At 54.1% G+C, this 57,671-nt stretch carries 49 protein-coding genes (1 of these 49 running past the window's edge); 30 read left to right on the forward strand and 19 right to left on the reverse strand.

Features of this window, described 5'->3' with window-relative positions; translation table 11 throughout:
• Nucleotides 1-100 precede the first annotated feature (100 nt).
• The 4 genes from dnaA (at nt 101) to gyrB (ending at nt 6,417) form a co-directional block, all read left to right on the forward strand.
• A complete protein-coding gene (gene dnaA / locus ABXT62_RS00005; RefSeq protein ID WP_415356494.1) occupies nt 101-1,540 on the forward strand; it encodes a chromosomal replication initiator protein DnaA in 1,440 nt (479 codons plus the stop codon).
• A 90-nt stretch (nt 1,541-1,630) separates the two neighbouring features.
• Nucleotides 1,631-2,743: a DNA polymerase III subunit beta gene (dnaN, locus tag ABXT62_RS00010; protein ID WP_415356495.1), complete on the forward strand. Its 1,113-nt coding sequence runs from the start codon at nt 1,631-1,633 to the stop codon at nt 2,741-2,743.
• A gap of 73 nt (nt 2,744-2,816) precedes the next feature.
• The gene (gene recF / locus ABXT62_RS00015; protein WP_415356496.1) at nt 2,817-3,953 is read left to right on the forward strand and encodes a DNA replication/repair protein RecF; all 1,137 of its coding nucleotides are present in this window, start codon (nt 2,817-2,819) and stop codon (nt 3,951-3,953) included.
• A 43-nt stretch (nt 3,954-3,996) separates the two neighbouring features.
• Nucleotides 3,997-6,417 carry a DNA topoisomerase (ATP-hydrolyzing) subunit B gene (gene gyrB, locus ABXT62_RS00020; protein WP_415356497.1) on the forward strand — a complete coding sequence of 807 codons (2,421 nt, stop codon included), beginning with the start codon at nt 3,997-3,999 and terminating at the stop codon, nt 6,415-6,417.
• A 4-nt stretch (nt 6,418-6,421) separates the two neighbouring features.
• Here the strand turns inward: gyrB and rmuC are convergent, their stop codons facing one another.
• The 3 genes from rmuC to glyQ all read right to left on the reverse strand — a co-directional run bounded on the left by rmuC (nt 6,422) and on the right by glyQ (nt 11,047).
• A complete protein-coding gene (gene rmuC / locus ABXT62_RS00025; RefSeq protein ID WP_415356498.1) occupies nt 6,422-7,879 on the reverse strand; it encodes a DNA recombination protein RmuC in 1,458 nt (485 codons plus the stop codon).
• 135 nt (nt 7,880-8,014) lie between these two features.
• Entirely contained in the window at nt 8,015-10,093 is a 2,079-nt protein-coding gene (gene glyS / locus ABXT62_RS00030; RefSeq protein WP_415356499.1) for a glycine--tRNA ligase subunit beta, read from the reverse strand.
• Nucleotides 10,094-10,096: 3 nt separating this feature from the next.
• Nucleotides 10,097-11,047 (reverse strand): glycine--tRNA ligase subunit alpha, encoded by a 951-nt coding sequence (glyQ, locus tag ABXT62_RS00035; RefSeq protein ID WP_415356500.1) that lies wholly within the window; start codon nt 11,045-11,047, stop codon nt 10,097-10,099.
• 205 nt (nt 11,048-11,252) lie between these two features.
• Here glyQ and djlA point away from each other — a divergent pair, with 205 nt between their 5' ends.
• Nucleotides 11,253-12,044 carry a co-chaperone DjlA gene (djlA, locus tag ABXT62_RS00040; RefSeq protein ID WP_415356501.1) on the forward strand — a complete coding sequence of 264 codons (792 nt, stop codon included), beginning with the start codon at nt 11,253-11,255 and terminating at the stop codon, nt 12,042-12,044.
• 29 nt (nt 12,045-12,073) lie between these two features.
• On the opposite strand, the gene ABXT62_RS00045 is transcribed toward djlA, so the two are convergent.
• The 5 genes from ABXT62_RS00045 to def form a co-directional block, all read right to left on the reverse strand.
• The gene (locus ABXT62_RS00045; protein WP_415356502.1) at nt 12,074-13,522 is read right to left on the reverse strand and encodes a TrkH family potassium uptake protein; all 1,449 of its coding nucleotides are present in this window, start codon (nt 13,520-13,522) and stop codon (nt 12,074-12,076) included.
• A gap of 3 nt (nt 13,523-13,525) precedes the next feature.
• Entirely contained in the window at nt 13,526-14,902 is a 1,377-nt protein-coding gene (gene trkA / locus ABXT62_RS00050; protein ID WP_415356503.1) for a Trk system potassium transporter TrkA, read from the reverse strand.
• A 104-nt stretch (nt 14,903-15,006) separates the two neighbouring features.
• Complete coding sequence (rsmB, locus tag ABXT62_RS00055; protein WP_415356504.1) at nt 15,007-16,302, reverse strand: 16S rRNA (cytosine(967)-C(5))-methyltransferase RsmB; 1,296 nt, start codon at nt 16,300-16,302, stop codon at nt 15,007-15,009.
• Nucleotides 16,299-17,276 (reverse strand): methionyl-tRNA formyltransferase, encoded by a 978-nt coding sequence (fmt, locus tag ABXT62_RS00060; RefSeq protein WP_415356505.1) that lies wholly within the window; start codon nt 17,274-17,276, stop codon nt 16,299-16,301. The genes rsmB and fmt overlap by 4 nt, the downstream gene beginning before the upstream one ends.
• Nucleotides 17,277-17,281: 5 nt before the next feature.
• Nucleotides 17,282-17,788, reverse strand: coding sequence for a peptide deformylase (def, locus tag ABXT62_RS00065; RefSeq protein WP_415356506.1), 507 nt, complete (start codon nt 17,786-17,788; stop codon nt 17,282-17,284).
• A 316-nt stretch (nt 17,789-18,104) separates the two neighbouring features.
• On the opposite strand from def, the gene ABXT62_RS00070 reads away from it, so the two are divergent.
• The 11 genes from ABXT62_RS00070 to ABXT62_RS00120 all read left to right on the forward strand — a co-directional run bounded on the left by ABXT62_RS00070 (nt 18,105) and on the right by ABXT62_RS00120 (nt 28,308).
• Nucleotides 18,105-19,136 (forward strand): LysM peptidoglycan-binding domain-containing protein, encoded by a 1,032-nt coding sequence (locus tag ABXT62_RS00070; protein ID WP_415356507.1) that lies wholly within the window; start codon nt 18,105-18,107, stop codon nt 19,134-19,136.
• Nucleotides 19,137-19,220: 84 nt separating this feature from the next.
• A complete protein-coding gene (dprA, locus tag ABXT62_RS00075; RefSeq protein ID WP_415356508.1) occupies nt 19,221-20,126 on the forward strand; it encodes a DNA-processing protein DprA in 906 nt (301 codons plus the stop codon).
• A gap of 91 nt (nt 20,127-20,217) precedes the next feature.
• Nucleotides 20,218-20,721 (forward strand): 5-(carboxyamino)imidazole ribonucleotide mutase, encoded by a 504-nt coding sequence (purE, locus tag ABXT62_RS00080; protein WP_415356509.1) that lies wholly within the window; start codon nt 20,218-20,220, stop codon nt 20,719-20,721.
• Between the two features lie 6 nt (nt 20,722-20,727).
• A complete protein-coding gene (locus ABXT62_RS00085) occupies nt 20,728-21,294 on the forward strand; it encodes an L-threonylcarbamoyladenylate synthase (protein ID WP_415356510.1) in 567 nt (188 codons plus the stop codon).
• Between the two features lie 61 nt (nt 21,295-21,355).
• A complete protein-coding gene (gene hemF, locus ABXT62_RS00090) occupies nt 21,356-22,285 on the forward strand; it encodes an oxygen-dependent coproporphyrinogen oxidase (RefSeq protein WP_415356511.1) in 930 nt (309 codons plus the stop codon).
• Nucleotides 22,285-23,118, forward strand: coding sequence for a shikimate dehydrogenase (aroE, locus tag ABXT62_RS00095; RefSeq protein ID WP_415356512.1), 834 nt, complete (start codon nt 22,285-22,287; stop codon nt 23,116-23,118). Before hemF ends, aroE begins: the two co-directional genes overlap by 1 nt.
• Nucleotides 23,119-23,284: 166 nt before the next feature.
• Nucleotides 23,285-23,581 carry a YheV family putative metal-binding protein gene (locus ABXT62_RS00100; protein WP_415356513.1) on the forward strand — a complete coding sequence of 99 codons (297 nt, stop codon included), beginning with the start codon at nt 23,285-23,287 and terminating at the stop codon, nt 23,579-23,581.
• A 413-nt stretch (nt 23,582-23,994) separates the two neighbouring features.
• A complete protein-coding gene (coxB, locus tag ABXT62_RS00105; protein WP_415356514.1) occupies nt 23,995-25,140 on the forward strand; it encodes a cytochrome c oxidase subunit II in 1,146 nt (381 codons plus the stop codon).
• Between the two features lie 15 nt (nt 25,141-25,155).
• A complete protein-coding gene (gene ctaD / locus ABXT62_RS00110) occupies nt 25,156-26,718 on the forward strand; it encodes a cytochrome c oxidase subunit I (RefSeq protein WP_415356515.1) in 1,563 nt (520 codons plus the stop codon).
• 11 nt (nt 26,719-26,729) lie between these two features.
• Entirely contained in the window at nt 26,730-27,290 is a 561-nt protein-coding gene (locus ABXT62_RS00115; RefSeq protein WP_415356516.1) for a cytochrome c oxidase assembly protein, read from the forward strand.
• A gap of 43 nt (nt 27,291-27,333) precedes the next feature.
• Nucleotides 27,334-28,308, forward strand: a complete 975-nt coding sequence (locus ABXT62_RS00120) for a cytochrome c oxidase subunit 3 (protein ID WP_415356517.1) — start codon at nt 27,334-27,336, stop codon at nt 28,306-28,308.
• A gap of 37 nt (nt 28,309-28,345) precedes the next feature.
• Here ABXT62_RS00120 and ABXT62_RS00125 read toward each other — a convergent pair whose 3' ends face one another.
• Complete coding sequence (locus ABXT62_RS00125) at nt 28,346-28,567, reverse strand: DUF2909 domain-containing protein (RefSeq protein WP_415356518.1); 222 nt, start codon at nt 28,565-28,567, stop codon at nt 28,346-28,348.
• A 67-nt stretch (nt 28,568-28,634) separates the two neighbouring features.
• Between ABXT62_RS00125 and ABXT62_RS00130 the strand changes: the two genes are divergently transcribed.
• The 5 genes from ABXT62_RS00130 (at nt 28,635) to polA (ending at nt 34,428) form a co-directional block, all read left to right on the forward strand.
• A complete protein-coding gene (locus ABXT62_RS00130; protein WP_415356519.1) occupies nt 28,635-29,405 on the forward strand; it encodes an SURF1 family protein in 771 nt (256 codons plus the stop codon).
• A complete protein-coding gene (locus tag ABXT62_RS00135) occupies nt 29,406-30,071 on the forward strand; it encodes a hypothetical protein (RefSeq protein ID WP_415356520.1) in 666 nt (221 codons plus the stop codon).
• Nucleotides 30,071-30,970, forward strand: coding sequence for a heme o synthase (gene cyoE / locus ABXT62_RS00140; RefSeq protein WP_415356521.1), 900 nt, complete (start codon nt 30,071-30,073; stop codon nt 30,968-30,970). Before ABXT62_RS00135 ends, cyoE begins: the two co-directional genes overlap by 1 nt.
• Nucleotides 30,967-31,611, forward strand: coding sequence for an SCO family protein (locus ABXT62_RS00145; protein ID WP_415356522.1), 645 nt, complete (start codon nt 30,967-30,969; stop codon nt 31,609-31,611). The genes cyoE and ABXT62_RS00145 overlap by 4 nt, the downstream gene beginning before the upstream one ends.
• Before the next feature lie 96 nt (nt 31,612-31,707).
• Nucleotides 31,708-34,428 carry a DNA polymerase I gene (gene polA, locus ABXT62_RS00150; RefSeq protein WP_415356523.1) on the forward strand — a complete coding sequence of 907 codons (2,721 nt, stop codon included), beginning with the start codon at nt 31,708-31,710 and terminating at the stop codon, nt 34,426-34,428.
• A 13-nt stretch (nt 34,429-34,441) separates the two neighbouring features.
• Here polA and yihA read toward each other — a convergent pair whose 3' ends face one another.
• Nucleotides 34,442-35,089, reverse strand: coding sequence for a ribosome biogenesis GTP-binding protein YihA/YsxC (gene yihA, locus ABXT62_RS00155; protein WP_415356524.1), 648 nt, complete (start codon nt 35,087-35,089; stop codon nt 34,442-34,444).
• A 116-nt stretch (nt 35,090-35,205) separates the two neighbouring features.
• Between yihA and ABXT62_RS00160 the strand changes: the two genes are divergently transcribed.
• Genes ABXT62_RS00160 through ABXT62_RS00170 form a run of 3 tightly spaced genes read left to right on the forward strand, consistent with a single transcriptional unit; the run spans nt 35,206 to nt 36,876 of the window.
• Nucleotides 35,206-35,499: a c-type cytochrome gene (locus ABXT62_RS00160; protein WP_415356525.1), complete on the forward strand. Its 294-nt coding sequence runs from the start codon at nt 35,206-35,208 to the stop codon at nt 35,497-35,499.
• A 34-nt stretch (nt 35,500-35,533) separates the two neighbouring features.
• Nucleotides 35,534-36,166, forward strand: coding sequence for a c-type cytochrome (locus tag ABXT62_RS00165; protein WP_415356526.1), 633 nt, complete (start codon nt 35,534-35,536; stop codon nt 36,164-36,166).
• Nucleotides 36,167-36,225: 59 nt separating this feature from the next.
• Nucleotides 36,226-36,876, forward strand: coding sequence for a thiol:disulfide interchange protein DsbA/DsbL (locus ABXT62_RS00170; RefSeq protein ID WP_415356527.1), 651 nt, complete (start codon nt 36,226-36,228; stop codon nt 36,874-36,876).
• Nucleotides 36,877-36,945: 69 nt separating this feature from the next.
• On the opposite strand, the gene ABXT62_RS00175 is transcribed toward ABXT62_RS00170, so the two are convergent.
• From ABXT62_RS00175 to ABXT62_RS00195, 5 genes are all read right to left on the reverse strand, one after another.
• Nucleotides 36,946-37,563 carry an NADPH-dependent FMN reductase gene (locus tag ABXT62_RS00175; RefSeq protein ID WP_415356528.1) on the reverse strand — a complete coding sequence of 206 codons (618 nt, stop codon included), beginning with the start codon at nt 37,561-37,563 and terminating at the stop codon, nt 36,946-36,948.
• Between the two features lie 32 nt (nt 37,564-37,595).
• Nucleotides 37,596-38,603, reverse strand: a complete 1,008-nt coding sequence (locus ABXT62_RS00180) for a cysteine synthase A (protein ID WP_415356529.1) — start codon at nt 38,601-38,603, stop codon at nt 37,596-37,598.
• A gap of 53 nt (nt 38,604-38,656) precedes the next feature.
• The gene (locus ABXT62_RS00185) at nt 38,657-39,859 is read right to left on the reverse strand and encodes a multidrug effflux MFS transporter (RefSeq protein ID WP_415356530.1); all 1,203 of its coding nucleotides are present in this window, start codon (nt 39,857-39,859) and stop codon (nt 38,657-38,659) included.
• A gap of 69 nt (nt 39,860-39,928) precedes the next feature.
• Entirely contained in the window at nt 39,929-40,708 is a 780-nt protein-coding gene (locus tag ABXT62_RS00190; RefSeq protein ID WP_415356531.1) for an SDR family NAD(P)-dependent oxidoreductase, read from the reverse strand.
• A gap of 103 nt (nt 40,709-40,811) precedes the next feature.
• Nucleotides 40,812-41,321, reverse strand: a complete 510-nt coding sequence (locus ABXT62_RS00195) for an Lrp/AsnC family transcriptional regulator (RefSeq protein ID WP_415356532.1) — start codon at nt 41,319-41,321, stop codon at nt 40,812-40,814.
• Nucleotides 41,322-41,692: 371 nt separating this feature from the next.
• On the opposite strand from ABXT62_RS00195, the gene ABXT62_RS00200 reads away from it, so the two are divergent.
• The 4 genes from ABXT62_RS00200 (at nt 41,693) to ABXT62_RS00215 (ending at nt 49,074) form a co-directional block, all read left to right on the forward strand.
• The gene (locus ABXT62_RS00200) at nt 41,693-43,567 is read left to right on the forward strand and encodes a hypothetical protein (RefSeq protein WP_415356533.1); all 1,875 of its coding nucleotides are present in this window, start codon (nt 41,693-41,695) and stop codon (nt 43,565-43,567) included.
• Nucleotides 43,568-43,690: 123 nt separating this feature from the next.
• Nucleotides 43,691-45,928, forward strand: coding sequence for a hypothetical protein (locus ABXT62_RS00205; RefSeq protein ID WP_415356534.1), 2,238 nt, complete (start codon nt 43,691-43,693; stop codon nt 45,926-45,928).
• A gap of 466 nt (nt 45,929-46,394) precedes the next feature.
• Nucleotides 46,395-48,068, forward strand: coding sequence for a 2-isopropylmalate synthase (leuA, locus tag ABXT62_RS00210; RefSeq protein WP_415356535.1), 1,674 nt, complete (start codon nt 46,395-46,397; stop codon nt 48,066-48,068).
• 106 nt (nt 48,069-48,174) lie between these two features.
• Complete coding sequence (locus tag ABXT62_RS00215) at nt 48,175-49,074, forward strand: DUF6279 family lipoprotein (RefSeq protein WP_415356536.1); 900 nt, start codon at nt 48,175-48,177, stop codon at nt 49,072-49,074.
• A gap of 18 nt (nt 49,075-49,092) precedes the next feature.
• On the opposite strand, the gene argA is transcribed toward ABXT62_RS00215, so the two are convergent.
• The 4 genes from argA to ABXT62_RS00235 form a co-directional block, all read right to left on the reverse strand.
• Nucleotides 49,093-50,391 (reverse strand): amino-acid N-acetyltransferase, encoded by a 1,299-nt coding sequence (gene argA / locus ABXT62_RS00220; RefSeq protein ID WP_415358238.1) that lies wholly within the window; start codon nt 50,389-50,391, stop codon nt 49,093-49,095.
• 91 nt (nt 50,392-50,482) lie between these two features.
• On the reverse strand, nt 50,483-51,634 hold the full coding sequence (gene argE, locus ABXT62_RS00225) for an acetylornithine deacetylase (RefSeq protein ID WP_415356537.1): 1,152 nt from the start codon (nt 51,632-51,634) through the stop codon (nt 50,483-50,485).
• 89 nt (nt 51,635-51,723) lie between these two features.
• Entirely contained in the window at nt 51,724-53,004 is a 1,281-nt protein-coding gene (locus ABXT62_RS00230; RefSeq protein WP_415356538.1) for an inorganic phosphate transporter, read from the reverse strand.
• Nucleotides 53,005-53,013: 9 nt separating this feature from the next.
• On the reverse strand, nt 53,014-53,697 hold the full coding sequence (locus tag ABXT62_RS00235; RefSeq protein ID WP_415356539.1) for a TIGR00153 family protein: 684 nt from the start codon (nt 53,695-53,697) through the stop codon (nt 53,014-53,016).
• A gap of 205 nt (nt 53,698-53,902) precedes the next feature.
• Here ABXT62_RS00235 and ABXT62_RS00240 point away from each other — a divergent pair, with 205 nt between their 5' ends.
• Together ABXT62_RS00240 and glnE are read left to right on the forward strand one after the other, a co-directional pair.
• Nucleotides 53,903-55,678 (forward strand): GspE/PulE family protein, encoded by a 1,776-nt coding sequence (locus tag ABXT62_RS00240; RefSeq protein WP_415356540.1) that lies wholly within the window; start codon nt 53,903-53,905, stop codon nt 55,676-55,678.
• Between the two features lie 28 nt (nt 55,679-55,706).
• A protein-coding gene (glnE, locus tag ABXT62_RS00245) for a bifunctional [glutamate--ammonia ligase]-adenylyl-L-tyrosine phosphorylase/[glutamate--ammonia-ligase] adenylyltransferase (protein ID WP_415356541.1) crosses the window boundary here: on the forward strand, nt 55,707-57,671 show its 5' portion. 927 nt of this gene lie beyond the right edge of the window; the window shows 1,965 of its 2,892 coding nt (coding positions 1-1,965); it begins with the start codon at nt 55,707-55,709; the stop codon falls past the right edge of the window.

The following is a 57,671-nucleotide window of genomic DNA, read 5'->3' on the forward strand; positions in this document are numbered from 1 at the left end:
GTCGACTTGCTAGGTAAAAACACTCGGCAAATTAAAACAACTATCATTCGTTACTTTTTTCAGAAGTCCGGGTTTCTTGCCTGGCTTTAAGGGGTTTTCCTTGCCTGATGCCGTGTGGCAGAAATGCGTCAATCGCTTGCGTGATGAGCTGCCGTCGCAACAATTTAATACCTGGATTCGGCCATTAAAAGCCAGTACAGGCAGCCGTTCACTGACACTTTTTGCTCCGAACAGGTTTATTAAGGATTTTGTGGCAGAGAAGTATTCGGAGCGGATATTTGCGCTCGTACGCGAACTCCAGCCGGACGACGCGCTACAAATTGCTCTCGAAATTGGGCCCATTAGTGTTGCAGTACCTACTCCTATAGAGCCGGAGGCCTCCCCCTTGGCTGGCAGTAAACAAGGGTTGTTTGATGGCAGCGGCATCATGGAGCGGGCGCCAAGCGCCGCGCGAGCTGCGCCGTTGTTGGCCCAGAGAAGGCCGCCTAGCGTGCTTGAAGGTGGCGCCCCGGTGGACCATCAGCACCACCTGTTCGAGAACTACACCTTTGATAGTTTTGTAGAGGGTAAGTCCAATCAGCTAGCGTTAGCGGCGGCCCGGCAGGTCGCCGAAAACCCCGGCACTTCCTATAATCCGTTGTTTTTATATGGCGGTGTAGGTCTTGGTAAAACGCATCTAATGCACGCAGTCGGGAATGCTTTGAAGGCGCGCAATCCAGAGGCTAAAGTTGTGTATCTTCACTCGGAGCGGTTTGTTGCGGACATGGTCAAGGCGCTGCAACTAAACGCGATAACTGATTTTAAGCGCTACTATCGGTCCGTTAACGCATTGTTGATAGACGACATACAGTTTTTTGCAAAGAAAGACCGCTCACAAGAAGAATTCTTCCACACATTCAATGCCCTGCTCGAAGGGGGCCAACAGATGATCTTAACGTGTGATCGTTACCCCAAGGAAATTGACGGCCTTGAGGAGAGGCTGAAGTCACGCTTTGGGTGGGGTCTTACGGTTGCCGTGGAGCCTCCAGAGCTTGAGACTCGAGTCGCGATATTGATGAAGAAAGCGAGTGAAGTTCGTATTGATTTGCCCCCTGATTCGGCATTTTTTATCGCACAGCGGATTCGGTCGAATGTCAGAGAGCTCGAAGGTGCGCTTAAGAGGGTGATAGCGAGTGCTCGCTTCTTGGCGCGACCCATCGATATAGAGTTGATCAAGGAGAGCCTCAAGGATTTACTGGCATTGCAGGATAGGCAGGTTAGTATGGACAATATTCAGCGAACCGCTGCGGAGTATTATAAAATTAAAATTGCGGACATGATGTCGCGCCGGCGCAGTCGTTCCGTTGCCAGGCCGCGCCAAATGGCGATGGCCTTATCAAAGGAATTGACCAATCATAGTTTGCCAGAGATTGGAGACAGTTTTGGCGGTAGAGACCACACGACAGTTCTCCATGCATGCCGTAAAATCAAGGAGCTTCGTGAAACAAACTCGGATATTCGAGAAGATTACAAAAATTTGTTAAGAACGTTGACGACCTGAACACACAAACGAAACCAAGTTTTGTTTGTGTGTCATAACCTGTCTGGCTGCACCAGATCGTATTATTGTTAGGGAAGGGAAAACACCAATATGAAGTTCAGTATTTCACGGGATAGCCTGGTCAGATCGTTAAACCTTGTGGCGGGTGTTGTTGAGCGCAGGCAGACATTGCCTATTTTGGCGAATGTATTGCTGGTGCTGAAGGAGGACTGGCTGTCGCTGACAGGAACAGACTTAGAGGTGGAGCTGGTGGGCCGCATACAGCTTGCGGTTGCGGGCGAGGAGTCTGGTGAGGTTACGGTCCCCGCTCGAAAGTTGTTGGATATCTGTAAATCGCTGCCCGAGGGTAGTGATATCAAGTTCAGCGCTAAAGAAAACAAAGTGGCGGTGAGGTCAGGCAGTAGCCGCTTTACGCTTTCCACGCTGCCAGCGAGAGAGTTCCCGAATGTTGAAAACAGTATTGGAACACACCAGCTTACCCTCAAGCAGGGCCAGTTGAAGCGTTTGATTGATCGTACCGGCTTTGCCATGGCCCAGCAGGACGTGCGCTACTATTTAAATGGGATGTTGTGGGAGCTCGACAGCAAGCAGCTGCGTGTCGTGGCGACCGACGGACACCGTTTGGCCATGTGTACGTTGAAAGACAAAATAAGCGTCACTGGAGAGGGGGGCGTACAGATGATTCTCCCTCGCAAGGGTGTTTTGGAGCTCGCCCGTTTATTGGTGGACGACAAGGCAGAGATCCAGATTAACATCGGTAGCAACCACATTAGGGCAACGACAGGTGACTTTACCTTCACCTCAAAGCTTGTTGACGGTAAGTTTCCCGATTATGAGAAAGTGGTGCCACGGTCGCCGACTAATATTCTGAAGGGCTCTCGTCAGGAGTTGAGGCAGGCATTTACGCGAACTGCGATCCTGTCTAATGAGAAGTTTAGAGGCGTTCGTTTGAAGCTGACGGCCAATACCCTGGATATCGTTGCGAATAACCCGGAACAGGAGGAGGCCGAAGAAACGGTTCCGGTTGATTATTCCGGTGAGACGCTGGAAATTGGCTTTAACGTCAGTTATTTGCTGGATGTTCTTGGGGTACTGAGTGGGGACCAGATTAAGTTGTCGCTGGCGGACCCTAATAGTAGCGCGCTGCTGGAGGAGTCTGACGAGGGCGACTCACTCTATGTCGTCATGCCGATGCGGCTCTAATTGAGCGTATTCTGATTATGCGTGAAGTTTTAGTGGGTTTTTTTCGGCTTATGCCCGATATTCCCGAGTAGTTGTGGCGCTGACCCAGTTACAAATAAGCAACGTAAGAAACCTGCAACAGGTGAGGCTGCAGGGTTTGAAAGGCGTAAATGTGTTTTTCGGCTGCAATGGCAGTGGAAAAACCAGTGTGCTGGAGTCAATACACCTGCTGGGAATGGCTCGTTCCTTTCGCGGCAGCAGTGTTAAGTCGCTGATCAACCATGAGTCGCCCAGCTGTACGGTGTTCGGGACAACAGTGCTTGATTTGCCGCCGCCTGTTGCGGACGAGGGTGCCGCTGGGGTTGGAGTGGGGACGCCGGTGGGCGTGCAGCGCAACCGCAGTGGTGAGGCGCAAATTAAGATAGGAGGAAGAGCCGTCCGAACGGTTGCTGAGCTGGCAGAGCAGTTGCCGTTGCAGGTTATCACGGCCGAGAGTTTTGGGCTGCTGACGGGCGCACCTGGCGCGCGGCGCCAATATTTGGACTGGGGAGTGTTCCACGTGGAACACCAGTTTTTCGGCCAGTGGCAGCGATTTCAAAGAAGTATAAAACAGCGCAACAACCTGCTGCGGCGTGGTAAAATATCTGACCAGGAGCTGACCGCGTGGACCCGAGACTTGGCGCAAACAGGCACCGCCATAAGCGAGTATAGAAAAGGCTATTTCCAGATTTTAGCGCCCTGTTTCAAGGAGATCATGGCAAGATTGGCGCCATCTCTAGGTGCGCTGGAGCTGCGATATCAGCAAGGATGGGACCGGCAGCTAAGCTATAGTGAAGCGTTGGCGCAGGGCTTTACTGCTGACACAGAGCAGGGGTATACACATTCGGGCCCGCAGCGTGCGGATATCAGGGTGATGTCAGGTGGCCATTTGGCGGCAGAGACATTGTCCCGAGGGCAGCAAAAACTCGTTGTGTGTGGGTTAAAGTTGGCGCAGGGCCGACTGATGGCTCAGCTAGGGCGCGGCAAATGTACGTATCTTATCGATGACCTGCCCTCAGAGCTCGATAACGCCCATAGCCTGTTGGTCTGCGAGCTGTTGGCGTCTATGGATGCGCAGGTATTTGTCACCTGTATCGACCAGCGGGAAATTAGGTCGGTGTGGCCTGAAAGTGAAGAACTGGCAATGTTCCACGTGGAACAGGGTGTTGTGAGGCGTCATTCGGAAGAGTGACGGCACCCCTTATACATAAAACATGCATTAAGAGTGAGAATCCATGAGCGACGACATAAATACGTATAACTCAGATAACATCAAAGTGCTGAAGGGCTTGGATGCGGTCCGCAAGCGCCCTGGAATGTATATTGGCGACACGGATGACGGTTCTGGCCTGCACCATATGGTCTTCGAGCTGGTCGATAATTCAATAGATGAGGCGCTTGCCGGCCACTGCAAAAAAATCAACATCGTCATTCATCCTGACGAGTCGGTATCCGTCAGTGATGATGGGCGAGGTATTCCGACAGAGATGCATGAGGACGGGGTTTCCGCTGCCGAAATTGTGATGACGGTACTGCACGCCGGAGGTAAATTCGATGAAAACGCCTATAAGGTCTCTGGAGGGCTTCACGGCGTAGGGGTCTCCGTGGTCAACGCGCTCTCTGAAGAGTTGGTGTTGACGATTAGACGAGGCGGTAAACTGTATGAGCAGGTTTATGTTCACGGTATACCGCAAGCGCCGCTGGCAGAAATAGGCACTACAGAGACAAGTGGCACGACGGTCCGCTTTAAGCCCTCACCGAATACCTTTACCAACATAAAGTTCCATTTTGAGCAGCTGGCCAAACGCTTACGGGAACTCGCTTTTTTGAATTCTGGGGTGTGTATCTTGCTGAAGGATGCGCGCAGCGGCGGGAAGGAAGAGGCCTATGAGTATGAGGGCGGTTTATTGGCCTTCGTTGACTACCTTAATTTGAATAAAAAGCCGGTAAACAAGCCGTTTTACTTCCAGCATCAGTATGAAGATGGCATTGAGGTGGAGGTCGCGCTGCAGTGGAACGACGGTTTTCAAGAAAACGTTCTTTGTTATACCAATAACATACCTCAGCGTGATGGCGGTACCCATCTGACCGGCTTCAGGACGGCGCTAACCCGATGCCTTAATGCCTATATTGAGCGTGAAGGGCTGTCGAAGAAAGCCAAAGTGGACACAACCGGTGAAGATGCACGAGAAGGCCTGACAGCGGTTGTTTCAGTGAAAGTGCCTGACCCTAAGTTTTCTTCCCAGACCAAAGATAAAATGGTGTCTTCAGAGGTGCAGCCCGCTGTCGATCAGGCGATGAGCGCGCAATTAAATGATTACTTAATGGAAAATCCTTTAGAAGCTAAGGCGGTTGTCGGAAAAATGCTTGACGCTGCGCGGGCCCGTGAAGCCGCGCGCAAGGCCAGAGAGATGACCCGACGCAAGGGTGCATTGGATATCGCGGGGCTGCCTGGAAAGCTGGCCGACTGTCAGGAAAAAGACCCCGCGTTGTCTGAGATATATCTAGTGGAGGGTGATTCTGCAGGAGGTTCTGCAAAACAGGGGCGTAATCGCAAATATCAGGCGATCCTGCCTTTAAAAGGCAAGATTCTTAATGTCGAAAAAGCTCGATTTGACAAGATGCTCGAATCGGCAGAAGTTGGCAATATTGTGACAGCTCTAGGCTGTGGCATCGGAAAAGAAGAGTTCAGCCCGGATAAATTACGCTACCACAGTATCATCATTATGACCGATGCGGATGTCGATGGGTCCCATATTAGAACCCTGCTCTTAACCTTCTTTTTCCGTCAGATGCGTGAACTGGTCGACCGCGGCCATATTTTCATCGCTCAGCCACCACTGTACAAGATTGCCAAGGGAAAACAGCACCAGTATCTGAAGGATGACGAAGCCCTCGATCAGTTTTTGACACAATCCGCGCTGGAATCGGCTTCGATCGTCGTTAATCCTGAGGCGCCTGCTATCTCTGGCAGCGGCTTGGAGCAACTGGTTAATGATTACCGTGCCGTTGCAGTAACGATTAATCGCCTTAGCCGGTTGTATTCGGAAATGGTGCTTTGGGAAATGGTATATGGCTTATCGCTGACCCTTGAGCAGATGAGAGAGGAGTCTGCCGTTAACGTGTTTTGCGACCAGCTTAGTGAGCGCTTACTTTCAGTGTCAGCCAAAGGATCCAGATATTCTGTTGTGGTCAGAAAAGATCAGGAGCGTCAGCTCTATTTCCCCGTGGTGAAATTACTTTCTCACGGGGTAGAGTCGGAAACAGAATATCACCACGAGTTTTTCTCTTCCGGCGAGTATCGTAGCCTGATAGCGCTGGGTGAAACGCTCAATAGCCTGATCGAAGAGGACGGTTATTTTCAGCGTGGCGAAAAGGTGCTGCAAACCCGAGTGTTCGCGGATGGCCTGAACTGGTTAATGACGGAGGCACGCAAGGGCTATAACATTCAGCGCTACAAGGGCCTGGGAGAAATGAATCCGGAACAGCTGTGGGAAACGACCATGGATCCAGATGTTAGGCGCATGCTCAAAGTGACAGTAGAAGATGCCATCGCGGCGGACCAAATGTTCACCACACTAATGGGTGATCAGGTCGAACCGCGGCGTGAGTTTATCGAAGATAATGCGCTGTCAGTGGCCAACCTTGATATTTGACGGCTTAGTTCTCTAGCTGTGGCGGTTGCTGGCTTTTGTTATCCGTTGTTTCTGTCACAGACTCTAAGCGACCATTTTCAATGTCATCGTGAATAGGTTCTAGCATAGCCATGTCTTTATTTGCACGGGTCGACAGTAGTTGGAAACGCTCGACTTTGCCGTGCAGCCCCTGCTTACCGGCTAGGCCTGTTACGGCGTCATTATAGTGGTTGTTGGCGGCCTTTAGGGTGTTACCTAATTTGTGTAGCCGATCTGCGACAAGGCAGACCTGATTATAAATGTCCCCCGCTCTGCTGCTAATCTCTTTCGCCTCCTGATTACTGTGTTCAACCATCCATAGGTTTGCCACCGTGCGCAGAATAGGCATAAGGGTGGTATGAGAAACCATCACCACGCCTTTTTGATAGCCATAATTAAACAGGCCCTTGTTGTGTTTCATGGCCTCAATGTAGGCGGGCTCGATGGGCATAAACATGAGTACAAAGTCTGGGCTACCAATGCCGGGAAGGTTGGCGTAATCCTTCGATGCTAGGTCGTCGATATGATTGCGGACCGCCTGTGCGTGGGCATTCAGGGCGTCCACCCGCTCCTCATCGGTGGTCGCTCCGATGGCCCGGTCATAGTCAATTAGAGAGACTTTGCTGTCGATGATCAGGTTTTTATTATCCGGCAGTTTAATAATAAAGTCAGGGAGTTTACGCTTCCCCTCCCCGTCTCGATACACGGCTTGTGCCTCATAGTGCTCCCCTGCCTGCAACCCCGCCAGCTCTAGCGTACGTTCCAACTGGGCCTCCCCCCAGTTGCCGACGGCTTTTTTATCGCCTTTCAATGCTACCGTCAGATTGCTGGCCTGGCTGTTCATTTCCAGACCAACCTCCAGTACTTTTTGAATCTCCTTTTCAAGAGCGGTATTGCCCTTGATAGATTCCGAATGCACCTCGTTTATGCGCGTTTGGAAACCAGTGATTTGCTCGCGAAACGGTTTTAGCAGGACCTCCAGTGACGCCTGACTCGTTGTTGTAAAGCTCTTGCCTTTGTCTTCAAAAATTTTGTTGGCGAGATTTTCGAACTCTTTTTTGAGGTTTTCGCGGGTTTCATTCAACAACTTAATTTGCTCTAGGTGCCGGTCCTCTCGTTCGTCTTGCTGTGTTTGCAGTTGGGTATTTTCCTGTAAGGAAGCATTGAGTTGGGCTCGAATCTGGGTGAGGTCGTCCGTTAAGGCCGAGAGCTCTGAGGACTTAGCCTGCAATTGCAGCTGTGATTGCTCCAGCCCAACGGCCTGACCACGCTGTTGTGCGCTCGCTTCTGCTAGCGCCTCTTCGCGTATCCGTAACTGCCCTCGGCACTCGGTCAGTGACCGCCTGCTGGAGACGCCTTGCCAGATACTGATGAACAGTGCGGTGAGTATCGTCGCGGCCAATACGGCGGCGATAATAATGAAATGATTCTCGGTTAGTGCCATCGAGTATTCCCTGTCACAGGTCGTCAGTGTAGATCAAGAAGGGTCCGTTAAGGAGATAAATCCGCTACGGGGAAAGACCTGTTGCGCATCTGACCCTTTTTGCCAACAGCACGCCGATGTTCCTGGCCCCTAACGCTATTTGCTGACCGCTAACAGGGAGATATCAGCTACTTCTAAGAAAAGATCACGCAGGCGCTTTAGTAAGTTAAGGCGGTTGTCACGTAACGGGGCATCTTCCACGTTGACCATTACGTCATCGAAAAAAGCATCTACAGGCTCACGCAAGGCGGCCAGACATGACAATGCTTCAGTGTATTCATCGTGCTCCAAGTGCTTGCGACAGATATTGCTAAGGTCTTCGAGGCAGCCCAAAAGCCTCTTCTCCTGTGGCTCAACAAGTAAGTTAGTGCTCACATCTCCGAAAGAATGGGCACTATCTAACTTGCCAAGGATATTGGAAACCCGCTTGTTGGCGGCGGCCAGAGCCTGCGCCTGGGGCAACAGTGAAAAGGCGTGTACGGCCTCTACGCGGCGCTGAATATCCAGCGGGCGGGATAGATTTCGGGCGCTGACAGACTTGAACACTTCGGCAGGAATATTCTCTTCTTCATACCAGGCGCGAAAGCGTTCGATCATATAGTCAAACACCTGCTCTGCAGTCCGGTCGGCGAGAGTGCTTGCCGGATACTGCGCCACGGCCTGATCCAGGCATTCCATTAAGTCCAGGTCTAGACGCTTTTCCACTAAAATGCGCAACACCGCTAATGATGCTCTGCGCAGCGCAAAAGGATCTTTGGAGCCCGTGGGCGGCTGTCCAATTCCGAAAATTCCGACCAGTGTGTCCAGTCGATCTGCGAGCCCCAGAGTGCAGGCAGTTGCTGTTTCAGGAAGACGGTCGCCGGCAAATTTCGGCCAATATTGTTGCGCCAGAGCCGCAGCAACCTCTCCCTCTTCGCCGTCGTGCAAAGCATAGTAGGATCCGGCAATGCCCTGCATATCGGCAAATTCCAGCACCATATCGGTCACCAGGTCGGCCTTGCTCAGTTCCGCAGCCCGTTGCGCAAACGCAACTGACGCGCCGACGTCCGGTGCCAGCAAAGCGGCTAGCTGGCTTATGCGCACGGTCTTATCCAGCAGGGTGCCCAGCTTTTGTTGAAAGACGATATTGCTCAGGCTTGCGACCCGCTCGGCAAGTGGAGTTTTTTTATCCGTTTCAAAGAAAAAGGCGGCATCTGACAGCCGAGGACGAATGACCCGCTCATTACCTGCTATGACTTGCTGTGGATCAGAACTTTCAATATTCGCTACGGTGATGAAGTGGGGCAGAAGCTCACCCTTGCTGTCGACCAGATGAAAATATTTCTGATGCTCTTTCATAGAAGAAATCAGTGCCTCCGGCGGCACTTGCAAATAGCGCTCCTCGAAGGACCCAGTGAGTGCGACCGGCCATTCCACCAGGCCTGTGACCTCGTCCAGTAAATCTGTCGCGATAACAGCGTTAGCACCCAGGGCGAGGGCCTGCGCCTCTACCTGCTCACGAATGATCTGTTGGCGCTGCTCAAAAGAGGCGACCACGTTGGCTTTGGCCAGTGCAGACTCGTAATCCTCAGCGTGGTTTAAGGTAATCAAAGCGCTGCCAAGGAAGCGATGTCCGCGCGTTGTGTTGCCGGTGCTCAGGTTAAAAATTTTACCGTGATCGCAATCCTGGCCCAGCATGGCAACCACCCAATGTACCGGTCTGACAAACTCTTCTCGACTCGCGCCCCAGCGCATACGCCGTGCAATAGGCAAGCCCGCAATGCTGCTCTGTATTATAGCGTTGAGAGCATCCCGCGCAGCTACGCCGGGGACGGTTTTTTGAAGACCCAACCGCGGCCCCTTAGGAGTATCGATAGTCTGCAGTTGCTCTGGCGCTACGCCCTGTTTTTTAGCGAAACCGCTGCTGGCGTTCGACCAGTTCCCCGCTTCGTCTCGCGCGCGATCTAGCGGAGGCCCCAGAACTTCGACTGTTTTCTCGGGTGCTTTTAACTGGACGTCAAAAATGAGGACGGCCAAACGGCGCGGAGTGGCGAAACACTGCACTTGGCCATAACGTAACTCGCGTTGCTTCAGGCCGTCTACGATGCCGTCCCGAAACGCCAAGCTCAGAGGCTTCAATGTCTTTGGGGGCAATTCTTCTGTGCCCAATTCTACTAGCAGCGTGTCAGTGCTCATGCGCTATTTTGCCTCTGCCTGAATCCGGTCTAGGGCCTCTATACGCAGGGCCTCGGTGGCTAGCGGGAAACCCAGTGCGGCGCGGGTGTTGAAGTAAGCCTTTGCAACCGCCCGCGCCAGAGTCCTCACCCGGAGTATAAAGCGCTGGCGCTCGGTAACAGAAATAGCGTGCCGAGCATCGAGCAGGTTAAAGACGTGGGACGCTTTCATTACCATTTCATAGGCAGGTAGAGACAGGTCTTTTTCAACCAGTCGCATGGCCTCGTGCTCGCAGTGATCGAAGCTGGCGAACAGGTGTTTGATGTCAGCCTCTTCGAAGTTATAGCGGGACATTTCCACCTCGTTCTGGTGGAACACATCGCCATAGGTCACCTTGCCCGCAGGCCCATCAGACCACACCAAATCGTAAATGCTGTCTACGCCTTGCAGGTACATCGCAATACGCTCGATGCCGTAAGTAATTTCGCCGGTGACCGGATAGCACTCAAGACCACCCGCTTGCTGAAAGTAGGTGAACTGCGTCACTTCCATGCCGTTCAACCAGACCTCCCAGCCTAAGCCCCATGCCCCGAGGGTGGGGGATTCCCAATTGTCTTCAACAAAGCGCACGTCGTGAATGGAGGTATCAACGCCCAATGTCGTCAAAGACTGGAGATACAAATCTTGAAAGTTCTTTGGGGAGGGCTTCATGATGACTTGGAACTGGTAGTACTGCTGGAGGCGGTTAGGGTTCTCTCCGTAACGCCCGTCCGTCGGACGGCGGCAGGGCTGAACGTAGGCAGCGCTCCAGCTTTCAGGCCCTATTGCGCGCAGGAAGGTCGCTGGGTGAAATGTCCCTGCACCGACTTCCATATCCAGCGGCTGCAGTACCACGCAGCCCTGCTCTGCCCAGAACTGTTGAAGCTTGAAGATCAGCTGCTGAAATGTAAGAGTTTCGCTTTTGGTTTGTGCCACCGGTTCGCTCATCATGTCGCTGCAAAAAGCTGGCTATTATACAGCCTCTTTTAGCGTCATAATACGCGCTTTCCCCGAAAGTAAAATTCTTCTGTAAATTTACGGCGTTTTATACTGATCTGGGTGGCCCTGCGTTCCGGCACCGTGCTTTTGCAGGGTTGGTGTAAACGACAGATTGGAATGTGGCTCAAGGTTGAGGAGGCGTATGTTTTTTGGAAAGATCATTGGTGGATTAATCGGGTACTCGGTCTGGCACATGCCCGGCCTTATCTTGGGTGTATTGGTAGGCCATACTTTTGACAGGGGTCTGCATAACGCGCTTCGTTTCGGTTCGCCGGAGAATGTCGAGCGTGTGAAAAATAGCTTTTTCGAGACGACTTTCCTACTAGCGGGCTATTTGGCGAAGGTAGATGGTCATGTTTCTCGCTCAGAAATAGACCATACCGAGAGCTTCATTGCCCAGATGGGCTTGAGCGGCGATCAGCGCGAACGGGCCATTGACCTATTTCGACAGGGGTCCGTCGTCGGTTTTGAAATTGAACCGGTGGTCGCCGCGTTTTTGAAGACCTGTGGCCCTCGACGGCAACTGCAACAGACCTTGTTGTTGTTCCTGATCTCTCTGGCGCAGGTGGATAAGGGTATCGAACCATCTGAACACGCGGCGCTAATGCGCATTGCCGGCCTGATGGGCTTGAGCGCTGCACAATTGGAACTGATGTTGCGCATGGCGCGCGCGCAAGAGCACTTCCACCAAGGCGGTTCTGCGGCCCGCTCAGAACATAGTTTAGAAGACGCCTACTCGGCGCTGGGTGTTGACAGGACTATCGGCGACAAGGAATTGAAGCGCGCCTATCGCAAACTGATGAGCCAAAATCATCCAGACAAACTGATCGCAAAAGGTGTTCCTGAAGACATGATAAAACTGGCAACGGCACGCGCGCAGGAGATTCAGGCAGCGTATGAAATGATCAAGAAAACGCGACCGGATATACGCTGAGCCTAAACGAAACCAGTCAATCGCGAAGGCTAGGTGCGCCAGAATGCCGGGGTAAATAACACCAGCAGCGTAAAGATCTCTAGACGCCCGAGCAGCATGGCAAAGCACATGATCCCCTTGGCCGTTTCACTGATGTCGCTGAACCCATTCGCGACGCCGGCGATGCCTATCCCCAGGTTGTTAAGCGCTGCCGCGACCGATGAGAAGGCGGTTATGAAGTCCATTCCCGTTAGCATTAGCATGAGTAATAAAATGATATACGACGATGTATAGACGGCAAAAAAGCTCCACACGGCACTGACCACCGTCGCTTCTACTCGGCGCCCTCCGACTTTTAGTGGAATCACCGCCTGGGGGTGCACCAGTTGCTTAAGTTCTCGCAGCCCTTGTTTATAAATTAGCATGACACGCATGGCCTTAATGCCGCCCGTTGTTGAGCCAACGCAACCGCCCATGCAAGAGAAAAAGATCGCCATAATTGGCAGGGCTATAGGCCAAACAGAAAGATTGCCAGTGGAGAATCCCGTCGTGGTGATAATAGACAGGACCTGAAATACACCGTGAAGAATACTGTCTTTATGCCCGTGTATATCCCAGATGATCAGGCAGTAAATAGTAATCAGCATGCATGCCAACACCGCCGCAGTATAGAAGCGCGTCTCCGAATCTTTACGGTACGATGCGACTGATCCCCGCCGCCAAGCCATGAAGTGCAAGCCGAAATTAATACTCGAAATAAACATAAATACCGAAGCAACAATGAGGACAGCATCACTTTTGAAGAAACCAAGGCTCTCATCGTGAGTTGAAAATCCCGCTAGAGATACCGTAGAAAAAGAGTGGGCGATAGCATCAAAGGCCGACATGCCGACGGCGTAATAGGCGATGGCACAGGCGATGGTGAGAAGTAAATAGACGCTAAATAGAGCCTTGGCTGTCTCGGTGATTCTGGGCGTCAGTTTGCTGTCCTTAGACGGTCCAGGTGTCTCGGCTCGGTACAGCTGCATTCCGCCCACGCCCAGCATTGGCAGTATTGCCACAGCGACCACGATAATGCCGATGCCGCCTAGCCACTGGAGTAGCTGACGGTAGATGAGAATAGAGTGAGGTAGGGTGTCGAGTCCCACAATAACCGTGGCGCCAGTGGCGGTAAGGCCCGAAAGAGACTCAAATATTGCGCTTACAGGCGTCAAGTCTAGTGTGTCGGCGAGGGCAAAGGGCAGCGCACCGAATAACCCCAGCACTGTCCAGAACATTGAGGTGATCAGGAAACCATCACGGATTCGCAATTCATGACTGGCATTACGCAGGGGGAACCACATCAACAGGCCGGAAAAAAAAGTAATGCATATCGCGGACACAAAGCCCGCAGCACTGCCATCTTTTTCCATTAGTGCAAGCGTCAGAGGCACCAGCTGGATAGAGCTGAACAACATTAGCAGGATGCCGAGAATCCGAAATGAGACTGAGAAGTGCATCGTCTAGGAAAAAAATCCGAAGCCAACGGCAAACAGTTTTTCGACAGCTCCGATTTGCTTGCGATCGAGCAGGAATATGATGACATGGTCATCGGTTTCTACGACGACATGCCTGTGTGCGATAAGAACCTTTTCATCACGCACAATGGCTCCTATGGTCACGCCTTTTGGCAGGGTGATGTCGTCCAAGCGCCTGCCGACAACCTTAGAGGAGCGGGGATCACCGTGGGCTGTTACCTCAATAGCCTCTGCCGCCCCGCGCCGTAGCGAGTGAACGTTGCTGATATCTCCCTTGCGCACATGCGTCAGTAGGCTGCCGATGGTAATTTGTTGTGGTGATATGGCGATATCGATTTCATCACCGACCAGTTCGGCATAGGCAGCATTAGTGATCAGCGTGATAACCTTCTTAGCGCCCATACGTTTGGCCAGCATCGACATCATAATATTGGCTTCGTCGCTATTCGTGAGGGCGCAAAATACGTCTGTAGCCTCGATGTTTTCGGAGGCAAGGAGTTGTGGCTCGGAGCCGCTGCCGTGCAGAACGATACAGTGCTTGAGTCGCTCAGACAGCGTTCGGCAAAGGGCGTAGGACTTCTCGATGAGCTTTACTTGATACTTGTTTTCGAGGTTCTGCGCCAGAGTTGCGCCTATGTTGCCGCCACCGGCGATCATTACTCGCTTGTAGGGCTTGTCGACCTTGCGCAACTCAGACATGACCGCTTTGATGTTTTCTTTGGCCGCAATGAAAAAAACATCGTCATCGATTTCTACCACGGTATCACCCTCAGGGATGATGGCGCGGTCCTGCCGAAAAATTGCAGCGACGCGCGTGTCGACCTTAGGCATATGTCGGCGAATTTCCTTCAGCTCATGACCAACAATCGGCCCTCCATGGTAGGCCTTCACGGCAACCAGTTGAACTCGGCCTTTGGCAAAATCGAGCACTTGCAGAGCCCCGGGGTTTTCTATCAGTCTCTGGATGTTTTGGGTGACCAGCTGTTCTGGACCAATGATGACGTCGACAGGAATATGGTCTCGTGAAAACAACTGTTCCTGGTGAGTCAGATAATTGGGCGAGCGAACGCGACAAATCTTGGTGGGAGTTTTAAACAGCGTGTGTGCGACTTGGCAAGCCATCATGTTGATCTCGTCGCTATTGGTGACAGCGACAAGCATGTCAGCATCTTCAGCGCCTGCCTGGTAAAGCGTATTGGGGTGAGATGCGCCGCCGACCACCGTGCCAATATCGAGGTGATCCGTTAGGGCGCGCAACTTATCGGCGTCGGTATCCACGACGATGATGTCATTTTGTTCGTTGGCCAGGTGCTCGGCGAGGGTACCGCCAACTTGGCCAGCCCCGAGAATGATAATCTTCATGGCTCGATGTGTTCTAGTGAATTAAGAGGACTTAAGTGATCTTTCACGATAAAGAAATCGGTCGATGATTGTAAGCACCGGAGAGGCGCAATTATGCACAACTATTATCCGACCTTTTTTAGCGTGGCATAGAATAAACCGTCAGTACCGCCGCTTGATGGCAGCAGTTGGCGCCCGCTGGTGACGGACTCGCTGCCCGCCATCTCAGTGTCAGATAGCGCTGCGTCGGCTTCTTCGGTGAGAAAGCGTTGTATCACTTGGCTGTTCTCTTCGTCTAGGATGGAACAGGTCGCGTACAGCAATGTGCCACCTGATTTAAGCAGCGGCCACAGGCCCCGCAGAATACACAGTTGCTGATCTGCCAGCGGGGCAATATCGCTTTCTCGGCGCAGCAATTTCACATCCGGGTGCCGGCGAATGACACCGCTGGCGGAACAGGGAGCATCCACCAGAATACGATCAAAACTTGCGGGCTCCAGCGCAGCAGGAGGGCTTGCAGCATCGCCGGTGATCAGAGTCGCCTTCAGGTTCAGCCGGTGCAGGTTTTCCGACACTTTTTGCAGGCGTAGTTCGTCGATGTCCATGGCGACAAGCTCGGCCAGTTCTGGCTGTAACTCCAAGATATGACACGTTTTGCCACCGGGCGCGGCACAGGCATCCAGTACGCGTTCCCCTGCTCCGGCTTGTAGTAGTAAGGCCGCCATTTGGGCCGCCTCATCCTGTACGCTCACCCTGCCAGCGCTGAACTCTGGCAGATCCCAGACATCTAGTGGCACGGCTAGCTGGATGGCATGCTTACTCAGGCAGCCAGCCTCGGCCGCAATGCCATGACCTTTAAGGCTGCCAACATAGTCGTCCCTAGAGGCTTGGCCGCGGTTTACGCGCAGAGTCATTGGAGGCTGTTGATTGTTGGCATCGATGATTGCGGCTGCGGCAGCAGGCCATTGCGCCAATATTTTTTGGAACAACCAAGCCGGATGGCTGGCGGCTGCGGCCTCATCAAGCGCTTGTGTTAATTGCTCGCGTTCGCGTAGATAACGCCTCAATACCGCATTGGTCATGCCCTTTGCCCAATGTTTTTTCAATGCACGGGTGGCATCGACGGTGGCTGCGACAGCCGCGTGGTCTGGAACCCGCGTGCTGTCTAATTGGTACAGTCCGCAGAGCAGAAGGCCTTGTACGTCGCGGTCTTTGTCGCGCAGAGGCTTGTCTAGTAACTGCTTGAGAATAGCCTGTAGTCGAGGGCTCTGGCGTAATGTGCCATAGCTCAACTGTTGCAATAAAGCACGGTCTCGCTCGCTGACGTCGTTGAGTTTCTCTGGCAGGACCTGGTTCAAGGAGAGCCCCCCAATGACAGCCCCAATAACGCGGGCGGCAGTCGCCCGCACATCCGCGCTCATGTATCGAGACTCGCGACGGGCAAGGTGAAGTGCTTGCCGGCCGCGAACAACGCCTGATACGCGCTGAGGAGTTGCTTTGCTTCCAGTGGTTTTCCGCCCTCCAACTGCAGCACCTCGATGGTGAGTTCGCCCTCACCACAACGTACGGTGATACCTTCTTTGTCGGCGCGCAGGATGGCTCCAGGCATTTGCGTAGCGGCTGTGGACAGCAATGGACTGGCTTGCCAGATTCTGACGCGTTGCCCGTCGAGTTCGCAGTAACACACAGGGAACGGGTTGAACGCCCGAATTTTATGATCCAGCACCGAGGCGCTGTGCCTCCAGTCAATTTGTGCTTCGGGTTTGAGAATTTTATACGCGTAATTGGCGTGCTCATCGTCTTGCGGTCGGCTGTGCCGCTGATGGCTTTCGATAGCGGCTAAAACGTCGCCTAGTAAGGGCGGGCCCAACAGTGCCAGCTCGTCATGCAGGCCGGCAGCGTTGGTCCGGGAGCCTATAGGGCAGCTGACGCAGGCCAGCATCTCGCCAGTATCCAGGCCGGCATTCATTTGCATAATAGTAATGCCTGTAGTGGCATCACCGGCTTCAATGGCACGTTGTATTGGTGCCGCACCGCGCCACCGGGGTAGTAGTGAAGCGTGTACGTTGAGACACCCTAGGCGCGGGGTGTCTAGCACGGCCTGAGGCAAAATCAGCCCGTATGCGACAACGACCATCACATCGGCATTGAATGCGGCCAGCTGTCGTTGCGCCTCCTCGTTTTTCAGTGATGCTGGCTGGCACACGGTTAGGCCAGCGAGCTCTGCCATTTGCTTTACCGGGCTAGCGTGTAGCTTGCGCCCTCTTCCCGCGGGCCGGTCCGGCTGCGTGTACACGGCAAGAATGTGGTGTTTACTCGCGATAAGACGCTCTAGATGAGAGGCGGCAAAACCGGGAGTGCCAGCGAAGAGGATGCGCAAAGGGGAGGCTGACATAGTGTTCAGACGCGCTGGCGCTGGTCTTTTTCCAGCTTCCTACGAATACGTTGTCGTTTCAAGGGCGATAGATAATCGACAAACAACTTTCCGTTCAGGTGGTCAATTTCGTGTTGCAGGCAGACTGCTGCGAGGCCTTCCAGTTCGCAGGTGAAAGGTTCGCCGTCACGACCCAGCGCGGTGACAGTCACTTTTTGGGGGCGACTAACCGTTTCATAAAACCCGGGAACAGACAGGCAGCCTTCGTCATATTCATCCAGCTCGGTGTCCAACACGGACAGCTCAGGGTTGAGAAACACCATTGGTGCTGTTTTATCTTCGGAGACATCCATCACCAGCAACCGCTGGTGGATATTCACTTGCGTCGCTGCCAGACCGATACCGGGCGCGGCATACATCGTCTCGAGCATATCGTCGATAAGCTTGCGAGTGACGCTAGTCACGCGCTCAACGGGAGTGGCCTTTGTGCGGAGGCGAGGGTCGGGGAATTCGAGTATTTCCAGTACTGCCATGAGCTTGAATGTCCATCTGGTCGTCAGAAGTGGCTTAAATTGGCTGCGTGAATTAATAACATTTGGGCTTGCCAGCTCTAAAACGCGGCAGCAAACTGTTCTTATTATACAGCTTGTCGTTAAAGGCCGGCTAGCACCGCAGTGCCGCAACATATCATACCTGTGGGTAAAGTCCGCGGAGGCAGATCGCTGTTGCGGTGTATCGCAGGGCTACAGTGGCGCAATAACACTGTTGTGCAGACAATGCCGGCGCGATTACAGCGTCGATGATTTCAAATGGGTCAATAATAACTAGGCCAGACAGGGACGCGAAACAATGAAAATAAAGCCACTATCGGTTTGTTTGCTTCTGGCGGCATTGCTGTTTAGCAGTTGGATGCAGGCGGCGGTAGAGCTCAACGACGACGTGCCAGAAACGTATAGTGTTAAAAAGGGCGACACCCTCTGGGGTATTTCTGGCCTGTACCTGAAGGAGCCTTGGCTTTGGCCTGAGTTGTGGGACGCCAACCCACAGATCGATAACCCGCACCTGATTTATCCCGGGGATGAACTCTACTTGGTGTGGGTTGATGGCCATCCTCGCCTGCGCCTGCGTCGGGGCCGAGAGGTCAAGCTCAGCCCTAATATGCGTGTGAGCCCTCTGAATCTAGCGATTCCTGCAATCCCTCTTGACCAAATCGGCCCATGGTTAAGGCGCAATCGGGTTATGGACGCACAGGAGATTAAAAACTCAGCGTATATCGTCGCCGCTGGCGAGCGGGCCTTGCTCGCGGGGCCTGGCGACACTATTTTTGGTCGTGGCCCCTTTCCTGATGGCGAGCGTTCTTACGCGATATACCGCGCAGGTCAGAGTTACATCGATCCGGTGACCAAAGAGTTTTTGGGTTACGAGGTTATTGATGTTGGCAACGCCAAATTGCTCAGCAGTAACCGGGATGAGGTCACTGAGCTGGAGGTCACTCGCATCGAAGAAGAGGTCCGCATCGGCGACCGATTGTTCCCTATAGAGGAGCGCATACTGGACGCGAGCTACCACCCACAGGCACCGGAGCAGGATATTGTCGGTGGTGTCATGATTGCCGTTGCAGGGGGCTTAACCCAGATCGGTGATATGAGTATCGTTGTGATCAATAAGGGTAAGCGGGACGGCCTACAAATTGGCAATGTAGTGGCCGTCTATCAAGCAGGGAAGCATTTATTCGATAAGATAGCGCAAACGAATGTGGTGTTACCGGATACGCGTGCGGGCCTAGCAATGATATTTGAGTCCTATGAAAAAGTCAGTTTCGCTATCGTACTCAAGGCGACCCGGCCGCTGTCCATTTTTGACCTGATTAAACAACCGTGATGCACCAGCAATAGACCTAAAGCACTGCAATTAGCGGCTTCGTGTCCCGCATAAACCTCGCCGACATAACATCAAGGATGATGTATGAACGTTACCAAAGCAAAAGCCGCAGCTGAAGCTGTTGGCGCAATAGCGTTAGATATTGATGATAAGCGCTATCCTGCGCTGTTGAGAGCGATTCACGACCCCCCTCCATTATTGTACGTTCGTGGTGACCCCGCGGTGCTGCTAGACGCGCAATTGGCGGTGGTAGGGAGTCGTCGCGCCAGCTCCGCTGGCATGCGGCTGGCTGAAACTTTGAGCGGCCAATTGGTGAGGACGGGATTGCACATCTGCTCTGGCTTGGCGCTTGGTGTTGATGGCGCGGCGCATCTGGGCGCGCTTGAAGCCGGCGGCAAAAGCGTTGCAGTGATGGCCACAGGCATCGATGCGGTTTATCCTCGGCGTCATCAGGCGCTGGCGCGGCAGCTGGAGCAGGCAGGCTGCCTCGTGACGGAGTTTCCTCCTGGTACGCCTCCGCTGCGGCAAAATTTTCCCAAACGCAATCGTATTATCAGCGGTCTATCCTTGGGGGTGCTGGTTGTTGAGGCGGCGTTGCCCAGTGGCTCTCTGATAACCGCGGGAACCGCGATGGAGCAAAGCCGTGAAGTTTTTGCCCTGCCCTGGTCCATGCTCCATGATGGCGGGCGGGGTTGTCTCAAACTCATTCGAGACGGCGCGAAGATGGTGCAGGAGGTCAATGATATCCTCGAAGAGCTTGGCCCTTTGTATGCTTTGCAGCAGGCCAGTTATGCTGCAGTCTCCCCCGGCAATCGCCATACGCCGTCCAGTCGGTCCTGGCTGTTGACCCTGGTGGGCTTTGAGGCGGTTGCGTTGGATGAATTGGTAAAATATAGCGGCCGACCCGCGGCGCAGGTGTTGGCAGAGCTATCTGCTCTGGAGTTGTCGGGGCTGGTGGTGCGGACGGCCGGAGGATTTATTCGGTGTTAGTCGCATGGGGACTTGCTAAGTCTGCATCAGGTGGTACGCTTTAGCGTTTTTCATCTGCGGCGTTGTCGTAATAGTTAATTGGAGACAATCAATGAGTAAACCTTTTGTTGCCATTGTGATGGGATCAGACTCAGACCTGCCTGTTCTAGAGGCCAGTTTTGATGTGCTGCGCGCGTTTGAAATTCCCTTTGAGGCGCGTATAACGTCCGCCCATCGCACGCCTGAAGTCACCAAAACGTATGTAGAAGACGCCGAAAAGCGCGGCTGCGCAGTTTTTATTGCCGCTGCTGGCATGGCCGCCCACCTTGCTGGCGCTGTCGCTGCGGCGACGGTTAAGCCGGTTATCGGGGTTCCAATGAACGCTTCGTTGGATGGGATGGATGCCTTGTTATCCACGGTGCAAATGCCTGCAGGCATTCCTGTTGCAACCGTCGCGATCGGAAAGGCCGGCGCCAAGAATGCGGCCTACCTGGCGGTTCAAATGATGTCGCTGGCAAATCCACAGCTGTCACAAAAGCTGCGCGATGAGCGTGCTGCGAATGCCGACGTGATCTACGCGAAAGATGCGGCATTGCAGGAAAAGCTCAAAGGCTAATTTATTATGCGTCCCCCGTCCGGGTTTCTGCGTGTGGAGGCAGCAGTCTGCGCCCTACGCGCCGGCGGCGTGATTGCTTGTCCGACGGAGGCAGTGTGGGGTCTTAGCTGCGACCCTAACAATGCTGATGCGGTGGCACACCTGCTGGCGCTCAAGCGCCGACCGGTGGCCAAGGGTCTAATTTTGGTGGCGGCGAGCGAGGACCAGATAGGGTTTTTGTTAGCGGGCCTTACAGTACAGCAGCGAGCAACATTGGCGGATAGCTGGCCGGGGCCGGCTACCTGGTTGTTGCCGCACCTGGGCCAAGTACCCGGTTGGATTTGTGGTGAACACGCCTCGGTGGCGGTGCGCGTGAGCGACCACCCTGTAGTCAGTGCGCTTTGCTCGGCTTGGGGCGGCCCTCTGGTCTCCACGTCGGCCAACCGGACGGGTGCGCGTCCAGCGCGGGAGGCCTTTCAGGTTAGGCGCTATTTTGGCGACGGCTTGGACTACCTATTGCCGGGCAGGATTGGCGTCTCAGGGCGGCCGACGCCTATTCGGGACATTGCTAATGGTCGAATCATTCGCAGTTAGTAGGGCTTGTCGGTGAGGGTGCCTATAATGTCCTACGACGTATTTTGTAGGAATTCCACGTATGGAAGTTGAGCAGGTCAAAACGTATCTTTTGCAGTTGCAGGACACCATTTGTGATGTCTTGGCTGCGGAAGATGGTGAGGCCGTCTTTATGGACGATCAGTGGCATCGGCCCGAAGGCGGCGGCGGCCGCACTCGTGTTATGGGTGAAGGTGCGGTCTTTGAGAAGGCAGGCGTTAACTTTTCTCACGTGCAGGGCTCGGCACTGCCCCCGTCTGCCAGCGCATCCCGGCCGGAGTTAGCCGGGCGCAGCTATGAAGCCTTGGGCGTCTCGTTGGTCATTCATCCGCATAACCCTTACGTTCCCACCGCGCATGCCAATGTGCGCTTTTTTGTTGCGAGCAAGCCAGGCGAAGCACCCATTTGGTGGTTCGGCGGAGGTTACGACCTCACGCCTTACTATGGCAATGAGGCGGATTGTGTCAGCTGGCATCGTGTGGCGGCGGAGGCTTGCGAGCCTTTTGGCGACGATGTCTACCCGCGCTTCAAGACGTGGTGTGATGAGTATTTTTACCTTAAACACCGCGACGAACCACGTGGCGTCGGCGGGCTGTTTTTTGACGACTTAAATGAATGGGGCTTCGATACTAGCTTCGCTTTTATGCGCGCTATTGGGGACTCCTTCCTTCGAGCGTATCGCCCGTTGGTGCAGCGAAACAAGAATCGAGCTTACGGTGAGCGGGAGCGGCGGTTCCAGCTTTATCGGCGCGGTCGCTACGTGGAGTTCAACTTAGTATTTGATCGGGGCACCTTGTTTGGTCTGCAGTCCGGTGGTCGAACGGAGGCCATTCTGATGTCGTTGCCTCCTCTGGTGCGGTGGGATTATGACTATAATGCGCTGCCCGGTACGCCCGAGGCAGAGCTAACAGATTATTATCTCCAGAATAGGGACTGGCTGGCGGAAGCAGCCCATGGCAGGAGCAAGACCTGATGGAAAAAGATAAGTTCGCGGTGTTTGGCAACCCGATTAAGCAGAGCAAGTCGCCCATTATCCATACCTTGTTTGCGCAGCAATACGCGCAGCACATTGAGTATCGTGCCGTGCACGTGGAGCTTGATGACTTTGTTCAGGCCACAAGTCGCTTTTTTGAAGGTGGCGGAGCGGGACTGAATATCACTGTGCCGTTCAAGCATGAGGCATTCGCGATGGCTCACCGTAACAGTGAGCGCTCACTTCGTGCTGGCGCAGTCAATGTGTTGACCCTTGCCGATGATGGCCTTATCGATGGCGATAATACGGACGGCATCGGCCTGATACGCGACTTGATCGCCAATCTTGGCTGGACCGTGCAAGGCTTGCGTGTGTTGTTGGTGGGCGCCGGCGGCGCCGCTCGGGGCGTATTGGAGCCCCTGTTGCGGGAGCGCCCACGAGAACTTTTAGTCGTCAACCGGACCGCTGCTCGCGCGGCGGAGTTGGCGCTGGAGTTTGCGGGTATTGGTCCATTGGAGGGCGGCGCATTCGATTTGATCGGCACGCGCCAATTTGATTTGATTATCAATGCCACAAGTGCCGGGTTGTCGGGGGCGGTGCCCGAGTTGCCAAGCTCAATGCTGACAGAACGTAGCTGCTGTTACGATATGGTCTATGGCGCGGAGCCGACGCCGTTCCTGCGCTGGTCAGCTGACCATGCCGCTGGAGCTGTGTCCGACGGCCTTGGTATGTTGGTGGAGCAGGCCGCAGAGGCGTTCTATATTTGGCGACAATTGCGTCCTGAGACGCGCTCGGTAATCGACCAGTTACGCGAGGCGATGGAAGCCGCCTGAATCGGTTGGTTGCGGCACGACAGGTTTCAGTTCCCCAATGGCGGCGTTCTACCCTAAACCCACGGAAGTCGTCATGGCTGCAGTGCCCAAGCAGGGGCACGAAACTGTTATAATAAGTCCCCTGTCACGATGCGAGCCTATTTTGGCCGCGATTCGGAGTACGATCATGGACACTGACCAAACTCGTAGGCGCTTCATTGCGGGCGCTGTTTGCCCCCGTTGTGCGCTGATGGACAAGATTTTGGTCGACATGGATACGGATCAAAGGCTTTGTGTGAGCTGCGGTTTCAGTGAAGAACGCCCAGGTTTGCCGGAAGAGAGTCCCGTTGTAGCGATGGCCCCGAAAGTGGCAGAACTCCCCACGCGGGTAAGTCGTGCCGCGGCTCGAAGAGTAGAAACGCCGGCAGAGCGAGTGACGCTTATTGACCTTCAGCCATCAGGCGACACGCCACAGGGCGAGTAATGTCTGTTCCCCAGAGGCTGAAGCGATAATCGATCGGGCGTACAGCCCGCGCTTGACACAAAGGGTGTACTTTCTGCACAGTGCGCACCTGTCGATTTTCGACACGATTTGGTGTATCGCGCAGCAGGCTGTCACTTGTCAGAGTGAAAAATACCAAAGCTTCATAAAGCGATTAACAAAGTAGGATTTACAATCCGCATCCGCTATAATTCGCGCGTTTTTGTCGATGCGATACTATTACCGCGCTCAAAAACGCACAGTAACGGGCAACTTTCAGCAAACCGTACGTTCGAGTCCCCCTCATAATTTAGGCGCCGGCTCCGAGTAATTGCTATTAGTCCTAGTCAAGGGGCGACGGTCTGCAGGATTGCTGGTTAGCACATCACATTTTTTACTACATGGAGACACGGGAAATGGGTTTTAAGGCGAAGCAGCTGTGTAAGCTCGCGCTGGGTCCTGTGCTGTTGTTCATGAGCGTCAGTGCCATGGCAGCCGGCGGCGAGGCTAGCAGTATCAATATGACACCCGGAGTCACCGAGCTCGGCCGGGAAGTTTATGATTTGCACATGATCATTCTTTGGATCTGTGTGGCCATTGGTGTTGCTGTATTCGGGGTGATGTTCTACTCCATCATCTTCCATCGCAAATCACGCGGCGTCATACCGGCAACGTTCCATGAGAGTACGACGGTGGAAATTGCTTGGACGGTGGTGCCGTTCTTTATCCTGATTGCCATGGCGGTGCCGGCCACTACTACTTTGCTCACACTCTATGATACGGATGATTCTGAGTTGGACATCTTGATAACCGGCTATCAGTGGAAGTGGAAGTATGAATATTTAAATGAAGAAGGTGAAAATGTTAGCTTCTTCAGTAATTTGCGCACCCCCCAGGCCGAGATTTACAACGATGAGGCCAAGGGTGAGTACTATCTGCTGGAGGTCGACGAGCCCCTAGTCTTGCCGGTTGACACTAAAGTACGTTTTTTGGTGACGGCAAATGATGTCATTCATTCTTGGTGGGTGCCTGCGCTGGCCGTTAAGAGAGACGCAATCCCAGGGTTTATTAACGAGACTTGGGCGCGGCCGACTGAGCAGGGCATTTATCGCGGTCAGTGCTCGGAGCTGTGCGGCAAGTCACACGGTTTTATGCCTATCGTCGTTAATGTGGTCAGCAAGGAAGAATATGGCGAGTGGATTGCGGCAAAACAGAGCGAAGCCACTGAGGTTAAGCAGTTGACGTCCCAAGACTTTACGCTAGATGAGTTGATGGTGCGCGGCGAATCGGTTTACGACACAAGTTGTCTAGCCTGTCATGGCGCGAACGGGGAAGGTGGCGTGGGCAATGCCATTGCAGGCAGTGCAGTGGCTACTGGCGATATCAACGCACACCTCGAAATAGGCATCAACGGCGTTCCTGGCACGTCTATGCAGGCTTTCGGCGGGCAACTGAGCGACGTTGATATGGCGGCAGTGATTACGTATCAGCGCAACGCATTTGGCAACAATATGGGCGACAGTTTGCAGCCCGTTGATGTCTACAACTACAAAGAACGCTAACTGGAGAAGTTAACGATGGGCGATCATCATCACGGTCCTGCCAAGGGCCTTAGTCGGTGGCTTTTTACCACTAATCACAAAGATATTGGGACCATGTACCTGTGGTTTTCGTTTTCGATGTTTTTGCTGGGTGGCTTTTTTGCCATGATCATTCGTGCCGAGCTGTTTCAGCCCGGCATGCAGTTGATCGAGCCCGCGTTCTTCAACCAGATGACCACCCTGCACGGGCTCATCATGGTATTTGGGGCGATCATGCCCTCCTTTGTCGGCCTGGCGAATTGGTTGATTCCGCTGATGATCGGCGCGCCAGATATGGCCCTCCCGAGGATGAACAACTGGAGCTTCTGGATTCTTCCTCCGGCCTTTTTGTTGTTAGCGTCTACGTTGTTTATGGAAGGCGGTGCGCCCGCAGCGGGCTGGACTTTCTATGCCCCCCTGTCGACAACTTATGCCGGTCCATCGGTGACGTACTTTATTTTTTGTATCCATGTATTGGGGCTTTCTTCCATCATGGGTTCAATCAATATCATCGCGACGGTAATGAATATGCGTGCTCCTGGCATGACCTATATGAAAATGCCGTTATTTGTGTGGACCTGGCTGATAACAGCATTCCTGTTAGTCGCTGTAATGCCGGTGCTTGCGGGCGCGGTGACCATGATGTTAATGGACGTACACTTTGGCACTAGCTTCTTTTCCGCTGCGGGCGGCGGTGACCCGGTACTGTTCCAGCACATATTCTGGTTCTTTGGGCACCCCGAGGTATACATCATTATCCTGCCAGCATTCGGCGTGGTGTCGCAGATTATTCCTGCGTTTTCCCGCAAGCCGCTATTTGGCTATGACTCAATGGTATATGCCACCGCGTCTATCGCCTTTCTTTCGTTCATTGTCTGGGCGCACCACATGTACACGGTCGGAATGCCCATTGCGGGTGAATTGTTCTTTATGTACGCGACCATGTTGATTGCTGTGCCAACTGGGGTGAAGGTGTTTAACTGGATTTCTACCATGTGGCGCGGAGCACTGTCTTTTGAGACACCAATGCTGTTTTCCATTGGCTTTATAATTCTGTTTACTATTGGCGGATTTACGGGTCTGATGCTTTCTATTGCACCTGCTGACTTCCAATATCACGATTCTTATTTCGTCGTTGCCCATTTTCATTATGTCATGGTGGCCGGCGCGGTATTCAGCATGACGGCAGCCATTTATTTCTGGCTGCCCAAATGGTGTGGTCGTATGTACAACGAGACAATGGGCAAAACCCATTTCTGGATTTCATTCATTGGTTTCAATTTGGCATTCTTTCCCCAGCACTTCGTGGGCTTGGCGGGCATGCCGCGTAGGATTCCCGATTACGCCCTGCAGTTCGCTGATTTCAATATGATGTCCAGTATTGGCGCATTTATTTATGGCGCTTCACAGATCTTGTTCTTGTACAACGTGATCGCAACCATTGTGGCCGGCGACCCGGTCAGTGATGAAAAGGTGTGGGACGGCGCGGAAGGCCTGGAGTGGACACTTCCCACGCCTGTGCCCTACCACACCTTTGAAACTCCGCCACTGGTTAAGTAGAAAGCATTACGATGTTGAAACTGAGCAATAATCCCATCGTCAACACCTCGGCCAAGTTGGCCGTGACTGCGGTGATCATGTTTGCGTTTGTTTTTGTGGTGATGGTGCCGCTGTATAACGTGCTATGTGATGTGCTGGGCATTAACGGCAAAACGAATGGGCAAGCCTACACCGCCGTCGAAGCGAGGGTCGATGAAAGCCGCACGATAACGATACAATTTATTGCGACTAACAACGCGGGTATGCCTTGGGAGTTCTCGCCGACAAAAACGGCGATGAAGGTGCATCCGGGCGCAGTGAATGATACGGTGTTTTTTGCGCACAACCCTAGGCCAGATGCGATGATTGCTCAGGCGATACCCAGCATTTCACCGTCAAGAGCGGCGAAGTATTTCCATAAAACAGAGTGTTTCTGTTTTAACCAGCAGCCCCTCGATGGCGGGAGCTCGGCAGAAATGCCGCTGCAGTTTATTGTCGACCAAGACCTGCCGCGCGACATCGGCACCATCACCCTGTCGTACACCATTTTTGATGTAACAGATATGGCGAGCGGCGCCTTGGCCGCACGCTGATGTGCGGGCTGGGGTGCCGGCACGCTATAAACGGAGAAACACTATGACAGGTCAGACTTCCACGGAGTACGAGAAGTATTACGTACCAGAGAAGAGCAGGCTGGCATTATGCGCCACTACAGGCCTGATCCTGAGCATCTATGGCGCTTCGGGCATCATGAATGATATGACGTTCGGGGATCCGGATGAGGCCACCAACTCGTGGTCTATTTTCTTATTCGGGATGTTTTTCTTTGCCGCTACGCTTTTTAGCTGGTTTCGAACTGCCATCAGGGAAAACATTGCGGGCCTCAATAGCGCCCAGCTGAAAAAATCGTATGTGCTTGGCATGTTCTGGTTTATTTTTTCTGAACTCATGTTCTTTTTTGCATTTTTTGGCGCGCTGTTCTATGTGCGCAATCTCGCAGGCCCTTGGCTTGGCGGCGAAGGTGATGGCGGGCGCATGAACGGGCTGCTTTGGCCTAGTTTCGACTTTTCATGGCCGATGATGCAGACACCGCAGGAAGCAATGGGTGGCGCAACAACACAGCTCATCGCAAATAACGGCTCTTTCACCAGTGCCCACACGAGCATGTCCTTTGCTGATGCACACGTCTGGTGGCATTGGCTGCCACTGTGGAACACCCTCGTTCTGTTAACCTCCAGTGTCACCTGCCATATCGCACACTTGGGCATCCTCAAGGGCGACAAGAAAAAATTCAACTTGTGGCTGGGTATCACGGTGGCCCTCGGGATGATCTTCGTGTACCTACAGATTATGGAATACTATGAGGCTTATAATGAGTTCGGGTTGACGCTGAATTCAGGCATCTACGGCTCCACCTTCTTTATGTTGACGGGCTTTCACGGCTTTCACGTATTCATGGGCATGACGATGCTGCTTATCCAGCTGTTGCGTTCTGTGATTGGCAAGCAAATGACAGCGACAGACCATTTTGGCTTCGAGGCGTCCAGCTGGTACTGGCACTTTGTCGACGTGGTGTGGGTATTTTTGTTTCTGTTTGTGTACATTCTTTAGGTCGTTTTCGCGTTCTAACTTGGGTGCCCGTTGCCTGTTATGGCCCGGTATCCCAGGGGTTGACGTGACCTAATTGGCCAGTAGCGACGCCGTAAATCACGAGTGTCAGGAGCACGGCGGCAATACCGAGTCTAACGCCCAGAGAGTGAACGGTGCGCTTCTTTTCCTTGTTACCCTGGTCGAGCATCAAGTAATAGAAACCGCTTCCTAGGCTGGCGACCAGCGCCAGCATCAGTAGTACAATTGTAGTTTTTAACAATGGATGTCTCCCTCAACAGTTCGGTGCAGTATAAACCAGTCGAACCGATTTGCCTTGGAGCAGGATAATGTCTGGAGAAAAAACCGGATTACATTTTGACCTTGAGTGGCGCATTACCTTGTTTACGGTGGTGATGGTTCCGTTGATGTTCAGCTTGGGCCTCTGGCAGCTGCAGCGTGCCGACGAAAAAGCAGCGCTGGCGTCTTCTTTTGAGGAGCGTCAGCGGCAGCGGCCAGCGCCTGTTTCTGAGCTATGGAACCAATCTGCAGAGTCGCTCGCGTATGTGCCTGTGCAGGTGAGCGGTAATTATTTGGCTGATCAGTATTTTCTGTTGGACAACCAGATACACAACGGCAAGTTCGGTTATCAGGTGTTAAATGTCCTACGGCTTTCCGATAGCGCGGGTAGCGTGCTGGTCAATCGCGGCTGGATAGCAGGCGATTCTGGCCGGCGGGCATTGCCGGACGTGCCGGTAATCGAAGGGTCGGTGGATGTTATGGGTCAGGTTTATGTTGCGCCAGGAAAGCCCTATTTGCTGGCGGAACAGCAACTGGAACAGGGCTGGCCCAAGGTTATACAGGCAGTAGAAATGAATATACTTGAGCCCGCGATGTCGGCACAAGGCGCGGACAGTGTCTTCCCCTACCCCGTTCGTATTGCCGCGGGAGAGCAGGGAGCGCTGACGGTGAATTGGCAGGTAGTGAATATGAGCCCGCAGAAGCACCACGGCTACGCGGTGCAGTGGTTTGCGATGGCGGGGGTATTGCTGGTGTTTTACCTGCTGCGCAGCAGTAATCTTGGGCAAGTCATCTCCGGCGTATGGAAAACGGGCAAATAAATGACAGAAACACATTCAATGACACGCAACCGCATGGTGTTGCTACTGATAGGCGGCATTCCGGTAACGGTGGCTCTGGTGGCCACCTGGCTGTGGTATTTTGTGGTCCGTGGTGACTTGGATATCGTGAGCATTTTGGGCACCGCAAACCGGGGTGAACTGGTACAGCCTCCGCGACAACTGGACGATCAGACGCTGCTTGACGAGTCCGGCGTAATCCTAAAATTCGCAGATATGGAGCCGCGCTGGGCGATGCTGATTCCCGCTGCGGGAGGACATTGTGACGAGGCCTGCGAAAAGAGCCTGTATGTGACGCGCCAGATTCAGGTGGCCATGGGCAAGCACTTCAGCCGTCTTCGCCGTTTCTATATTGAAGAGGAACACACAGGTGACACAGAGCTGGTAGTATCTCAGCTCAGCGATGGGCGCCCTGCTCCGGCTGCCGGAGACTTTTTGGAATACCTGGCGACGGAGCACCGTGGGTTGCAGGCCCTGACGCTGTCTGCCGCCGGCTATAATGCGCTGTTTGAGGAATACTCATCAGATGCGGGCACATGGTATCTGGCAGACCCCGCAGGATGGATTATGATGTCTTACAATGAACAGGTTCCTTATAAAGACGTGATTGCAGATCTTAAATTTCTTTTCAAAAACTCTGGTGGCTAATGACAGACCTAGGGCAGACAGGCGCCGCCACTTGGCGCGACTATAAAGAGCTCACGAAGCCCAATGTGGTTCTTTTGATGATTCTCACCTCGGCCATCGGCATGTTTATGGCGGTTCCTGGCATGGTGCCCTTGCATATTTTGGTGCTGGGCAATTTGGGTATTGGCCTTTGCGCGGGCTCTGCGGCAGCGGTCAATCACCTGGTCGACCAGCAGGTAGACCAAAAAATGACCCGCACGCACAACCGACCCATTGCTCAGGGTCGGGTGACCAATCTGCAGGCGACGCTGTTTGCTATGGCCTTGGGCGGGGTGGGCCTGTATATCCTTATCGTCTGGATTAACCCGCTTACCGCTTGGCTCACACTGGCTTCCCTGGTGGGCTATGCGTTTGTCTACACCATGTTTCTCAAGCGTGCGACGCCGCAAAATATCGTGATTGGTGGATTGGCAGGTGCGGCCCCTCCCCTGCTCGGCTGGACTGCGGTCACTGGCGAAATCCACGGCCATGCGCTGCTGCTGGTGCTGATTATTTTTGCGTGGACGCCGCCTCACTTTTGGGCTTTAGCTATTCATCGACGCGAGGAATATGCCGCCGTCGCGATACCGATGCTGCCTGTTACTCACGGAGTGGCGTTCACCAAGCTGCATATCCTGTTGTACACAATCCTCTTGTTCTTGGTTACTCTATTGCCTTATGTCACGCGCATGAGTGGACCGCTATACCTGTTGGGCGCGGTGGCCCTGGGGGTTGGCTTTCTCTACTGGGCCATTGAGCTGTTGCGGGACAAGAACCCGAATGCCCCCATGAAGACGTTCAAATATTCGATTTTCTATTTGATGGCACTCTTCGTTATCATGCTGGTCGATCATTACGTCTTTCCTGTGGCCGCACTATGAGCCAGTCACGCAACATCAAATTGACCATCGCAGGCCTGCTGTTATTTATCACCGTTATTGTCGCTGGATTTGTCTATAGAGTTTCGCTGCCGCGCATAATGACCGCGTCAGAAATGAGCGCAAATGGACTCTATTTGTTGGAAACGCCGAGAAATATCGGCGAATTTGACCTTATTGACCATCATGGCAATCCGTTCAATCCTGGCCGCTTGGAGGGTCAGTGGACGCTCGTGTTTTTTGGCTTCACCCACTGCCCAGACATATGCCCCACCACCATGACGTTCCTTAATACGTTCCTAGAGAGTCTGGAAGGTACTGAGGCTCAGGACCCGCAGGTGGTCATGGTGTCCGTGGATCCGGCTCGGGACACCGTGCAGCAGCTGGCGGACTATATGCCCTACTTTAACCCCGACTTTATCGGTGTGACAGGCGAATTTCTCGATATTCACCGTTTTGCGACTAAACTCAACACCCCTTTTCGTAAGGTGATGGACGAAGACGGCAGTTATCAGGTTGACCATAGTTCTAATATAGTACTTATCAACCCAAGAGGTGACTACCACGGTTTTTTCAGGGCACCCCTGGACTTGGCTAAGATGAAAGTGACCTATCGTTCTGCGCGCTTCATTTGGGACCGATAGCATCACGCCATAGCCAGCGCCATAGCGTGTGCTAGCGTATAATACTAAATTGGCTGCCCTTTTCTGTGCGCGGCACCTGACAAAGTGAGTTCTATTATGGATTCCACCACTGCACCCTTGGTTCTGGTCGACGGTTCGTCCTATGTCTACCGAGCATTTCACGCGCTGCCTATGCTGACGACTTCCAGTGGCCTCAATAGCGGCGCGGTGCGCGGTGTGATCAGCATGCTGCGACGTCTCCTGTTGGATTACCCCGACAGCCCGGTGGCGGTGGTGTTTGATGCCAAAGGTAAGACCTTCAGAGACGCTATCTTCGCAGAATACAAGGCGCATCGGCCGCCGATGCCGGATGAATTGCGCGAGCAGATTGAACCCATTCACGAAATCGTCAAGGCCATGGGCCTACCCTTTATTTGTGAGCCGGGCGTGGAGGCCGATGATGTGATCGGCACGTTAGCGCGCCAGGCGAGCGAACAAGGGACGCATGTGGTGATTTCCACCGGCGACAAAGATATGGCGCAGCTGGTGAATGCGCACACCACGTTGGTCAACACGATGACCGACACGGTGATGGATGAGGCCGGCGTAGAAGCTAAATTCGGTATCCCACCCTCGCTGATTATCGATTTCCTAGCGCTCATGGGAGACAAGGTGGACAACATTCCGGGTGTGCCGGGTGTCGGAGAGAAAACGGCGCTGGGTCTGCTGCAGGGCTTGGGCAGCCTCGATGACATCTACGCTAATCTGGAACAAGTGTCACAGCTGTCTTTTCGCGGCGCCAAGACCATGGGCGCGAAGCTTGCCCAAGAAAAAGACAGCGCCTACCTGTCCTATTTGTTGGCGACGATCAAAACCGATGTGGCGCTGGAAAAAGGCCCCAAGCAGCTTACCAACGCCCTCCCGGATCAGGAGGCTTTGGTCGACTGGTTTACGCGGATGGAGTTTCGCTCGTGGCTGGACGAGCTTTTGGATGCGGGCGAGGCGCCTGTTCCAGAGGCGGTGCAGATGGATGTGGACTATGACATTGTGACAGAGCAGGCTGCATTGGACGTCTGGCTGGAAACACTGGCGGCAGCCGAACTGTTTGCATTTGATACCGAGACCACCAGCCTCAATTATATGGAGGCGCGCATTGTGGGTGTGTCCTTTGCCGTAGAGCCGGGCAGGGCGGCTTATGTGCCGCTGGCACATGACTATCTGGGTGCGCCGCCGCAGCTGCAGCGTGAGGCAGTGCTCGCTGCGCTAAAACCTCTGCTGGAAGATGAAACTAGGGCTAAAGTCGGCCAGAACCTCAAGTATGACGCCAGCGTACTTGCCAATCACGATATCACGTTGCGCGGCATCCGCTTTGACACCATGCTCGAATCTTACGTACTGGATTCCATCGCTACGCGCCACGACATGAATAGCCTGGCGCTCAAATATCTTGGGCAAAAGACCATCCATTTTGAGGATGTTGCGGGCAAGGGGGTCAAGCAACTGACGTTCAACCACGTTAACGTGGAGGAGGCCGGGCCCTATGCCGCCGAGGATGCGGATATCACGATGCGGCTGCACCGCACTCTGTGGCCAAAACTGGAAGAGCAGGGCCGTCTTGCGGAGGTCCTGACCACACTAGAGGTGCCGCTGATACCGGTGTTGTCGCGCATTGAGCGCCAGGGAGCGTTGATTTCCAGGGAGCTGCTGGTGCAACAAAGTGGTGAGTTGGGAGAGCGGTTGCAACAGCTGCAGGCGCAAGCCCACCTGTTAGCGGGGGAGGAATTTAATCTGAGCTCGCCCAAACAGTTGGGGCACATTCTGTTTGAAAAGCTACAGTTGCCGGCCATCAAAAAAACCCCGAAGGGGGCGCCCTCTACCGCTGAACAGGTGCTGGCAGAGTTGGCCTTGGACTACCCGTTACCCAAGGTGCTGCTCGAGCACCGTAGCCTGAGCAAACTTAAATCCACCTACACCGATAAACTTCCGCAGATGGTGAACCCGGTCACGGGCAGAATACACACGTCTTACCACCAAGCGGTGACCGCGACGGGTAGACTGTCGTCCTCGGACCCTAATCTGCAGAACATACCGATCCGCACGGAGGAGGGCAGGCGTATTCGCCAAGCCTTTATCGCTCCTGCGGGTTATAAAATTCTTGCGGCAGATTACTCACAGATCGAACTGCGCATTATGGCCCATCTGTCTTCGGATGCGGGGCTGCTCAAAGCCTTCAATGAGGGGCGAGATGTGCACACCGCGACCGCCTCTGAAGTCTTTGAAGTCGCGCTTGACGCCGTGACTACCGAGCAGCGACGCAAGGCCAAGGCGATCAATTTTGGCCTCATCTACGGCATGTCTGCGTTCGGGTTGGCCAAGCAATTGCATCTTGGCCGACACGAGGCCCAACAGTACATCGAGCGCTACTTTGAGCGCTATCCGGGCGTGGCAGATTACATGGACCGTACTCGAGCGTTGGCCAAAGAGCAGGGCTATGTAGAAACGCTGTTCGGGCGGCGTCTTTATTTGCCGGAAATTAACGCTCGCAACAAGATGCGGGTGCAGGCGGCCGAGCGCACTGCGATCAATGCGCCGATGCAGGGCACCGCGGCGGACATTATTAAGCGGGCAATGCTGGCGGTGGATGACTGGCTGCAGCAGGGCAGGGTCGATGCCCGCATGATTATGCAGGTGCACGATGAGCTAGTGTTCGAAGTGGCAGACGATGAAGTGGACCCGGTTCGCGAACAGGTATGCCGTCTCATGTCTGAGGCCGCTGAGCTGGCGATTCCGCTGTTAGTTGAGGCCGGAGTGGGAGATAACTGGGACGAGGCACACTAGCGCGATATCCGCGCTAACCAGCGTCCCCCTCCTGCATCTGGGTCATCCATGCATCCAGCACCGCGGTAAGCGCCTTGTGGCCATCGTGCTTCAGGGCGGAAAACAACTGTACGCTGGTCAGCTCGCCAAAGGGTTTTAGCGCATCGCGGACCTGTAATACGACGGTCCCGGCAGCACCTCGACTGAGCTTATCGGCCTTAGTCAAAAGGATGTGCACAGGCATGGAGGCCTGCAGCGCCCAGTTTAGCATTTGATGGTCAAAGGGCTGCAGGGGGTGTCGAATATCCATAAGTAGGATCAAGCCGCGCAGGCACTGGCGGTTTTGCAGATAATTCTCCAGCTGTTTCGTCCATTCTCGCTTTACGGCGATGGGAACTTTTGCAAACCCGTAGCCAGGGAGGTCGACCAGGCGCTGACTGTCAGATAACTCGAAGAAGTTGATCAGCTGGGTACGGCCAGGCGTTTTGGACGTCTTCGCGAGCTTTTTATTGTCCGTTAAGCTATTGATTGCACTCGATTTTCCGGCATTGGAGCGGCCAGCGAAGGCCACTTCCCAACCAACGTCGGGCGGGCACTGAGACAGCTTTGCGGCACTGGTCAGAAATTGTGCGCCGCGGTATTTGGGCGCTGTGGGCGCTAGGACGTGCTCGGGTTCTATCATTGTAAGGGATTGCCTTTTTTGGTGTGTGTACTTCGTATATAATGCCACAGGTTTTTTTCGCCTGTTATCAAATGCGTGTGCAGGCCATCGGTTTTCTAGTAAGTAGAGGTTTTCGAATGAAAAAGCTTTTTGCCGTCATTTTGATGTGTTCTGCTGTTGGTGCCATTGCGGGCCCGGCGCCAGCGAAGTACCAAGCATCCTGTGGTGCGTGCCACTCAAGTGGTGCCGCCGGTGCACCTAAGACGCACGACGTTGCCGCCTGGCAACCTCGTCTGGAAAAAGGAATGCCTGCATTGATCCTGTCAGTGAGAAACGGCCTTGGTGCCATGCCTCCGACAGGTCTGTGCGCTGACTGCACCGATGAAGAATACACGGCGATGATCGAGTACATGGCGGCTCCTGCTGACTAAGTGCACATCTATTCACGTTCTATCTGGAATTGACATGAAAAGAGTATTAATTCTGCTCGGCCTGACACTGGGCTGGGCATCAAGCGGCTTTGCGGCTAACGCTAACCCGGTCGGTGACGCGGCTGCGGGTAAAAGTCAGACGGTTGTCTGTAGTGCTTGTCATGGGGCCGACGGGAATAGCATGGCGCCGTTCCCTAAGCTGGCTGGCCAGGGTGAGAAGTACCTCCTAAAGCAATTGAATAACATTCAAGATGACGTGCGCAAGGTGCCGTCCATGGCGGGGTTGCTTGATGGTATGACCGAGCAGGATTTGGCCGACATTGCGGCCTATTATTCTGTGCAAACGTCTACGGGCGGCCAGACCAACCCGGAGTTGCTAGAGCTGGGCGCACAAATTTATCGTAGCGGTGTCGCAGACCGTAATGTGGCCGCCTGCATCGCCTGCCATTCGCCTACCGGGCAGGGTAATGCCCCCGCTGGCTTTCCGGCGTTGGGAGGCCAGCATGCGCAATATATCGCCGATCAATTACGCGCCTACCGTAAGGGCTATGAAGACCCTGAGGGCCGCACTAACGATGGTGAGGGGAAAATCATGCGAACCAACGCTTCTCGCCTCAGCGACAATGATATTGAAGCGGTATCCAGTTACATCGCTGGACTGAAGTAGCGATAGAACAATTCGCTATTTCTGTTGTCTTATACAGAGGACTATTTATTGTGGAGAGAATGATGATTAAAAATATGCTGCTGAGTTTATCTTTGCTGGCCGTTGGCATGTCTTACGCCGTGGCCGAGGATGTCACCGGAACCTACGTGGCCGGGATTGACTATGACCTCATTTCACCCCCGGTGCGTGGCGTCGACGCCGATAAGATCGAAGTCACCGAATTTTTCTGGTATGGCTGTGGCCATTGTTACACCTTTGAGCCAATGCTGGAGCAGTGGAAGAAAATTCAGCCGGACGATGTTAGTTTTCGCGGCATCCCTGCGGTATGGGCGGAAAAAATGGAGCTGCACGCCAAGGCCTACTACGCGGCCGATACACTGGGCGTGTTGGACACAATGAACCCGGTGATTTTTCAGGCAATGAATGTTGATGGCAAGCCTCTAGCATCACAGGCCGACATTGCGGCCTTGTTCGTGTCCAACGGGGTGTCAGAAGACGATTTTAATAAAGCGTTTAATTCTTTTGGTGTGAGTAGTCAGGTCCGTCAAGGCATTGCGATTGCTAAGGCTGCCCAGATAACGGGAACGCCAGCCCTAATGGTTAACGGCAAATACCATGTTAGTAGTCGCAAGGCGGGCGGTCAGTCAGACATGTTGAAGGTTGTTGATTTCCTGGTTGAGCAAGAGCGCACCGCTAGCGCAAGCAACTAGTTTTCTGACGCAACGACTTCCCGCTCAAGAGGCAACTCCTCGCCGTATCGAGCGGGCCTAGGCCTAGTGCTACATTCCGCTAGTATAGGTTTCCAGTGATGCTTTGCCGCTTGCCCGAATTTGTCTGAAGGCGAGCGCATACTCTTTTAACATCGCAAGACAATAGGCCAAGCGATCGTCGAAGTATTCTTGGGCGTCGGGCTTGTTTTGCGCAGGGTCTTCGTTAAACACCGTATCGACGTTGCGAATGATCAAATGCTCCGGCAGGTAGCAGATACGACTATTCTTGTAGCTGCTCATCCGTAGTTCGGCGATGGGGAAAGAGCCGCCGTCTGCGGTTGATACGGTCACAATCAGGGCGGGCTTGTGCGCTAGCTCTCCGCCGGCAGTCCACATCAGGAAAAAGTTTTTCAATCCCGCAGGCGCCATCCCGTGCCACTCGGGGCACACCACCACTAAACCGTCGCAGGATTTAAGCTGCTGGCTTAAGGGCGTGAGTATTTGTTGCCATTGCTCATCACCTTCCCAAATACTTTCATCCCATAGAGGCAGTGGATTGCCACCCAGATCATAGAGCCAGGTGGCGTCACAGAGGCCCTGCGTTAACAGTGCGTTTTCAATATAGCGTGCGACTTTTCCGCTCTGAGAGTTCGAGCGATGACTGCCACAGATGATGCCGATCTTCATGGATAATCCTTATTTACTAAAGGTTAAATGATTTAGATAACAAGCCACTCGGGAATGGGTAGGCCCTTGTTCTCAAGAAATACGGGGTTGAAAAGTTTGCTCTGGTAACGATTGCCGTAATCGCAAAGGATGGTGACAATCGTGTGTCCGGGGCCGAGGTGTTCCGCAAGTCGAACGGCTCCTGCAATGTTGATGCCTGCAGAGCCTCCGAGACACAGGCCCTCGTGCTTTAGTAGATCGAAAATATAGGGCAGCGCTTCTTCATCACTGATTCTGAAAGCGACATCGACCTGCGCATGGGCAAAATTGTCGGTGATGTGATTGATGCCTATGCCTTCCATGATGGAGCTGCCTTCGCTAGGGGTCAATTCCCCGCTGCGAACGTATTCATATAAAGCTGCACCCGCAGGATCGGCCAGCCCGATAGCGATACCGGGGTTGTGTTCTTTGAGCGCCACGGACACCCCGGCAATGGTGCCGCCGGTGCCTGCCGCACAAATGAAACCGTCTACTTTTCCTTCGGTTTGCGCCCAGATTTCCTCCCCGGTCGTGCGGCAGTGAATATCCATATTCGCAAGATTGTCGAACTGACGTGCCCAGATGGCACCATGTTCTTCGCGCTGCGCAAATTTTTTCGCTAGTTTTTCTGCCGTGTGTGTGTAGTGGTTGGGATCGGAATAAGATGTCGCGCCCACGAGGCGCAGGTCTGCCCCTAGCAATTCAAGGGTATCGATTTTCTCTTTGCTCTGAGTAAGGGGCATCACTACGGTACTGGTGTAGCCCATGGCATTTGCCAGCAGGGTGAGTCCGATACCGGTGTTGCCCGCGGTGCCCTCTACGATGCGCCCTCCGGGCTGCAGTTCGCCGGATGCTTGTGCGGCACGAATGATACCCAAGGCGGTACGATCTTTAACCGAGCCGCCCGGGTTGAGGAATTCCGCTTTGCCAAGAATCGTGCAACCGGTTTTCTCCGACACCTGTTTCAGGTGCAGTAGCGGGGTATTGCCGATCAGCTGTGTAACATCAGAGGCGGTATGCACGATGTAGTCTCCACAAAATTCCAATGAGAGTATGCCACAGCAAAGCCATAGGGTCAGGGTTTTGGGTGTGTGCGCACGCGAAATAACACCACGCTTAACAGTAGCGCCAAGCCACTGATCGCCAGCATGAAATCTAGCATAGGGGCAGGTGAGTCGACGAGATAGCGGCCTACGATGGCCGTCGCAAACGCGGAAAGGGACATCTGTACAAAGCCGAACAGCGCGGATGCGGTACCGGCAATGTAGGGAAATTGGCTCAGTGCGAGGGCCATCGCATTTGGCAGCATGAACCCGATACCGACAGAATAGAAAATCATGGGTAGCAGCATCACTGCGATGCTGTTGGGTAGCAGGCTCGCCCCTATCCATATGGCGAAGGCGGCGCCTGCTGCGAGAGCGGCACCTGCCAGCATCAGTTGTTCCGATGTGTATTTTCTGCTGAAGCGGGCGCTTAACCCGCTGCCAACCATATAGCCAATAACCGACGTGATTAAGGTAAAGCCAAAGTATTCCATCGGCACACCCAGCATGTCGATGTAGACAAAACTGGAAGACGCAAGATAGGCTAAAAAGCCGGCGTACACGAAGCCGCTGGAAAAAGTGGCAACTAAAAACAGCGGGCTGCGCAATAACGTGCCGTAGTTAGCAAGGATAGACAGCGGGTGTAAACTCTGGCGCAGTGGCAGTGATTCACCGAGGAAGATATGTATCAGCATTATCATTGCAATGCCGTAGACAGCAAGAAAGATAAAAATGCTGGGCCACGGCAACCACAGCATCATGAAGCCGCCCATCGCCGGGGCAATAGCCGGTGCCAGCGCCATCATCATCGCGATCAAGGATAATGCCCTAGCCGCTCGGACAGGGCCAAAAACATCTCGCGCGACGGTGCGCGCCAACGTGGGGCCTACGCAGGCTCCGATACCTTGTACAAAGCGGAAAAATACCAGTTCTTCAACGGTCTTAGAAAGGCTGCAGGCAATAGATGCGGCAATAAATATTAGGGTTCCGCCGATAAGAATAGGCTTTCGGCCGAAGCGGTCTGCGAGTGGCCCGCAGGCTAAATGAAATAGGGCAAAGCCGGTTAAATAGCTGCTTAATGTCAGATGCATGTGCTGGATGTCTGTGTCCAGCGCAGCCGTCATCATCGGCATTGCTGGCAGGTAGACATCTATGCTGAGCGGGCCAAGAGCGACCAGTGCGGCCAGTAATGCCAGTAACCAGGGGGAGTCGGGATGTAGCTGTCGAGTTGTCATCGCGCCGCGATGCTAGACCATACGGCGAACTAACGCAAAGTCTTCACCAGAGCGCCTTTCATTGAGACCCTACTTCTCAAAGTTCATCACCACTTTCCACCACAGCTTTGGAAACAGCGCGCGCCACAGATAGAGCAGCTTTGCTTCCTTCGGATAAATGATGTCTTTGTTTTTCCTAACGCCTTTCTCGATGGCGTCGATCATCTTCTCGGGGTCGCCAAGACGGCCGCCCTTTTTCGCTTCCAAGATGCTTCCGGGCGTGTCGCCGGAGATGGTTTGGTCTACTAATGGCGTATTCACCGCGGGGGGGCACACAAGGTGGACATGCACGCCAGAGCCGCGGATCTCATTTTGCAGCACTTCGATGTAGGCGTTGACGGCGGCCTTCGTCGCGCAGTAGGCGCCCATTTTTGGCACCAAGGCAATACCAGCAATGGAGCCGAACGCGATAATGCGGCCCCTGCCACGCGCCATCATGGCCGGCAGAACGGCTCTGACCATATACGTGGTGCCGAAGTAATTGATACGGAACAGTTGCTCCATGCCCTCATGGGTGTGGTCTATAAGCTTGTGGGCGGGCATCAGGGCGGCGGCATGCACCAGCAGCTCGATTGGCCCCAGTGCCGAAACAACTTGCGCAACTTTGGCCTGCACGTCCTGCAGGTCAGAGATATCGCAGTGAAAGGCGGTGATATTGTCCGCCTCGGCGGCCGTTTCCTCAAGCGCCTTATCATTGACGTCAAAGATAGCGACCTTTGCGCCCTGTTGCGCTAAACGGCGAGCCGTTATTTGGCCCATACCACTGGCGCCGCCTGTTACGATGGCAACCTTGTCGGACATGTCGATCATAGCCACTCCCCCTTTTATTATTGTTAACTGCAAGGGGTCATAGTCTGCGGTCACTTCGCGCCGCAAGCAAGGCTTTAACGCAAGGCGAATACCAGCCGTTCTTTTATAATTGGGGGGCGTCTGAGATGTGGTCGAGAGGCAGTGTGGTTTTGAGCACTACGCGGCGTAACTCAAAGCTAGAATGCACGCCGGTGACGCCCGCGATGCGGGTCAGCTTGCCCAGCAGAAAGCGCTCATAGTATTCCATGTCTGGCACCACCACCTTGAGCAGATAATCCGAACTCTGGCCAGTCACCACCGAGCACTCCATCACCTCTGGGTAGCCGGTGACCTCAGCCTCAAAAGCCTCGAAGCGATCTGGGGTGTGGCGATCCATGGTGATACCAATATAGGCGGTAAGCTTCAGGCCCAGCACGGACTGGTTCAGGAGGGTGACGTGTGCGCGGATAATGCCCGACTCCTCCAGTCGCTTTACCCGGCGGGAACAGGGCGTGGGTGAAAGGCCTATGGCCTCGGCCAGCTCTAGATTACTGATACGGGCATTGGCCTGCATAGCCTTCAATATCTTGCGGTCGGTGCGGTCGAGTTTCACAGGGCGCCACCTTAATGACATATAGATTGATAGCATATTCCAGCTTACAGAATAGACTATATCACTAACAAGGAGTTATTTTATAGTGATAAATCGCGCAGATAGCCGGCCGACTTATCTCTCAATAATGGGTGAAGCGTTTTGACAGAAAAATAATGGCCTCGCCAAAAGCATTTGTTAGGCGGTCCTAGTAATAACACGTATATACCGCTTGACGGCTCAGGTCTGCAGGGCCATAGTCCTTTTTTTTTAACATTGGTTTTTATACTTATACTACTGTCGTTCACTTAGCGCGGTTATGGCACTTTGTTAAGTGACACACGATAAAGCCATCAAAAGAGAGAAGAATTATGAGCTCACAGCACAGTGTTGGCGGCAAAATGCGCAGGACCATGGGCTTTGCCCTGATGGTGGCCTTTCTGTCATTAGGCGCCATTAGTGGCTGCGGCAGCAGCAACGATGATAATGATTTGTTCGGTTCTTCGGGATCTGGTGGGTCTGATGGATCTGGAGGATCTGATGGATCTGGTGGGTCTGAAGGGTCTGACGGGTCTGACGGGTCTGACGGTGGCTTTGGTGGGGAAGAGACGCCCGAGGCTCAAACTCCAGGCTGTAACGCCAGCGATCAATCAAAATGCATTATGGTGACTTTTGATGATTCATTAGGTGACGATAATTATGATCTGCTACAAAAACTCTACGACCCAGCAACAAGGAAAAATCAAGACGGCACCCCTATAAAAATGACGTACTTTGCTACTGTTGGTTATTCTTCCGCGATCAATAATTTTGATCGGTGGGCAGGAGACGGAAATGAAGTAGCGAACCACACGGTTTCTCACTTCGCCACAGATGATGGAGAGAGTTATCGAAGTATTATTTATACCCCAGACGCATGGTATTCCGAAATGAAAGACTTATATGAGATCCTATACTATTGGACAACGATAATGGAGCATCAAACAGTTTTAGGATTTAGGCAACCGTTTTTCTATCCGGGAAGCCCCGCACCAAATGACCCGATCAAGGTCAAGGCCGATGTTGCATGGAAGAAAGCTTACCAGGCCTACCTAGATTATTTGCGCACCAGGCCCGTCGACCCGTTGCCACCGAGCAGCAGTATTTTTTACTTTAGTAATTATGCAACGCCGGGTTCTGGAAGCGGATCCAGTAAGACAACAATTACACGTAATACGGACTTTAATTATATTGATAATGACACTAATTCGACGGTCCAATATCAGGTATATAATGTGACAGTACCGGTATTGGCCGCAGGGGCCGGGGCGATGGAGCTGCCATTATGTGCTGGCAATACGGATTTCGTTTGCACCATACCTGCAGCAGCAGAATGTCCCCATAAGGACCCATTTCCCTATGTCCCCAACGCTGCGAAAGTCGGGTGTCTAGATTGGGGGGCACTGGATCTCGCGATAGATGTAGCAAACGGCAATAAACTGGGCGAGGCAACCATGATCGCATTGCACCCCCAGGAAATAATCGCCAATCCAGATTTCGGCGCTTGGATGGATACTGCGATCGCCGCCGGTTATAGTTTTGTAACGGTATCAAACGTCCTGAGTATAAAGGCAGGCGTTCCGTATACAGCGCCAACACCTTATGGCCCATTTCCGAAACCAACTACATGCGAAATGAAAAGCACAATAGACTCGGATCGTTATACAGGATATGCAAGCTTACGCCGGCCAGCCCCCTACAAGTCATCCACGGCGGAGGTTCCCGCTTATACCACTAAACCATGCGATTTAGCTTGTGAAACTGCGGACGGCGAACCAAATCCAGACTACGGAGGCGGCTGCTATACAATGTGGAATACACCGGTAGGATCTACGTTCTTTAAAACATACATCCCCATGGGTGTGGCTGGGTGCGAGCCAAGAAATTTTACGCCACCTAAAAACTGGGCTGCAGGCTCTTACCCGTGGACTGGAAATCCAACTGGAAATATGAGCGTTAGAGGCGACGATGATACAGATGCAAGCTACTGTAATACGTTTCCTCAAAAGGCATGCCAACCTTTGGACCTCAGCGCAAGATGTGCACTTCCTGCCCCCGCTGCTTGTATAAATGCCGCTCCATACAAGGAATGGGCGAAGGGCGGCGTACCCGGGACAACAAAAAACTTTTGTGTTACGTACGAGGGGAAAACATACCGATGCGACGCTGACAAGGGATTCGAAGTCGACTGCAACGAATTTGTGCCAGGTTCGCCCTCCGCCCGGGGTTACTGGTCGCCGAGCACCTAAAGGCATTCAGGAGGCGCGGGCTGCCTGCTTGTTTTACAGTAAGTATGTTAGCCGCATTTTTATTCGGGGTTTAGTCCCTAAACGAATTGGCAAGAAAAAAAGACAAGCAAAGAAAAGGAAAAAATGATGAATGGCCTTTACCGAGTTGGCGGCAAAATGCGCAGGGCCATGGGCTTTGCCCTGATGGTGGCGTTTTTGTCATTAGGCGTTATTAGTGGCTGCGGCAGCAGCAACGATGATAATGATTTGTTCGGTTCTTTGGGATCTGGTGGGTCTGACGGGTCTGACGGGTCTGACGGGGGTTTGGGCGCTGTCGATCCCAATGCGGGCATTTACCCTAACATTCAAGTCATTCAACCGTTCCTGAGCGGCGCTATCGACCCCATCAAGGTCCAATATTGGGACCAGACCTACTATTGGGGGCCAGACAGTGATGGCAACGACGCTTGCTTTAAAGGTACCGTCGGAATCGAGGACTCTTCTAGTCTTGCGCAAGAAACAGCTCCGGGCCCAGAATGCCCCACGTCTCTTGGCCAAGTGACCCCTTGCAACCCCGCGGCAGCCGCCGATACGGTCGCAAGCGGTGCGGTGCAACCCGCAATCTCCGGCTGTGAACATGACGGCGCCGCCTGCACCGATATCCTAGTCCCTGACATCACGGATGAAGTGACGTGTGAGTCAACGGTTCGTCAGGCCGACCCGATTGCCGCGGGCGCTGCCTGGTTTCAAAATATCGACGCCCCCGGTACCAAGGGTGGCACCGCCTCTCACTGGTGGTATGGCACCCGGGCCGACAAAACCTTTGACGCTGAAGATGGATACGGTGGTACGCAGATTGATTACATCAGCGATGCGACGAACATTAATATCGCCGCCAGCGGTGGCGGCAGCGGCCCGACCACTCGCGTAAACAACATCTATTTGTGCAGCAATAAAGACGTGGTGAACCCTGCTGAATCGCCCGATGTTTGCACACTCTCGAGTTTGTTCGGTAGCTGCGGTTATGCAGCAGACGGCGACCCTGGTGCATGTAAGATTAATAATATCGGTCTTGTGGACGGGGCCTACAACGTTTTCATCAGGTCAGCCACGCCTAGAGAAGGCTTCAGTGGGGTTGAGGATACGGTTGCGGCGGTCAAGGGATCTGACGCATGTAACAAAAATCCAGCAAATGCTTGCTGCTTTACGCCTTCTAGTCTCAAAAAAGCAGGGGCATGTGCAACGCCAGAAACGTGCGCGGCTGCATTTGCGGATAAGCTGAACGCCTGCTATAACTCAGTCACTGAGGCGACCATTTTCACCTCCCCCGGCACGCCATCGGATGCGGGTGTTCTTGTCCACGGGTGGGACGGCACAGACGATGCGCTCAAACCTTGGATGCCAGGTAACGGGCAGGGCGGAGGCGCGCGCTGGTCGAGCTCTTACATCAATGCATATAACGTTACATACCCGACCCGGGACAAGGGGGAGATAGACTCCGATGCAGTCGGACCAACCGTTAGCGTCTATAGCGTTTATCAGGGCGGGGCGGTGCTATCCATACCGGATACTTCAGTAAGTTGTGTCTTTGGGAGTGATGCCGGCACTGATAGCAGGCCTGCTGAATCAGGATTTTCCGCGGGGTGCGGGAGTGCCCCCGGACAGAAAACTGAGCAGCAATGGTGCGGCCCACTCTGCAATATAAATCAACCAAAGCAGACTATTCAAGTTGACCCAGCAGCTTGTGGCGCGTCCCCCCAATGTTCGATCAACCCAAAAGATATTGCTGCGATGCTCGTGTATCAGCGCGGCATTGCGTGTCAGCCAGCGGACAAGAAATTGACGGTGCCACCTTATGAGTGTCTTAGCTCTGGTTGGCCCAATAATCAGATGGCGTACAATGAAGTCGTGATTGAGCCTGCGACGGACACGCCTCAGAAAACGATTTCAGCTTATTATAATCCGACCGGTAGGGATTATCCTTCCGACCCTCGCGTTAACTCCTGTGTGGAGGACCCTTACATGTACCGTCCACTCAGAGCTAACGGAAAAGATATTTGCTGCAAAGTTGAGCCTTACTCTCGCAAGCTGAAGGCACCGCTAGAGTGCAAGGCTGCGCCCAGCAGTGCCAGCATCCCCCCGGCTCCCCTTGTGTCTGCTTGCGCGCAGATAAAAAAATGGAAGAACGTCTCCGACGCCACAACGCCACCACCACTTTTGCAGTTCGATCCGTTAAACCTGACTGCACCATTCTCGGTGGGTGATTGCAAGACGGTGCATGGCATTGATGACTGCGGAGCTACCACAGTTGTTCCTGCTGTTTGCGATTCTGCCGTAGTCTCGAAGTTTGCCCTCGACCATCCAAACTATGTACTAAATTAAGGCGAAAGAACGGCAAGTCTAGCGACGGCCGTAACAGAGAATGTTGCTTACTAGCAGTTGACTCGAATGAGATGGGACCAGCGCGCCGAGCAAAGTCTGAATAGGCTCGGATGCGAAAAGGGAAATTAGAGCCAAAGGTGCTGTGTTGGACGCTTGTTTTTTTAGGGCTCTGGCACGCGCGTCGCTTAGCATGGCTTGGCGATTTGGGCCTTTCAAAAGCGTATATCACCAATAAAATAGCATTATAGAGCGATAAATTGCGCAGATGGCGCATAATGTCTGCCTATTTGCAATCTCTCTCCCCCGTAACCGCAGTATACTTTGCCCTCGGCTGAGCACTCACCTGCCGACTCGGCCGCCGCTTGGGTTACCCCTCAAAGGGTGGTTCGTACGCCGCCCCACAAGGGCTGTACGCAAAGACGCCACAGGTGAGCAGCCACCCTTAAAGAATGACTGGTAAAACGCTATGAACAGCTTCGATCACACTAAATACAGGCCCTTTCAGCCCATTGCCATGCCTAATCGGCGCTGGCCTGATCAGGTGATTGAACAGGCGCCGCGCTGGTGCAGTGTTGATCTGCGTGATGGTAATCAGGCTCTGATAGAACCGATGACGGCGCACCAGAAATTGTTGCTGTGGGAGCAGCTGGTCAAAATTGGCTTTAAGGAAATTGAGGTGGGATTCCCGTCGGCCTCGAGCCATGACTTCGATTTTGTCCGCGATTTGATTGAGAACGACAGAATTCCTGACGATGTCACGATTCAGGTGCTCACTCAGGCGCGGGCAGATTTGATCGAGAAGACCTTCAAGGCGCTCAGTGGTGCACGCCGTGTGATCGTGCACGTTTACAACTCCACCTCTACGGTGCAGCGCGAGCAGGTGTTCGGCCTGGATCGCAAAGGCATTATTGATATTGCGGTGAAAGGCGCGGAGCTAGTCAGAGAGTGTGCCGCCCGTCATCCTCACACCGAATGGGTGTTTGAGTATTCACCGGAGAGCTTTACCGGTACCGAGCTGGATTTTGCCGTAGAGGCGTGTGACGCCGTCACCGCAGTATGGCAGCCGACCCCCGAGCACCCGGTGATTATCAATCTTCCTGCGACTGTCGAGATGAGCACGCCGAATGTCTATGCCGACCAGATCGAATGGTTCTGCGACCGGGTGGCCAATCGAGACAGCCTGCTTATTTCGCTGCATACGCACAACGATCGCGGCTGTGCCGTGGCGGCGGCGGAGCTTGGCGTGATGGCCGGCGCTGACCGTATAGAAGGCACGCTGATGGGGAACGGTGAGCGTACCGGCAACATGGACATCATTACCATGGCGCTGAATTTGTACAGCCAGGGCGTTGACCCGCAGCTGCAGCTGGGCCATATGGACGAAATTATCCAGACCACCAAGGAGTGCACGCAGCTGCCGGTGCACCCGCGTCATCCGTATGCGGGTGAGCTAGTGTTTACGGCATTCTCTGGCAGTCATCAAGACGCGATTAAGAAGTGTCTGGCCAAGCGCGATGACGACGCACCGTGGGAGGTGGCGTACCTGCCGATTGACCCTCAGGACATTGGCCGCTCTTATCAGGAAGTCATTCGCATCAACAGCCAGTCGGGCAAGGGCGGTATCGCCTTTGTGTTACAGCGTGACCACGGTTTGGAGCTGCCGCGCTGGCTGCAGATCGATTTCAGTGGCGCGGTGCAGGCCTATGCCGAGGAGCACGAGACAGAGGTCGGATCGTCTGAGGTGTACCGTATTTTTCAGGATCGGTATCTTGCCGCCAAGGGGCGCTGGAATCTCGGCAACTATCAGGTGAGCCGCGAGGACGGTGTAGACAAGTTAGAGGCGCAGCTGCAGGAAGGGTCCACTGTGCATACGTTGTCCGGAACGGGTAACGGCGTCGTGGCCTCGTTTGTGGAGGCGATGCAGGGCTTTACCGGCAAACACATTGTGCTGGTGGAGTATAACGAGCACGCGCTGAGCCAGAGTGCCGAGGCCGAGGCCATCTGCTACATACAGCTCAACATTGATGGGGAGCGCTACTGTGGGGTGGGGCGCAGCTCGGATATCGTACAGGCCTCACTCGATGGCATACTCGGTGCTATTAATAAGGCCAGCGCGGAAGAACAGCACGTCGCAGCGTGATGCGCAGGTCCATTCAGGAGGGCTTTGCTGCGAGCGTGGTTGCACACATGGCCCGTTGGTCTTACCCTTTGCCTTCGGCTAGGGTGAATCAAGCGGGACGATAGGGATGATTGACGTGCTATTTCGGGGGGCTCGGGTGTGGGTTGTGATCGCGCTGTTTGTGGTCAGCGCCTGCTCCAGCACCACCTATGTTTACAACCGACTAGACTTTCTGCTGCCCTGGTATATGGACGATTATGTCGACCTCGATGCGGAGCAGGAAGCCTACCTCGACGAGCTATTGGTGCCCTTTTTGGCCTGGCACCGCGCGCAGGAACTGCCTGTTTACCTGACAGCCTTGAACAACATAGAAGACAGCCTCGATAGCCCGTTGACCGCAGAGATTGTCGGGACCCTTTTTACTAATTTTGAGTCGGCGTGGCTGCGTTTACAGAGTGAGGGGTTGACGCAGCTGTTGGATCTGGGGGCGCGCCTGTCCGATGAGCAGATAGCGGCATTTTTAGAGGCGCTGTGGGAGCAACAGCGCGAGTTCGAAGAGGAGTATCTGGAGCGCGATGAAGAGGAGTTTTTCAAAGACAATGACGACAATACACTCGACACGTTTCAGGATTATCTCGGCAAGTTATCCGACGATCAGCGACAATGGGTACATGAAAGCAGCCGCGGATTGTTGCGCTCCGATCAAGTATGGCTGCAGGAGCGGGCACTGTGGCTGACCCAACTGGCCACTTTATTAGAGCGCGAGCCGGGCTGGCAACAACGCGTCAGGGCCGCTATTAGCGTGCGAGATGACACCGTATCGCCTGATTATCAGCGTGTGTATGAGCACAATATGGACGCGATTTATGAGCTGATTGCGCAGGTATTAAACGCTCGCAGCGAGCGGCAGAGCCGGTACCTGAAAGACAAGCTCACTGACATTCGCGAAGACCTAGAAACGTTAATCGCGCAGGGCAAAACGGATACCGCTGCGCAATCAGATGAACCCAGTAACAATCGGCCGTAAGGCCGGCTCGTCGAGCACTCAAAGGGTTTTGACAAACACCTTTGAGTTGCGCTGCAGGTTGTACAGAGATTGTTTTGCGCTGGGCAGGGCACCCTGATCGGCTTCGACAAAACCCTGTTCGACAAACCAGTGGGCTGTCTGGGTGGTCAGCACAAACACCCGATCCAAACCCTGGCTGCGGGCTTCCTGCTCCAATGTTTTTAGCAATCGTTGCCCGCGTTTGCCGCCCCGGTAATCCGGGTGCGAGACGATGCAGGCAATTTCTCCGCAGCGGTCGTCGAGAAACGGGTAGAGCGCTGCGCAGGCAATAATGCGGCCATCGCGCACCAGCAGACGGAACTGACTGATTTCGGTTTCCAGTAATTCCCGCGAGCGTTTTACCAGCGCACCCTGTTGTTCCAGAGGCTCGATCAGCTCCAGTATACCGCCGACATCGTCGATGCTGGCTTCGCACGACAGCTCGTAATCGTCATTGGCCACCAGCGTGCCGCAGCCGTCGTGTGTGAACAGCTCCTGTAACAGGGCGCAGTCGTCTTCGTAGCTAATAATGTGGCAACGTTCTACCTGTGCAAGACAGGCTCGTTTGGCACTCTGCAGCAGAGAGGCCTGCTGCGGGTCGGCGACGGGCAGCTCATCGATTTCGCCAGCCGCACACTGACGGATTAATGTCCCGTCGTCGCTGAGGACACCGGCTGGGCCGCCAAACAGCACCAGTTTGTCGGCGCCGATTGCGGCGGCGCATTGCACCGCAATGTCTTCCAGCGCCAGATTGAAAATCTCGCCAGTGGGGGAATAGCCCAAGGGTGATAGCAGCACGATGGAGCCGTCCGCCAGCTGCTGGTTTATTCCGCTGGCATCCACGCGGCGCACTCTGCCGGTGTGATGAAAGTCGATGCCATTGACAACACCGATGGGCCGGGCCGTGACAAAATTACCCGAGCACACGCGCATGCGCGATCCCTGCATGGGCGAGTTGGGCAAACCCATAGACAGCAGCGCCTCGATTTGCGCACGCAACGAGCCAGCGGCATCTTTGACGTGTTCCATCGCCGCGTTGTCCGTGATGCGCAGGCCCTCATGAAACACGCTGTCTAGCCCTGCGCGAGACAGACGCTGGTCGATCTGCAGGCGCGAGCCGTGAATCAGCACAAGGCGTACACCGAGACTATTCAGCAGGGCGATATCGTGAATGATGTTGGGAAAGTTTTCATGTTGCGCAACCGCGCCCCCCAACATCAGCACAAAGGTCTTGCCCCGGTGTGCGTTGATGTAGGGTGCAGTGTTTCTCAACCAGCGGATATGCTCCTGCGCCGATATTGTCACGTCACCATCCAAGCCATTGATAAATAGAAAGTTATTAAGGGTACCGAAAGCCGCACTGATTACCTAATGGCAATATTGCACAGTGTCAGAGGCAGTAGTGGCGGATACATTGCTGCAGTAGTGCGATACAGGGCTGGATTTGCTCCAGTTCCAGATATTCATCGGGTTGGTGGGCGCGGTCGATGGAGCCAGGCCCCATCACAATGGTTTCCATACCCAGCTGCTGTAAAAAGGGCGCCTCGGTGGCGAATGCGACCGCCTCCGCACTGTGGCCGGTCAACGTTTCAGCCAGCTTTACCAGCTCGCTGTCTGCGGCCTGCTCAAAAGGTTCGATAGGGGTAATCAGCGAACGCAGATCGATCTCTAAATGGTGTTGCTGCGCCAGAACATGCATACGCTGCTCGATTTCAGCGCGCACGGTGGCGTTGTCTTCCCCGGGCGTCATGCGTAGATCAAAATGCAGTTCGGTCTTGCCGCAAATACGATTGGGGCTGTCGCCACCGTGGATGCACCCTAGATTGAGGGTGGGCACCGCAATGTTAAAAAATTCATGGTGGTAGCGCACACCGAGCTCTTTGCGATACGCAATCAAATCCCCCATCACTGCATGCATGCCCTCCAGTGCGCTGTTGCCCAGCGCCGGATCAGAGGAGTGGCCGGCCTGTCCGGTGACCCGCACGGCTTCCATCATAATGCCTTTATGCATCCGCACTGGAACCAGTGATGTGGGCTCCCCAATAATCGCCGCACGGGCTTTGGGGCGTCCTGCTGCGGCCAACTGACGTGCACCGTTCATTGAGCTTTCTTCGTCGGCGGTTGCCAGCACAATCAACGGTTGTTTGAGCGAGTCTGCACTAAAAGCACTGGCGGCCGCGATGGCTAAGGGGAAAAACCCTTTCATGTCGGTACTGCCGAGACCGTAAAGCCGATTGTCGCGTTCAGACAGCGTTAATGGATTGCTTTTCCAGCGGCCTTCGTCAAAAGGTACCGTGTCTGTGTGTCCAGCAAGTACTAGACCGCCCGGCCCCTTGCCCAGAGTGGCGATCAGGTTTGCCTTGTCACCGTTGGCCGTAACCGCCTGTATCTCAACCTCAAACCCCAAGTCATTCAACCAGCTGGCCAGCAAGTCGATTACCGCACGGTTGCCCTGATCCCAGCGTGAATCTGTAGAACTGACGGACGGGGTCTCTATCAGTTGCCGCAGCTGACTATAGACCTGTTTGTGGGACGTGGACATTGAGGTGCGACCTCTCGGTACTGTGGCGGCGGGTGGGCCCTTAGCGCAGTCTAGACAATCGAACGCCTGCCGCCAAGTGGACGCTGACGTTAGCCACCGAATATCGCCTTGAATAAAAAGAAAAAGAGGATTGCAAGCCCAGCGCCTGCAGGCAGGGTGACTAACCAGGATACAAATATAGTGCCGATCACGCGCAAATTAAGCGCACCAATGCCGCGTGCAAAGCCAACACCCAGCACGGCGCCGACGAGCGTGTGTGTGGTCGAAATGGGAAGACCTGTGCCCGATGCGATGACCACGGTGGCAGAAGCGCCCAGCTCAGCAGCAAAACCCCTGCTGGGAGTCAGCTCGGTGATTTTGCTCCCCACGGTGAGAATGACGCGCCAACCGTAAGTGGCCAAACCCAAGACAATACCCAGTGCCCCCACCATCAATATCCACCACGGCACCGCTGATTTGGCCAGAATCTCTCCGCCGGACTGCACGGTGCTGGCAATCGCCGCCAACGGGCCTACTGCATTGGCGACATCGTTAGAGCCGTGTGCAAAGGCCATGGCACAGGCGGTGAAAACCATCAGCACGCCAAAAACCCGCTCTACCGAGGCAAAGCGATTCATGTCATCCGGTATGTCCTTGATACCCCGCATGAGGATCATGCCAAGGGCCGCCACTAGCAGGCCCACTCCAAACGAAAGGGGGATGGCGTTTGCGAAATCGCTCCCCAGACCCAGGTCGAGATCCAGGTCCACATGTTTGAGACCTTTTAGAAGTGTGACCATGGATATCATGAAGCCGACCATCCACATGTAAATGGGGATATATTTTTTTGCCCGCTGAAACGGGTCTTCTGAATCGAGAATGATCGTTTTGACGCTGATAAACAGGCCGAAGGAAATGGTGCCGGCAAGCACAGGCGACACCACCCAGCTGGCGACAATGGTACCCACCTTGCCCCAATGCACCGCATCAACCGAGATGCCGACGGCTGCGAAGCCGACGATCGCTCCTACAATGGAGTGAGTCGTGGAGACAGGCCAGCCGTTAACACTGGCAATCATAAGCCAGGTTCCTGCCGCGAGAAGCGCGGACAGCATGCCATATATCATTAGCTGCGGCTCGGCGCTCATGACATCGGGATCAATAATGCCTTTGCGAATGGTGGCAGTGACTTCACCGCCCGCGAGATAGGCGCCGAGAAACTCAAAGATCATCGCGACAAAAATCGCCTGCTTAAGCGTCAGTGCCTTGGCGCCGACCGATGTGCCCATGGCATTGGCAACATCGTTAGCACCGATTCCCCAGGCCATGAAGAAGCCAAATAAGCAGGCCAAAATCAGAAATAAACTGCCATACTCAGCAATGATTTCCATGGTGACTCCTTATTTCGCCATCAAAATTTGTAGTCGATCACCCACGGTCTCTGCATCGTCTGCAACGGTGCACATTAGGGTAATGATCTGGTACAGGAACATCACTTCGACCGGAGGGAGGTCGCTCTCCAGCTTAAAAAGTTTTTTCCGGAGCTTAATAGACATTTTGTCGGTGGTGCCCTCCAGCTTATCGAGCGTTTTGAGCATGGCTTCCACCCGGCGCACTTCTTCACGGCCTGTAAACCCGACTTCAAGCAGTTCGTCCAGTCCCTGCACAGCACTGAGCGCCTGATGGGACGTCGCAGCGCAGGCGATAGCCAGCTCTATCGCCGCATCCTGCAGCTTCTCGGGGAAACGGATACTGCGGCCTATGATCAGTCCGGCAATATCTTTGGCGGTATTAGCAACGTGATCCTGAACCCCCACAAGTGTGAGCAAATCACTTCGTGGCACCGGGAGGAAGAGGCTATTAGGTAGGTTTCGACGCACGGAGTGTTTGAGTTTGTCGGCGGCGGCTTCGGCCGCCACAATCTCTTTGTGAACTTGGCTGGCTTTCTCCCAGTCGTCTGCAGCCGTGGCTCGCAGTAAATCCGGAACCAGCTGTGCGGCCTGATCGGCCAACGCCATGTGGTCCTGTATGGGTCCGATGGGGGAGCGCCCAAACAGATTGCCTAGGGGGCTGAGAATTGCCATGTGTTGAGTTCCTTTATAAGGTCGGCCGCTAGTGTAATGGTTAACTTTGTGGCTGTCACAGGAAACAGTCTCATCGTGAGGTCTGCGGGCACATGGGGGTGATTGGGGGTGATTGGGGAAAGGCGCGAAAGCGTGAGATTACGGGACACTGTGTTAGCATACTTTGATATGCAAATCCGCGCCTCACATTCGGCCTGTAGTGAATATGACCAACACGTTTAGCGAGCAATTGTTGGAGCGCCGCCTGAGCCTGTCTGACCTAGTGCAAGACTTGAAGGCCGACGGCCACCTGACGGATGAAGATCTTATCCGTATCGGTCTTTCTAGCAAAGTGAAAGTACACCCGCTGGTTTTTTTGGCAGATCAAAACCTGCCCGATGCGGCGACCTCTGGCGCCTATCTGACAATGGACCGATTGTTGGCGTGGCTGGGCAATAAAGTGGGCCAGGAGGTTTATCGCATAGATCCGTTAAAAATAAACGTGACAGCGGTGTCAGATGTTATGTCCAAGGCGTTTGCCGAGCGGCATCATATTCTCGCGCTTGAGGTCAATGACGGTGATGTTGTCATTGCCAGTGCCGAACCCTTCATGCGCTCTTGGGAGAGTAATCTGGAGCATGTGTTGCGCAAGCCCATACGCCGTGTGTTAGCAGACCCACAGGAGATACTCCGGCACACCGCCGACTTCTACAACATGGCCGGTTCCGTGCGCGGTGCACGCAGCAATGATCGACCTGCCGGCCCCGCGGGTCTGGGTAATCTGGAGCAGATGCTTGAGATTGGCTCTAACAATGAACCTGATGCCAACGATCAGCACATTGTGAAAATTGTAGACTGGCTGCTGCAGTATGCCTTTGAGCAGCGAGCCAGTGATATTCATATAGAGCCGCGTCGTGATGTGGGCAATGTACGCTTTCGTATTGATGGTGTGCTGCACTCCGTGTACGAGCTGCCCGCGCAGGTTTGCGCTGCGGTCAGTAGTCGCGTCAAAATCCTGGGTCGGATGGATGTGGCAGAAAAACGCCGCCCTCAGGATGGCCGGCTAAAAACGCGCACACCCAATGGCAGCGAGGTTGAGTTGCGCCTGTCCACTTTACCGACGGCGTTCGGTGAAAAACTGGTCATGCGCATTTTCGACCCGGATCTTATGCAGCGTAGTTTTGAGCAGTTGGGTCTAGCCGATGCTGACTTGCAACACTGGCACGACATGACCTCTTATGGCCACGGTATTGTGCTGGTGACCGGGCCCACGGGATCGGGGAAAACCACGACGTTGTATTCGACGCTGCGCCAGTTGGCAAAACCGGAAGTCAATGTGTGTACTATCGAGGACCCGATCGAGATGGTGGAGGGCGCCTTCAACCAGATGCAGGTGAACCACAGCATCAACCTTGATTTTTCGACCGGCGTGCGTGCCCTTATGCGGCAGGATCCTGACATTATCATGGTGGGAGAGATACGCGATCTGGAAACCGCCAATATGGCGATACAAGCCGCGTTAACGGGGCATTTGGTGCTGTCCACGTTACACACCAATGATTCACCTAGCTCTATCTCGCGCCTGCTGGAGTTGGGCGTGCCAGCCTACCTGATTCGAGCCACTGTGCGCGGCATCATGTCGCAACGGCTGGTGCGGATTTTGTGTCCGCACTGTAAGGCTTTTGGCGAATTAGATCTCGGTGCATGGCAGCAGTTGACACAGCCTTGGGATGTGACGCCTCCGGCACAGATTGCGCGTCCGGTGGGCTGTCACAAGTGCCGTGAAACCGGTTATCAGGGGCGTCAGGGAATTTATGAAGTGTTGGTGAATAGTCGGACGGTGCAGGAGCAGATAATGCCACAGCTCGACACCCAAAAAATTCGGGCAACTGCGATGGCTGAAGGTATGCAAACCCTGCGCCTCAGTGGCGCCGCCCGTGTGGCGCGGGGTGAGACCACCATCGAGGAAGTGATGCGAGTCGCACCGCAGATGGACACTTGAGTCTCGGTCGTTGGAACGTTAAGCGGATATGAATTTACCGACCACAGGGCTGCCGGAGTTGCTCGCCGAGGAGGCCCGCCGTGCTTGGCAGAATATTTTGGAGTCTGCAGGTGAGGCACTGGCCGACAGGCTAACCGAGGTGTTGGCGGAGGGTCCAGAAGCGCTGCAGCTACCGCGTGTTTTGGCCTGCAGCCCCTTCGTCGCTGACCTGTTGCGACGCAAGCCCAAATTGCTACTGGATCTGGTCGTCAGTGGCCAGTTGCAGGAATCCCTGCCTGACGCTGAATTCCGCGATGAGTTGCACCGTATGTTGTGTCGCGATGGTGCTGAGCTGTCGCCGCTTCTAAGACAATATCGTGCATGGCATATGCTGCGAATTGTGTGGCGAGACTTCTGTCGTCTGGCGGATACCTTGGAGACGGTGCGAGATACTTCACTGCTGGCCGAGGCGGCTATCGCAGAGGCCTTGGCTATTTCTCAGGCCGCGCTGGAGAACCGGCACGGTGCGCCCATAGGACGAGACAGTGGTGAGGCCCAGCAGCTGATTGTGCTGGCCATGGGCAAGCTCGGGGCACAGGAGCTTAATGTCTCCTCCGATATTGATTTGATATTTGTTTACCCAGAGGCCGGTCAGACCGACAGTAAAGAACACCCTATCAGCAATGAGGAATTCTTTACCAAGGTAGGGCGTGCTGTGATCGGTGCCCTCGATGAGGTTACTGCTGAGGGTTTTGTGTTTCGGGTGGATATGCGTCTGCGTCCTTACGGTGAAAGCGGCGCCCTGGTGCACAGTTTCACCGCGCTTGAGAGCTATTATCAGGACCAGGGGCGGGATTGGGAGCGCTATGCCATGATCAAGGCGCGGCCCGTGACAGGCAACCCGCAACAGGCCGCCGAGCTGGCGGCGCTGTTGCGCCCATTCATCTATCGGCGCTATGTGGACTTCGGCGCGATAGAAAGTCTGCGTGGCATGAAGCGGATGATCAACACCGAAGTCCGTCGCAGAGGGTTGCAGGACAATGTAAAACTGGGGCACGGCGGTATTCGGGAGGTCGAGTTTATCGCACAGTGTTTTCAGTTGATTCGCGGTGGGCGTGATCTTGGTCTACAGCAGCGCGAATTACTTCTGGTACTAGATGAATGTGTCACCTTGCGTTGTCTGCCGCAGTCAGTCGGCACTGAACTGCGCGCCTCCTACCTATTTTTGCGCGACAGTGAACACGCCATCCAGGGTTATCAGGATAAGCAGAGTCAGGATTTGCCGAAGGCGGAATTGCCGCGGGCTGCGATGGCAGAAGTGATGGGGTATGCCTTATGGGAAGACTACAAAGCGGCCCTGGAGATACACCGTCAGGCGGTTGCGGGACACTTTAGAGAGCTGATCGCAGATCCTGAGGAGGACGCCGAAGCGGCAGACGAGGCGTTGTCGCTGTGGGGCAAAGACCTGAGTGAGCAGGCGCTGTCTGATCTAGGATACCGGCACGGGCCAGAGACTTACGAGGCGTTACAGGCATTGCAGCAGAGCCCCCGCGTGGCAACACTGCAAATTCAAGGTCGAGATCGCCTGCAACAGTTCATGCCCCAGTTGCTGCGCGCGTGTGCTGAGGTGGCAGACCCAGATCTAGCGTTGCAAAGAGTGCTGCCTCTGGTCACCGCGGTCGTACGTCGCAGTGCCTATCTTGTCATGTTGCTCGAAAATCCGCCCGCCCTTGTTGATCTGGTGACGCTGTGCGGCGCCAGTCCCTGGATCGCCGAGCAAATAGCCCGAACTCCGGTACTGCTTGATGAGCTTCTGGATAGGGCTAGCCTTTACACCGCGCCGGACAAAGACCTGTTGCGTGATGAACTGCGTCAGCAGGTCGCACGTCTAGGGGCGGACGATTTGGAGGCGCAGATGGATGCCCTGCGCTATTTCAAGGCTTCGCATGTGTTGCGGGTTGCGGCCAGTGAGCTGGTAGGCCGCTTACCATTGATGCAGGTTAGCGACAAGTTG

The sequence above is a fragment of the Halioglobus sp. Uisw_031 genome, from assembly GCF_047729875.1.
GTDB lineage: Bacteria > Pseudomonadota > Gammaproteobacteria > Pseudomonadales > Halieaceae > Marimicrobium.

Coding starts and splice junctions, on each gene's coding strand:
- dnaN (WP_415356495.1), top strand. CDS start 1,631: ATGAAGTTCAGTATTTCACGGGATAGCCTGGTCAGATCGTTAAACCTT.
- gyrB (WP_415356497.1), top strand. CDS start 3,997: ATGAGCGACGACATAAATACGTATAACTCAGATAACATCAAAGTGCTG.
- rmuC (WP_415356498.1), bottom strand. CDS start 7,879: ATGGCACTAACCGAGAATCATTTCATTATTATCGCCGCCGTATTGGCC.
- glyS (WP_415356499.1), bottom strand. CDS start 10,093: ATGAGCACTGACACGCTGCTAGTAGAATTGGGCACAGAAGAATTGCCC.
- djlA (WP_415356501.1), top strand. CDS start 11,253: ATGTTTTTTGGAAAGATCATTGGTGGATTAATCGGGTACTCGGTCTGG.
- ABXT62_RS00045 (WP_415356502.1), bottom strand. CDS start 13,522: ATGCACTTCTCAGTCTCATTTCGGATTCTCGGCATCCTGCTAATGTTG.
- trkA (WP_415356503.1), bottom strand. CDS start 14,902: ATGAAGATTATCATTCTCGGGGCTGGCCAAGTTGGCGGTACCCTCGCC.
- rsmB (WP_415356504.1), bottom strand. CDS start 16,302: ATGAGCGCGGATGTGCGGGCGACTGCCGCCCGCGTTATTGGGGCTGTC.
- fmt (WP_415356505.1), bottom strand. CDS start 17,276: ATGTCAGCCTCCCCTTTGCGCATCCTCTTCGCTGGCACTCCCGGTTTT.
- def (WP_415356506.1), bottom strand. CDS start 17,788: ATGGCAGTACTGGAAATACTCGAATTCCCCGACCCTCGCCTCCGCACA.
- ABXT62_RS00070 (WP_415356507.1), top strand. CDS start 18,105: ATGAAAATAAAGCCACTATCGGTTTGTTTGCTTCTGGCGGCATTGCTG.
- dprA (WP_415356508.1), top strand. CDS start 19,221: ATGAACGTTACCAAAGCAAAAGCCGCAGCTGAAGCTGTTGGCGCAATA.
- purE (WP_415356509.1), top strand. CDS start 20,218: ATGAGTAAACCTTTTGTTGCCATTGTGATGGGATCAGACTCAGACCTG.
- ABXT62_RS00085 (WP_415356510.1), top strand. CDS start 20,728: ATGCGTCCCCCGTCCGGGTTTCTGCGTGTGGAGGCAGCAGTCTGCGCC.
- hemF (WP_415356511.1), top strand. CDS start 21,356: ATGGAAGTTGAGCAGGTCAAAACGTATCTTTTGCAGTTGCAGGACACC.
- aroE (WP_415356512.1), top strand. CDS start 22,285: ATGGAAAAAGATAAGTTCGCGGTGTTTGGCAACCCGATTAAGCAGAGC.
- ABXT62_RS00100 (WP_415356513.1), top strand. CDS start 23,285: ATGGACACTGACCAAACTCGTAGGCGCTTCATTGCGGGCGCTGTTTGC.
- coxB (WP_415356514.1), top strand. CDS start 23,995: ATGGGTTTTAAGGCGAAGCAGCTGTGTAAGCTCGCGCTGGGTCCTGTG.
- ctaD (WP_415356515.1), top strand. CDS start 25,156: ATGGGCGATCATCATCACGGTCCTGCCAAGGGCCTTAGTCGGTGGCTT.
- ABXT62_RS00115 (WP_415356516.1), top strand. CDS start 26,730: ATGTTGAAACTGAGCAATAATCCCATCGTCAACACCTCGGCCAAGTTG.
- ABXT62_RS00120 (WP_415356517.1), top strand. CDS start 27,334: ATGACAGGTCAGACTTCCACGGAGTACGAGAAGTATTACGTACCAGAG.
- ABXT62_RS00130 (WP_415356519.1), top strand. CDS start 28,635: ATGTCTGGAGAAAAAACCGGATTACATTTTGACCTTGAGTGGCGCATT.
- ABXT62_RS00135 (WP_415356520.1), top strand. CDS start 29,406: ATGACAGAAACACATTCAATGACACGCAACCGCATGGTGTTGCTACTG.
- cyoE (WP_415356521.1), top strand. CDS start 30,071: ATGACAGACCTAGGGCAGACAGGCGCCGCCACTTGGCGCGACTATAAA.
- ABXT62_RS00145 (WP_415356522.1), top strand. CDS start 30,967: ATGAGCCAGTCACGCAACATCAAATTGACCATCGCAGGCCTGCTGTTA.
- polA (WP_415356523.1), top strand. CDS start 31,708: ATGGATTCCACCACTGCACCCTTGGTTCTGGTCGACGGTTCGTCCTAT.
- yihA (WP_415356524.1), bottom strand. CDS start 35,089: ATGATAGAACCCGAGCACGTCCTAGCGCCCACAGCGCCCAAATACCGC.
- ABXT62_RS00160 (WP_415356525.1), top strand. CDS start 35,206: ATGAAAAAGCTTTTTGCCGTCATTTTGATGTGTTCTGCTGTTGGTGCC.
- ABXT62_RS00165 (WP_415356526.1), top strand. CDS start 35,534: ATGAAAAGAGTATTAATTCTGCTCGGCCTGACACTGGGCTGGGCATCA.
- ABXT62_RS00170 (WP_415356527.1), top strand. CDS start 36,226: ATGATGATTAAAAATATGCTGCTGAGTTTATCTTTGCTGGCCGTTGGC.
- ABXT62_RS00175 (WP_415356528.1), bottom strand. CDS start 37,563: ATGAAGATCGGCATCATCTGTGGCAGTCATCGCTCGAACTCTCAGAGC.
- ABXT62_RS00185 (WP_415356530.1), bottom strand. CDS start 39,859: ATGACAACTCGACAGCTACATCCCGACTCCCCCTGGTTACTGGCATTA.
- ABXT62_RS00190 (WP_415356531.1), bottom strand. CDS start 40,708: ATGATCGACATGTCCGACAAGGTTGCCATCGTAACAGGCGGCGCCAGT.
- ABXT62_RS00195 (WP_415356532.1), bottom strand. CDS start 41,321: ATGTCATTAAGGTGGCGCCCTGTGAAACTCGACCGCACCGACCGCAAG.
- ABXT62_RS00200 (WP_415356533.1), top strand. CDS start 41,693: ATGGGCTTTGCCCTGATGGTGGCCTTTCTGTCATTAGGCGCCATTAGT.
- ABXT62_RS00205 (WP_415356534.1), top strand. CDS start 43,691: ATGATGAATGGCCTTTACCGAGTTGGCGGCAAAATGCGCAGGGCCATG.
- leuA (WP_415356535.1), top strand. CDS start 46,395: ATGAACAGCTTCGATCACACTAAATACAGGCCCTTTCAGCCCATTGCC.
- ABXT62_RS00215 (WP_415356536.1), top strand. CDS start 48,175: ATGATTGACGTGCTATTTCGGGGGGCTCGGGTGTGGGTTGTGATCGCG.
- argE (WP_415356537.1), bottom strand. CDS start 51,634: ATGTCCACGTCCCACAAACAGGTCTATAGTCAGCTGCGGCAACTGATA.
- ABXT62_RS00230 (WP_415356538.1), bottom strand. CDS start 53,004: ATGGAAATCATTGCTGAGTATGGCAGTTTATTTCTGATTTTGGCCTGC.
- ABXT62_RS00235 (WP_415356539.1), bottom strand. CDS start 53,697: ATGGCAATTCTCAGCCCCCTAGGCAATCTGTTTGGGCGCTCCCCCATC.
- ABXT62_RS00240 (WP_415356540.1), top strand. CDS start 53,903: ATGACCAACACGTTTAGCGAGCAATTGTTGGAGCGCCGCCTGAGCCTG.